Here is a 56,651-nt window from a genome sequence, read left to right as displayed (position 1 = left end):
CTGCGGGCGGGGAGCGACATCGCCTTCCTCGGCGCGCTCGTCAACTACGTGCTGGAAGGCGACCGCGCCTTCCACGACTACCTCGTCGCCTACACCAACGCGGCGGCGATCGTGCGCGAGGATTTCGCCGACACCGAGGACCTCGACGGGCTCTTCTCGGGATACGACCCCGACGACATGCACTACGACACGTCGAGCTGGCAGTACGAGGGGGCCGTGGCGGCACCCGCAGCGGGCAAGCGGCACAGAGCTGAGGACGTTGACGGGGAGGAGGGCGAGCAGCCGCAGGAGACCAGGGGGCATGCGCACAAGGCGAGCGCGCACGCCGAAAGCGTGGGTTCCGGCGGGCCGCCGATAGCGGGCAAGCCGGAGCTCGACGAGAGCCTGCAGCACCCGCGTTGCGTGTACCAGATCCTCAAACGCCACTTCGCGCGCTACACGCCCGAGCTCGTCGAGCACACGTGCGGCATCTCCCGCGAGCAGTTCCGCGCCGTGGCCGAGGCGCTGGTGGCCAACTCGGGGCGCGAGCGCACGAGCGCGTTCGTCTACTCGGTCGGATGGACCCAGCACACCGTGGGCGCGCAGTACATCCGCACCGCCTCGATCCTGCAGGCCCTGCTGGGCAACGTCGGAAGGCCGGGCGGTGGGATCCTCGCGCTGCGCGGACACGCGAGCATCCAGGGTTCCACCGACATCCCGACGTTGTTCAACCTCCTTCCGGGCTACATTCCGATGCCCCACGCGGAGTTCCAGCAAGACCTGTCCGCCTTCGTCGAAGCCGACTCCGGCAGCACCGGCTTCTGGGGCAACATGCAGGACTACGTGGTGAGCCTGCTCAAAGCGTGGTGGGGTGAGCACGCGACGGCTGAGAACGACTTCTGCTTCGACTACCTGCCGCGGCTGACGGGGGACCACAGCAGTTACCAGACCGTGGTCGACCAGATCGAGGGCAAGGTCAGGGGGTACTTCCTCGTCGGCGAGAACCCGGCCGTGGGGTCGGCCAACGCCAAGATGCAGCGACTGGGGCTGGCCAACCTCGACTGGCTCGTGGTGCGGGACCTGAACATGATTGAGTCGGCCACGTTCTGGAGGAACGGGCCCGAGATCGAAACCGGTGAGTTGCGCACCGAGGAGATCGGCACCGAGGTCTTCTTCCTGCCGGCCGCCTCGCACACGGAGAAGGACGGCAGCTTCACCAACACGCAGCGGCTGCTGCAGTGGCACCACCAGGCCGTGCAACCGCAGGGGGATTGCCGCAGCGATCTGTGGTTCTACTACCACCTCGGACGTCGCATCCGGGAAAAGCTCGAACAGCGCCAGCACGAACGCACCGCCGAGCAGCGCGAGCGGGACCTCCCGCTGCTGCAGCTGCGGTGGAACTACCCCGCGCGGGGGGACATCGCCGAGCCCGACGCCGAAGCGGTGCTGCGGGAGATCAGCGGCTGGGACGCCAACAACGACGCGTTGTCGTCGTACACACAGCTCGAGGACGACGGCTCCACGGCCTGCGGGTGTTGGATCTACTGCGGGTCCTACGCCGACGAGGTGAACCAGACGGCGCGGCGCAAGCCCGGGCGGGAGCAGTCGTGGGTGGCACCGGAATGGGCCTGGGCGTGGCCGTTGAACCGGCGCATCCTGTACAACCGCGCCTCGGCCGACCCGCAGGGACGACCGTGGAGCGAGCGCAAGGCCTACGTCTGGTGGGACGAGGAGCAGGGTAGTTGGATCGGGCACGACAACCCGGATTTCGAGCGGAACAAGTCCCCGGACTACACCCCGCCGTCCGGGGCCCGGTCCGAGGACGCCATCGCCGGCACGGACCCGTTCATCATGCAGACCGACGGGCGCGCCTGGCTCTACGTGCCGAGCGGTCTTGCCGACGGGCCGATGCCCACGCACTACGAAGCGTTCGAGTCGCCCTTCGACAACCCGCTCTACGGGCAGCAGGCGAATCCGACCCGGGAGGAGATCCAGCACCGCAGCAACCCGTACCAACCCCACACCAACGCCTCGATCGAGGTCTTTCCGTACGTGTTCACCACCTACCGCCTCACCGAGCACCACACCGCGGGCGGGATGAGCCGCACCCTCCCCTACCTGTCGGAGCTGCAACCCGAGTTCTTCTGCGAGATCTCGCCGCGACTGGCCGCCGAGCGCGAGCTGGAGCACCTCGGTTGGGCGACGATCGTGACCGCCCGCACCGCGGTGGAGGCGCGCGTGGTGGTCACCGACCGGATGCGGACGTTGACCGTGCACGGACGTCCAGTGGAACAGGTCGGCCTGCCTTACCACTGGGGTGCGAACGGGCTCAGCACCGGAGACGGAGCCAACGAGCTGCTGTCCGCGGTGCTGGACCCCAACGTGCACATCCAGGAGAGCAAGGCCGCGACCTGCGACATCCGCCCCGGGCGACGGCCGCGCGGGCCCGAGTTGCCCGCGTTCGTGGCCGACTACCGCCGTCGGGCGGGGATCGAACCGGAAACCGGAACCGAAGGGACCGCACCGTGACGGACGGGACGTACACGACCTACGAGCGTTCGGCCGGGCCGCTCGAGGACCCGGCCGAAGCAGGATACGAAGCCCCTCAGCCCCGGATGGGCTTCTTCACCGACACCAGCGTCTGCATCGGGTGCAAAGCCTGCGAGGTTGCCTGCAAGGAGTGGAACCTGGTTCCGGGCGACGTGCTCGACATGACCGGGATGTCCTACGACAACACCACCGAACTCGGAGCGAACAGTTGGCGGCACGTGGCCTTCATCGAGCAGAGCGTGCCGATCCACGAGGACGCCGACCTGCTCGGTTCGCTCTCCGCGGCGCGCAGCGCCGGTGCGGAAGAGGGCTCGCCCACACCGGTGAGCAGCACTGCGGAGGAGGTCGCGGGCACGCGCGGCGCCGACCTGGGCATGCCCGGCGTCGGCCCACCCGTCACGCCGGGTGCGCAAGGAGCTCTGCAAGATGACCGCGAAGTGCGCTGGCTGATGTCCTCGGACGTGTGCAAGCACTGCACGCACGCCGCCTGCTTGGACGTCTGCCCGACGGGGTCGCTGTTCCGCACCGAGTACGGCACCGTCGTCGTGCAGGAGGACATCTGCAACGGCTGCGGCTACTGCGTGCCGGCCTGCCCGTACGGCGTCATCGACCAGCGTCCGGACGACGGCCGGGTGTTCAAGTGCACGCTGTGCTACGACCGGTTGTCCGACGGGCTCGAACCTGCCTGCGCCAAGGCGTGCCCGACCAACTCCATCCAGTACGGACCGCTGGACGAACTGCGGGAGCGTGCCGCCGAACGGGTGCAGACGTTGCAGGAACGCGGCGTCACCGAGGCGCGTTTGTACGGCCACGAGCCGACCGATGGTGTCGGTGGTGACGGGGCGTTCTTCCTGCTGCTCGACGAGCCTGAGGTGTACGGGCTGCCACCGGACCCGGTGGTCACGACGCGGGACCTGCCGTCGATGTGGGCGGCGGCCGGAGCTGCCGCAGCGGTCGCGACGGTGGGCGTGGCGCTCGCGTTCGCAGGGGGTCGCCGGTGAACGAGCGGAGCCCCGGCGGCGAACCTCGCCGCAGGCCCTCCCGGCAGGGGGAGCAGGCCACTGTTCCGGATGCGCAGTTCACGTCCTACTACGGACGTCCGGTGATCAAACCGCCGGTGTGGAAGGTGCCGGACGTGCCCGCCTACCTGTACCTGGGTGGCACGGCGGGCGCGTCCTCGCTGGTGGGCGAACTCGCCGCCTGGACGGGACGTTCCCGGCTGCGGCGGGTCGGGCGGATAGCCGCGAGCGCGGGGTCGCTGGCCAGCGTCGGAGCGCTGATCCACGATCTCGGCCGCCCCGAACGGTTCCTCAACATGCTCCGCGTGTTCAAACCGACCTCCCCGTTGAGCGTTGGTTCCTGGATTCTGGCTCCGTTCTCGGGGCTCACCGCGGCGACAGCGGCCAGCGAGGTCACGGGGCTGCTGCCACTGCTGGGCCGGGTCAGCGGAGCAGCCGGTTGCGTGCTGGCACCCGCGATGCTCACGTACACGGCGGTCCTGCTCGCCGACACCGCCGTGCCCGCCTGGCACGAAGGCCATCGCGAATTGCCGTTCGTCTTCGCCGGCAGCGCACTGACCAGCGGGGCGGCGGTGGCCCTGGTGGCCGTCCCGGTCGGCGAGGCCGGCCCGGCCCGCAAGCTGGCCGCTGGTGGAGCAGGACTGGAGATCGCCGCGGAAACGCTGATGGAAAAGCGCATCGGGCTGGCCGGTCAGGCCTATCAGCACGGCCGGGCGGGAAAGCTGATGCGCATCGCGCGGACCTGCACCGCGGTCGGCGGCATCGCCGCGGCCTTCGCCGGGCGCAGCCGCTCGCTGTCGGCGCTGGCCGGCCTGAGCCTCACCGCCGGTGCCGTGTGCACCCGGTTCGGAGCGTTCGAGGCGGGTATGGCCTCGGCGCGCGATCCGCAGTACACCGTCGCCCCGCAACGCGAGCGGCTGGCGAAACGAGCCTCGGGCAGCAAGGCTCAGTAGCACGAAGCGTTGCTGCGCAGCACACTCCGGATGCACAACGCCCGGCCAGCACCCGTGATGCGCCGGGACGCCTCCGCCGGACGAGCTTCTGGAACGATCCACCGGCAGGAGCGTCCCGCCGCGGATCGCGGTTTCGCCTTCCGCACTGCGCAGGCGTGTGCGGCCGAGCGAAGGAGGGGCTGCCTCCTTCGCTCGACCGCACACCAGGCACCACCATCGTGGACGTTTAGGTGAACGCGCGTTGTGGACATCCTCTTCATGGAGGAAGTGCGATGAGCTCGGCGTTACGGGTGCGCACACCGCGAGCGCGCCAGGCACCAGCTTTCGTCGCACGCCTTGCCGAAAACGGCCCGAGGTACCGCCCGATCAGGGCGGTTTGGCGCTCTCGCGGAGTTTGCGGGCGTTCCCGCAGAAGCTGCGGGCACGCCCTTGCCGGCCGAGGCCACCGATCAGGCCTCCCCGGTGCCGAACAGGAATGCACTTCGAAGCGCAGAAGTTGCGGGGGATCGACGATGACGAACATGCAGTCGCCGGCCAAGGACAAGAACTACAACTTGCTGACGGTGCTCCAGCTGTCGCTGCAGAACGTGTGGATGCTCGAGTCCTACATCGAGGACGCCCAGCGCGAGGGGGACACCGAGCTGGCCGAGTGGTTTAAGGCGATCCAGGAGAACAACCGCAGGGCCGGCGAGCAGGGCAAGAGGATGCTGCACCAGCGGCTCGGCCAGGAGAACGGGTGACGAGCGAAGGTGCCCATCGACCCGCCCCCTTTGCACGACCACTCGCAGCCCGGAGGACAGCAGTGGGTGTGACACGTTCGGTGCTGCGCGGTGCCGCCGCCGGTGCGGCGGGGACCACCGCGCTGAACCTGGCGACGTACGCGGACATGGCAGTGCGCGGACGTCCCGCCAGCACGACGCCGGAGGAGACGGTGCGCCGCCTCGAGCGGTTCAGCGGGTGCTCGTTGGACCGGGCCGACTCGGAAGTCGGCGGGAACAGGCGTTCCGGCCTCGGCGCGCTGCTCGGCATCGCTTCAGGGGTGGCGGCTGGCGGTCTGACCGGCCTGGTGCGGCACTGCTACGGGACCGGTCCCGTCTCCACGGCCGTGGTCGCCGGTGTTGCCGCGAACGCGGGCACGGTCGTGCCCATGGCAGCGATGGGAGTGAGCGACCCACGCGAGTGGTCACTGGACTCGTGGGCCAGCGACCTGGTCCCGCACGCGGCCTACGCCTGCACGACGGCGGCGGTGCTCGGCCAGTGGCAGCGCCGGTCGTGCCCGGCACGCTGAAGCGAGGTCACTTCTCGGAACTGCTCAGCCCCGGGCCTGGAGCTGCCTGCCGCGTTTACGTTCCTTTTCGGTTACGGCGTTGCAGCCGCGATCAACCGAAGTCTTTGTACGTCCGGCGGCCAGCTACTGGCGGCATTCGGCCGTGCCGACGCTCAACCCGGGTGGGTTTCACCGCCCACCGGTGCGAAGACCTCTCCGGTGTAGAAGCTGGAGAGCTGGTCCGAGGCGAAGAACACGTACGAGGGCGCGATCTCGTCCGGGTGGGCCATGCGCCCCATGGGGGACTGCGTTCCGAAACCTTCCACCTTCTCCTCCGGGAACGTGGACGGGATCAGCGGAGTCCACACCGGACCGGGTGCCACGCAGTTCACCCGAACACCGCTTTGCGCCAGCGACTGCGCCAACGACTTCGTGAACGCGTGGACCGCGGCCTTGCTCGCAGCGTAGTCCATCATGGACTTGTTCCCGCGCAATCCGTTCACCGAACCGGTGTTGATGATCGACGCCGGCGTGTGCAGGTGCGCCAGAGCGGCCCGGGTGATCCAGAAGGTGCCGTAAACGTTGATCTTGAACGTGCGGTCGAACGCCGCGGTGCTCACGTCTTGCAGATCGGTCGCAGTCGCCTGCGTCCCGGCGTGGTTGACCAGGACGTCCAGTCCCCCGAGCTCGCCGCTGACCTGCTCGACGACCTGCTCGCAGAACTCCTCCGACGCCAGGTCGCCGCGCAGTCGCAGGCACGTGCGACCCTCCTGCTCGACGAGCCGGGCCGTGTGCTCGGCGTCCTCCTTCTCCGAGGTGCCGAAGTAGACCACGGCCACGTCGGCGCCCTCCTTGGCGAAGGCGACGGCAACGGCACGGCCGATCCCGGAGTCGCCGCCGGTGATCAGTGCGCGGTTGCCCGCCAGCAGTCCCCGACCTTCGTAAGAGCGCATCTCGTCCTGCGGGTTCGGCTCCATCTCCCCGGAACTGCCCGGTGGTGGCTGTTGCTGCGCCGGGGGGTAGTTCTGGTCAGGCATGCTCCCTCCAACCACCAACTCGTCACCGTCTGCCCGGAACTACCCCGGAAAGATGTGCCGATACACCTACCACCACACCGGCGGGCCACGCGTTTACCGACAGGTCTGATCGAAAAGCCACCGGTGTGGAACGGACCGTCGGCACGAAAGAAGATGCCGTTGCCCACCAGCCGGGGCGGCACGGACCGGCGGGGAACACGCGCGGGATGATCGATCGCCTGCGCCGAGAACGTCATCGGCGGCCAGGAGGTCGGTACCGACGGGAGGGTGACGCGCAATCGCGAAGCAGCCGAGGCTCCACAGGTCCTCGGACCGAGGACGTACATGTGGTTCCCGAGTCGAAGACGCGGCGGGCGGTGGCCGCCGCCGGGTACTGGCCATCACCATGCTGACGATGGCGGCCGGCACCGTCGCGATCGGCCTCACCCCGAGTTACGCGCAGATCGGCATCTGGGCGCCGGTGCTGCTGGTGGTGCTCAGCCTCGTGCAGGGGTTTCACCGGTGGCGAGTACGGCGGGGCGAGCACGTTCGTGGCGGAGTACTCGCCGGACCAACGTCGCGGGTTCATGGCGAGCTGGTTGGAGTTCGGCACGCTGCTCGGCTACTCGCTCGGCGCGGGACTCGTGAGCGTGCTCACGGTGACGTTGGCCGATCCGGACTTGCACAGCTGGGGGTGGCGGACCCCATCTCCGATCGGCGGGCCATTGGGGCTCATCGGCCTGTACCTCAGGTATCGACTGGAGGCAACACCGGCCTACCAGGAAAGCAGTGAGATCGGCGAGGGTCAGCAGCAGGAAAGCGACGAGGAACAGCAGAAACGCCCGGCTCAGAATGCCGGGAATTCCTCACGACGTGCTGGCACGTGCTGCTGATCTGCATCGGGCTCGTGCTCGCGTTCAACGTCACGAACTACATGCTGACGACCTACATGCCCACCTACCTCACGGCCGAGGTCGGCTACACCCACGCGCAGGCACTGCTGATGGTGCTCGCGTCCATGGTCGTGGTGATGGAACTGATTGTCCTGCTGGGGTGGTTCTCCGACCGGATCGTCCGCCTGCCCGTGCTCACCGCGGGGTGCGGGTTTGATCGTGCTCGTGTAACCGGCGTTCATGATCACCACCCTGGGTCACCGGTGGGGCGTGCTCCTCGGTCTCCTGATGATCGGTCTGGTGCTGATCTGCTTCAGCAGCACCGTGCCGTCGACGCTTCCAGCTCTGTTCCCCACCCTGGTGCGCTACGGAGACGTGTCCGTGGGCTTCAATATCTCCGTTGCGCTGTTCGGCGGTACGAGACCGCTCATCTCCGAAGCGCTGGTCAGCGCTACCGACAACTCGATGACACCGACGGTGCTGCTGATGGTCGCCGGCGTGGTCGGCCTGGTGTACGCGACCCGCGAGCCGGCGCGCAGGCCGCTGCCGCCTTTCTCCCCCACCGCGAGCTCGGAGGAGGAAGCCACGAGACCGCTCGCGAGCAGCGGGAACAGCAGGGCGAAGATGAGACTCCCCGGGGGGCAGGTGAGCCGCCGATCGCGCCACAGGGCAGGTGAGCCGGCGATAGTGGTGATCGCGCGTGCGCTGACGTCTCCCGGCACGTGCGGCCGGAACCGGTTCCGGGTGTGCAGCGCGGGGCGACGGGGGTGCCCGTCACCCCGTACCGGAGGAGTTCGAACGCCCGGAGAACCAGTCCCGCAGGCGGTCCACCATCCCGATCGCGGGGTCGGAAACAAGATTAAGCGGGGAGCTGTCCGGCGCCGACGGGTGCGGGTGGGTGGGGGCAGAGCCCTTGGCGACCTCCACCTTCTTGCCGAGGTCCTGCAATTCTTCGAAGGAGCATGCCTGCCGCAGGCGGGGCAGGAAGCTCGTTTCGTCCTCGTCGACGTGGCGCCGGATGCTGGCGGCCAGCTGGCGGAACAGCTCGTGGAACTGCGCGTCTTCGGGCCCCAACCCGGCGAGGCGCTTCATGCGCTCCTCCTCCTCGGAACGCCCCTCGATCCTGCGGTCGGCGACCTCCCACGGCCGCCGCCGTGCCAGCCGAGACCTCCTCCTTCAAGCGCGATCACCACGTTCACGCACCAGGCTGACACACAAGATCAAATGTGTTATGAGTTTTTATAACTGGGCAGGTACGACGGGGCTGAAGAGGGATGAAGATCCTGGAGGCAGGGAGTCTGGTGGTGCGACGATCTTGCGTTCGAACATCCTCGAGCGCCCCACCACTGGGCTTCAGCGCGCGAGGACAGGCTCTTCCTCGACCAGCGGGATGGTGACGCACACCAGGTGCCTTCTTCTGTGTTCGCACGGGGCACGGCAGGTGGCGAGGGCTATGACCGATCAAACAGACGCGCTTGTACGGGTCGTCCGTAGATGATCGGCAGTCTGCTGCTACCGGTTGATCCACGACACACGCGGGATTGGTTCGGCGGTATGCCATGATCGCGTCGTAGCGGTGCCGGCGGCTGTACACGGTTTGCGCGTTGCCGGTGACTACCCGAGCACGGATCGTCAGGCAGTGACGGCAACTCAGTTGACTCAGTCGGCGATCGTTGGCAAAATCCGATTGTCCACCGATGTGCTCTGGAGGAACACCTACTTCGTGATGGTCGTGATTACCTACGCGGCTCAGTCGGGTGCTTCGACCCGAGAGCGCGTCTCCGGTTAACTTGACCTCGCGCGACGCTCACTTTCGGCGTCGAAGCCCCAGCTGGGTCCGTATAGGGCGCTATCTCGTGCCCTTCACCCACCCGGTGCCGCGCCTCGCGGTCCGGCTTCGATGATCCGAGGGAATTCGGTGACCAATCACGACTGTTCTTCGACGGTTTCTGGTTCGCGAAGTGTTGTTCGCTCGTGGCTGGGGCTTGTCGTCCTCTGTCTGCCCACAGCGGTGCTCGCGCTGGACATGAGCGTGCTGTACCTCGCGTTGCCGCATATCGCGACCTCTTTGGGTGCGGACGCCACGCGTGAGCTGTGGATTCTTGACATCTACCCGCTGATGATCGCGGGCTTCCTGGTGACGATGGGAGGACTGGGCGACCGGATCGGGCAGCGCCGCCTCCTGCTGCTCGGAGCCGGCGCTTTCGCGGCGGTCTCCGGAATCGCCGCGTTCTCGGCGAATGCTGAGATGCTGATCGTCTCCCGAGCGGCTCTGGGCGTCGCGGGAGCGACGCTGATGCCCACGACCCTCGGGTTGATCAACGTGATGTTCCCGGCCCCGGAGCGCCGGCACACCGCGATCGCGGTGTGGACCAGCGCGTTCATGACTGGCTTCGCCATGGGGCCGGTTCTGGGCGGCTTGCTGCTCACGTTCTTCTGGTGGGGCTCGGTGTTCCTGCTCGCCGTCCCCGTGATGCTCGTGCTGCTGACCACGGGCATGGTGCTGCTTCCGGAGCACCGGCGAGCCGACTCCGGCCGGTTCGACCTGCCGAGTGCTGGGTTGTTCTTCGCCGCGATCTTGCCTCTGGTCTACAGCACCAAGGCCCTCGCTCACGACGGCGCGAGCTCGACGACGCTGACGGCCCTCGGGATCGGGGTCATTGCGGCAGTGGCGTTCATCGCCCGTCAGAACCGGTTGACGGACCCGCTGTTCGATCTGCAGCTGTTGGCCGACCGTTCGGTGGCCACAGCGTTGTTGCTCTTGCTGTTGGGCCGGCGATCGTCGGCGGGCTGACACTGTTCGTTCCGCAGTACCTGCAAGCCACGCAGGGGCTCGATGCACTGCAGGCCGGCGCTCTCGTGGCTCCAGCTGCACTCGGACTGATCGTCGGCGCGTTGCTCGCTCCGATGGCCGCCCACCGCTGGGCAGTGGGCACCGTCATCGCCGCTGGCCTGCTTGCGGCCTGCGCAGGACTGCTCGTGGTCGCCTACGGGGTAACGGTCGGACCCACGTGGGTCATCGCGGGGCTGGTCATGCTCTACCTGGGGAGTGGCCCCTTCGACGCCCTGGGCACAGACCTCGTCGTCGGATCAGCGCCGCCGGACAAAGCCGGCTCTGCAGGAGCGGCCACCGAGACCGCGAGCGAACTCGGAACCGGACTGGGAATCGCCGTCCTCGGCACGATCGGCACGGTGGTCTACCAGAACCGAATCGCTGCCGAGCTGCCCGCCGACCTGCCGGACAGTACCGCCGCCGCGGCGCGGGAATCGCTCTCCGGCGCAGCAGCCAGTGCAGCGAACCTCGACAACCTCCACGGCGACGCGGTGGCAGAGGCCGCGAACACAGCCTTCACCTCAGGGATTCAGGCCGTGTCCCTCGTAGCAGCGATTCTCGCGGCGATCCTCGCACTGGCCACGCTCCTCCTGTTCCGCCGCACGATGTAGACGCCTACACGCGCTTGGGCGGCCGCGTCACACGGCCGCCCAGGACACCCTCGTAGGGGCTGATGAAGATCCGGAAGCAAAACTGTTGGACACACGAGACCGCGATCAGCTAGACGCCACCACTGCAGCAAGCGACCGGCTTGGCATGCCAACGCGTGAGCTTCCTGACGTTCCAACAGCACCTCGAAGCCCACCCCTCGCCCGCGCAAACACCACCACGTCCACCGCGCACCAGCCCCGGAAGAGCAGCCGGCAAAGCACTCCCCTGATCTTCACCGACGCCACCGGCGCTGCATCTCCAACGGCACCTTGGCAACCACCACCAACGGCCTCTCCAGCGACGACGCACCCCCGCGGAAGTCGTTGCGCACGTGTGCATCCCGTACGAGCCGCACCCGTGAACACGTACAGGATGCACACGCGGCCACAGGCACGTTGTACTCACAACACGTGGTGCTGTCGCCACTGTCAGTAAAGGCTGCCCGGCTTCGCCGATGGCCTCGATGCGTTCGTCGGGCAGCTACTCGCAGGTCGCCGCCTCGTCCGAGGCGTAGTGCACCTGCACGATGAGCTGCACGAGAGCAAACTACGGTCGAGCAGCTCCTGCGGTGCGCGGTGCAGGTTCACCGCCAGGTGCGGCAGGGCCTCCAGCAGCTCGGCCTCCGCCGGGTTCGGCGCTTCCTCGCTCCGCTCGGCTCCCTCCAGCTGGTCGAGCTCGGCCACGAGCGCGTTGTGTTCGGCCTCCAGCCGGTTGTACCCCGTCTTTCACAGTCCCCGGCGGCCACAGAGCGATCTTGGCCGCACCGCGAACGAGTCGAACTGACGTCGCTCGCAGAGCGACGGCGCGCAGCTTCTTGCAGTGCCTGAGAACTTCCGGATAGGGCCGTCTTCGGCGGAGTTCGACAGCGTCCACCTCCACCACCGGGCTGGCCGCAGCCTCCTCGCTGCGCCGCTCCCCGTCCACCGCCACCGTGCTCCCCGGCAGTCAGCCACGCGAACGCGGTACGGACGGCATCGAGCGAGTTCACGGGCCACTCCGCGGGCTCGGGAACCAAGCGGCGTGCCGTCTCGCTCCTCTCACACCGGCGTCGAATGACCCCGCCGAGAGGGCCGGACGCAGAACAACGCGGCGCACGGCTCCGCCCAAGAAGTGCTGCCAACGAGCGCGAGGCCACGGAACACGAAGAGCAACCAACTCCTGCGTCTACGATCACGCGTATTGCGCCCGCGCTTCGATGCGCTGCGGTGTTAGTCGCCCCTTGTTCCGTTGGGCCCCAGCAGGCTATTCCGGTCGGAACACGGCAACGGATCTCGACGCATTTCCGAGACGATCGCGACCAGCCCTACACGCGCTTACCAGCCCGCTCCGTGCGCCCGCACGCTCTCGAACGCACCGGGGCGCTGAAGACCCCACCAGGGCTCCCGACGGGAAACCGCACGTCCCTAACCGCCACGACCTTTGTGTCATGAATCACGCGCTCCTTCTCGAGTGGCGTGTCCAATCGGGCCGTTCTTCGCGGACTTCAGGGACGCCCCAGCACGTCCCGCGTGAAGCAGCTTCGGTGCTTGCGCCCTCCTGCCGATCCACGCTCCGCCTATTGGCCCTCGCCCCAGGAGTCACATGCCCTCGTTGTACGAATCCATTCCAGGCGTTCACCTCTACCGCGGTGACGCGTTCCAGACCGCAGCGGCGCTACCCACCGCTTCGGTCGGCTGCATCGTCACCTCGCCTCCGCACTGGGCACATCGCGATTACGGCACTGCCACCTGGACGGGTGGGGACAGCACCTGCCAGCACACGCGTGGGGACACGCCGCACCAACGCCGCACGGCCCGGAGCTGCCGCCTGTGCTGTGCGCGATTTCGCGATGCTCAGTGCGGGCTCGAACCAACGCTGGAGCACTACGTGCACCACCTGCGGCAAGTCGCCGAAGAGTTCGCACGTGTCCTCCGCCCCGACGGAACGTTGTGGCTCAACCTGCGTGACAACTACGCCTATCACCGCCTGTCCTCCGATTCCGAGCGAGCTTTTCCCGGAACCCGCCACAAAAGCCTGTGCGGAATCCCCTGGCGGGTGGTGTTCGCGTTGCAGGAGCATGGCTGGATCGTCCGCAATGCCATCGTGTGGCACAAACCAAACGCGGTGCCCGACCCGAGCCGAGAACGGTTCTCCAACCGGTACGAAATGCTCTTCCTGCTCACGCGCAGTCCGGACGCTGTCGTCATTCCCGAGGACATCCAGGACCGCGCGCCGAACTTCGGGGACGTGTGGACGATGTCCACCACGCCTTCGCAACGACGGCACCCTGCCCCGTTTCCTGTTGAATTGGCTGCGCGCTGCATTGCAGCGGGAAGCGTTCGAGGAGGCACGGTGCTCGACCCCTTCTCCGGATCGGGCACCACCGGAGTCGCCGCACGTGAGCTCGGCCGCCGGTACGTCGGAATCGACTTGCGCACCGACTACCACGATCTCGCGCTCGCACGACTCCGGAAGTACAGCGGTACGACGAGCACGGGGGCATCGGTCCCCTCCTGAATCCACTCCCCCGAGCTGCTGGAAACCCGGCGTTACGGTATCCGCCGCGCTTCGACCTCCGCAGAGGGCTGATGCGAGACGGTTCCTCAGACCCAGCTCATGACAACCGCCCGGAAGAGCGCAGCTCACCGCCCACGCGGTGCAGCCGCTCACGTGTGCGGAGCCGAACGAGTGCTGCCTGCGCAGACGGAGGTCGCGTGCGACGTGCTGAACCTGAACAACGTCGAGACCGAGCGGAGTCGTGGTGCGTGGAGCGTGCGGAAGTCGAACGCATGGATCCGCAGCGCTACGACAACGCCGTCCTGGCGTTGGCACAGTTGCTCGAGAGCTGGCACCACAGCATCGAGAAGCGCTCACAACCATGAGGCCGACACGGCAGACCGTGTCCAGCAGACGCCGAACGCGTCGGCCTCGGGCGTGCATCCGGACATGATCACCAGCGCAACCACCGGGAGGCCCCAGTTCATGGCTCGTTCGCGGAAACATCCAGGCAAGCGCGCCGCGGCATCGCTCGACGCGGTGGAACACGCGCGCGTGGGGATCTACGTGCGGCGCTCCACCGACGACGAGCGGCAGCCGTACTCGACCGAGGCCCAAGAGGAGCGCCTCCGCGCCTACGTCGACTCCCAGCCCGGCTGGCAACTGACGCACCGCTTCAGCGACGACGCTTCCGGCGCGAGCGCCAACCGCCCCGGCTTGAACGAAGCCCGACACGCCGCGCACAACGGCACCATCGACGTGCTGCTCGTCTACCGCGTCGACCGCTTCTCCCGCAACCTCGGCGACATCGTCACCCTGCTGGAAGAACTCGAAGAAACCGGTGTCGTCTTCCGCTCGGCCACCGAACCCTTCGACACCTCCACCCCCATGGGCCGCATGCTCGTGCAAATGCTCGGCATGTTCGCTCAATTCGAACGCGACACCATCGTCGACCGCACCACCAACGGACTCGAACGCAAAGTCGCCAACGGCCAGTGGAAAGGCGGCCGCCGCCCCTACGGCTACACCGTCGACCCCGACACCCACCACCTCGTCCCCGAACCGCACGAGGCCGCCGTCGTCCGCCTGATCTTCCGCCTCTACACCGACCAACACCTCGGCAGCACCGCCATCGCCGCAACCCTCAACGAACGCGGCCATCGCACCACCAACACACGCCGCTGGTCCGGCCGCAGCGTGCTGGCCGTGCTCACCAACCACCTCTACCTCGGCGAACTCACCTTCCGCGACACCCACGCGCCCCAGGCCCACACCCCGCTGATCACCCGCGAACTCTTCGACCGCGCCCACCAGCTGCGCACCCACCGCCGCGACCACCGCACCCCAACCACCTGCACTCCGTCCACCAGCGACTTCCTGCTCAGCGGACTGCTGCACTGCCCCCACTGCCACGCAGCCATGGTCGGCACCCGCGCCACCGGCAAAACCACAACCTACCGCTACTACACCTGCTCAACCCGCGCCCGCTACTCCACCGAGGCCTGCAACGCCGACCGGCTCGCCGCCGACGCCCTCGAACGCGCCGTGCTCCAGCCCCTGACCCGCGTCTACCGCCACCAGCGCCACCGGCTGCACGACGCCGTCACCACCGCCCAACAGCAGGCCCGCGCCCAGCAACACCACCTGCGCGCCGAACACGACACCGTCACCACCGAACGCGCCCGCACCGACCAAGCCCTGCAACGACACCTCACCGCCTTCGAACACGGCGAACTCGACACCACCGTGCTCAGCAGGCGCGTCGACGAACTGACACGCACCCACCGCCAGCTGGCCAGCCGCGAGCAGGAACTCACCACCCAGCTGACCGAACCCACCCACCCCGACGAGGCCACCCTCGAAGCCATCACCGAACAGCTCAACACCGTCCTCGCCACCGGCCCCCAGGCCGAGGCCAAAGCCGTGCTCGCAAAACTCATCGCCACCGTCCGCGTCACCGGGCCCCAGCACGTCGTGCCCGTGTTCCGCATCCCGGCCGACGACGCCGCACCCGCGGCATCCACGCAGGACACGGCATCGCCGGCCGGGGTTCGCACAGTGCCACATCAGCGGAGGCGGACGGGAATCGAACCCGCCTGACCGAGCTTCTCGGCCACGTCGGTTTTGAAGACCGCGGGGCCCACCAGGACCCAGACGCCTCCGCGGGGCAGCGTAGTAGACATCGGCCTGGCAGCAACGTCGCAGACCTCGGCGCGTCGAGCGCTCCACACGGCAACGCGGTTGGGAGGGCCCAGTTCTGCTCCGCACCTTCCCCGCGGTCACCGCCAACCGCGTCCGCGGTGAGCACCGAACGGGTGCTCGCTGGGAGCGCTGCACGGCGCGGCCCCACGCGGACGCCGTCAGCGCAACGACGCCTCGAGCACGGAGTACGGCCCGGCGCCGCGCGCCGGTGCGACGCGGTCGAAGTTGAATCCTGCGGCGTGGAACAACTCCTCGAACTCCGCACGGGTGCGCTCGCGACCGGTGATCATGCCGAGCATCGTGAGGTCGGAGTACTTGCTGAAGTGCGGTTGGTCGTCGTCGGGCATGACGGTTTCGACGACGACCAGGCGGGCGCCGGCATCGGCGGACGCGGCGATGCGCCGCAGCAGTGCGGTGGCGGCCTCGTCGTCCCAGTCGTGCAGGACCGTCGACAGCAGGTACACCGCGCCGCGCGGCACGGACGCGAAGAAGTCACCGCTGACGACGTCGACGCGCCGCTCCAGGTCCGAGTCGTGGACCCGCTGCTCCGCCGCAGGCACCACCGCGGGCAGATCGAACACGACGCCGGACCGGTCGGGGTGTTCGCGCAGGAGGCGTGCGAGCACGGAACCGTCGGCCCCGCCGACGTCGACCACCGGGTCACCGGGTGGCAGCGGGTAGCCGTCGAGCGTGGATTCCTTGACCACGTCGGTCAGGTCCGCCATCGCTGCGCTGAACGCCTCGGAGCGCTCGGGCACTTCGACGAGCCAGTCCATGAACGGGCGGCCGTAGTGCACCGTGGCCGCGGGGGTCCCGGTGCGGACGGTCTCGGCGAGGTGCGCGAACGCCGGGTAGTGCGTTTCCACCAGCATCAGCGTCATGTCGCGGATCGACTGCGGCGCGTCCGCCGCCAGGCACCGCCCCAGTTCCGTGGTGGCGAACGTACCCGGAGTCGGCTGGTGGAACACGCCGAATCCGGTGAGCGTGCGCAGCAGCCGGAAGACCGCATCCGGACAGGTGCCGGTGCGTTCGGCGAGATCCGCGGTCGTTCGCGGGCCGGAGGCGAGTTCCGTGGCCAGGTCGAGCTTCGCCACCGCGTACAGCGCCTGGGACACCTCGAATCCCTGCACCATGCGCAGCAGCCGCAGCGGTGGCGCGTTCTCCGCGGATGCGGTGTCCTCCGCGGGTGCGGCACCCTGCGGGGATGTGGCGGCCTGCGGGGAGTCCGGGTCCGCTGTCATGCTTCCGCACCTTTCCCGCCTCGACGCGACGAGTGCCGACCGTACCGCCGAGCCGCGCGCATGAGTGCCCTCCGACCGCGAATTCCACCGCAGGGACGAATCGGATTCCCGGGGCGCGTCGACCGAGCCCTTCGCCGCGCGGTCACCGCGCTCGAGCACAGCACCCACCTCCGTGCAGGAACCACGTGCCATGATCCGTTGGAGCGACCCCGGCCCACCGCAGCGCGGCCACCGCCAACGGGTCCAGAGCGCTCGCGTCCCCGTCAGCGCGGAGCAGTTCCTCCATCGCGCGGAACGCGAGGTCGACCGCGATCTCCTCGTCCTCGGGGCGGCGGAAGTGCTTGGCGCCGCGCAGCAGTCTCCGCTCGACCTTCTCGGCGCGTTCCAGCACCTGCTGCCGCTCGTGTTCGCGGCGCGCACGGCGCAGCCGGCGCGCGCTTTCCTGGCCGCCTCCGCGGCGAGGAGTTCGGCGAACCACTCCGGTGCCGTGTCCGGCCGCGCCTTCCAGCCACGCGCTCGCGCGGCGGTGAGCTGTTCGCCAACTCCCGCTGCGCGCATCGCGTTGGCGACATCGCGCACCCGCAGCTGCACGGCGCTCGCCACGGCGACGGGGCACAGGGCGCGGTCCGCGCGCTGCCGCGCGGTCCGGTCTCCGGACACGTCACATCCTCCAGCACACCAGTCGTTTTCACGCCCGCCCCCGGCCAATCGCCCCGCAGTCCGGCGCACGCCGGCGACTCCGCGGTCCCACCGAAGGCCGGGAGCCGCGTGGCGATCCGGTCCTCGGCGGACACCTCGAGAACCCGCAACCGCCGCGCGGTGGGCACCGCACCTCCGGCCAACGGCACAACCCGAGCGTGCCCGATGTCGAACTCGTTTTCGACCGAGCAGTGCGAGGTCCACACGACCGTGCGAAGTGCCTGTCGCACCCGCCGCCCGACACGACGAGGCGTGTCGGCCTCCGACCGGACCTGCCCCCGCCGCCTATAGTGCGGTGCATGGCGGACGAACGCCGACGGATCCCCGGAACGGGCTGGCTGCTGCACTCCCCGGAACTGGCCGCGCCGATCGCCCGGCTCGGGCGGCCGCTGGTCAAGAGCGTGGTGCAGCGCGTGCAGCAGCGCGCCCGCGACGGCGAGATCGACCCCGACGAGGTGCTCGACGCGGTGCACGCCGCCCTGCCGCGCGCGGCCACGCAGCTGCGCCACGTCGTCAACGCCACCGGCGTCGTGCTGCACACCAACCTCGGCCGCGCCCCGCTGTCGGAGGCGGCGGTGCAGGCGATGGGCGAAGTCGCCGCGACCTGCGATGTCGAGCTCGACGTGCACACGGGTCATCGCGGCGGTCGCGCGGTCGCGGTGCGCGCGGCGCTGCGCGGGGCGGTGCCGGAGGCCGAGGACGCGCACGTGGTGAACAACGGCGCGGCGGCGCTCGCACTGGCTGCGACCGCGCTGGCCGGCTCCGGCGAGATCGTGCTGGCGCGCGGTGAAATGGTGGAGATCGGCGACGGTTTCCGCATCCCCGAACTGCTCGAGTCCACCGGTGCCCGGTTGCGCGAGGTCGGCACGACCAACCGGGTGCGCCTGGAGGACTACCGGGCCGCGGTGGGACCGCGGACGGGGTTCGTGCTCAAGGTGCACCCGTCGAACTTCGTCATCCGCGGGTTCACGGCCTCGGTGCCCCCGGCCGCGCTGCGCGAGCTGGAGGTGCCGGTGGTCGCCGACATCGGTTCGGGCCTGCTGCACCCGGATCCGGTGCTCGGCGACGAACCCGACGCGCGCGGCCTCCTGCGCCAGGGCGCGGACCTCGTCATCGCCAGCGGCGACAAGCTCCTCGGCGGCCCGCAGGCGGGGTTGCTGCTCGGCGAGGCCCGGCTGATCAGCCGCCTGCGCGCGCACCCGCTGGCACGGGCGCTGCGCGTGGACAAGACGACGCTGGCCGCGTTGGAGGCCACGATCTCCGGCCCGGAGCCCCCGGTCTCGGCGATGCTGCACCAGGACCCGCAGAGTCTGCACCGGCGCGCGCACCGGTTGGCCGAGACGCTGTCGGCCGCGGGGGTTCCGGCCACCGCGGAGTCCGCGGAGGCCACCGTCGGCGGGGGCGGTGCTCCCGGTGTGGCGCTGCCGAGCGCGTCGGTGGCGCTGCCGGAACGCTACGGCAAGGCGCTGCGCGGAGCAGATCCCCCGGTGCTGGGGCACGTGGAGCGGGGGCGCTGCGTGCTGGACCTGTTCGCGGTACCCGAGGACGAGGACGAGCTGCTGTGCCGGGCCGTGCTCGCGTGCGATTGAGGTGAGGGACATGCACGTCGTGGCCACCGCCGGGCACGTGGACCACGGCAAGTCCACGCTGGTGCGCCGGTTGACCGGGACCGACCCGGACCGCTGGGCCGAGGAGCACCGGCGCGGGCTCACGCTGGACCTGGGGTTCGCCTGGACGGGCCTCGACGACGGCTGCGCGGTCGCGTTCGTCGACGTCCCCGGGCACGAGCGGTTCGTCGGCAACATGCTCGCCGGGGTGGGGCCGGTGACGGCGGTGCTGTTCGTGCTCGCCGCCGACCAGGGGTGGCAGGCGCAGTCCAGCGAGCACCGGGACGCGCTGCACGCGCTGGGCGTGCGGCACGGGCTCGTGGCGATCACCCGCTGCGACCTGGCCGATCCGGCGCCCGCGGCCCAGCAGGCGCGCGAGCAGCTCGCCGGCACCGGGATGACCGACCTGCCGGTGTGCCCCGTCAGCGGCGCCACCGGCGAGGGCTTCGCCGAGCTGCGCGCGGAGCTGGACGCGCTGGCGCACCGGCTCCCCCGCCCGGACGCGGAGGCGGCCGCGCGGATCTGGGTGGACCGCTCGTTCACCGTGCGCGGTGCGGGCACCGTGGTGACCGGCACGCTGCCGGCGGGGCGCGTGCGGCGGGGTGACCGCCTGCTGCTGCACCCGGGGCAGCGCCCCGTCACCGTCCGCGGTTTGCAGGCGCTCGGCGAGGACCGCGCGGAGGTGGTGGCGGCGGCGCGGGTGGCGGTGAACCTGCGCGGTGCCGAGCACCACGAGATCCGCCGCGGGCACGCGCTGGTCACCCCCGGGCGGTGGTGGTCGACCGGCACCGTCGACGTGCGCGTCGCGGGCGCGCCGGTGGCGGAGCTGCCGCGGGAGCTGGTGGTGCACGCGGGCACGGCCTCGCTCGCGGCGCGGGTGCGTCCGCTGGGCGCGGACACGGCCCGGTTGCAGCTGCGCGAACCGCTGCCGCTGGTGATCGGCGACCGCGTGGTGCTGCGCGACCCCGGTCAGCACCGGATCGCGGGCAGCGCGTGCGTGTTGGACGTGTCCCCTCCGGCGCTGCGGCGGCGCGGGGCCGCGCGGCAGCGGGCGCGCGCGCTGGAAACCGCGAACGGCTCACCGGACGCGTGGGCGGAGCTGCGCCGCCGCCGCATCGTGCGCGCGGCGGATCTGCGCGCCATGGGTGTGGCGCTGCCGCCCGAGCTGCGCGAGGACACCGCGGGCCCGTGGCTGGTGGATCCCCGGTACCGCGCGGAGGCGGCCGAACGCCTGGCCGAGCACGTGGCCGAGCACGAGCGGCGCCGCCCGCTCGACGGCGGTCTCGCGTCGGAGGCGGCGCGCCGGGCGCTGGACCTGCCGGACCGCGACCTGGTCGTCGAGCTGGCCCGCGAAGCGGGGGTCGTGTTCGCGCGCGGGCGGTTGCGCACGCGCGACGAGGTGCCGCAGGCGGCGCGGGAGGTGGCCGCGCGGGTGTGCGACGTGCTGTCCGAACGGCCGTTCCGCTCCCCCACCAGCGATGAGCTCGCCGAGCTCGGCGCCGGTGAGGCCGAGCTGGCCGCGGCCGAGCGGGGCGGGCTGCTGGTGCGGCTCGCGCCGGGCGTGGTGCTGGGGCCGCGGTCCGCGGAGCAGGCCGCTGCCCTGCTGGCCGATCTGGAGCAGCCGTTCACGCCGAGCCAAGCGCGGCGGGCGCTGGACACCTCGCGGCGAGTGGTGGTTCCGCTGCTGGAGCACCTGGACCGGTGCGGGTTGACGCGGGCGCTGCCCGACGGCACCCACCAGGTGCGCTCCGCGTAACCGACCCTGTCCCCTTTCGGGTACTGCGATCTCGCCGGTGCTGCGCGCATCGTGGGGGTGGGAGCTGGTCGCGGCGAGGGGAGGAAGCCATGCCGCCGCGCAGGATCTGGACCTGTTCGATCAACTTCGGGCTGGTCACGATCCCGGTCGACCTGTACAGCGCGACCGAGGATCGCAGCAACCAGTTTCACCAGTACGTGCGCGACACCGCTGACCGGGTGCGGCTCAAGCGCGTGAACGAGCGCACCGGCGAGGAGGTGGACTACGGCGACGTCGTGAAGGGCCGTGAGATCGGCGACGTGGTGGTAACCGTCGAGCAGTCCGAGCTGGACGAGATCGCACCGGGCCGGTCCCGCGCGATCGACATCGATCGTTTCGTGCCCGTATCGGAGATCGACCCGGTGTACTTCCAGCGGACCTACTGGCTGGCGCCGACCGGAGGCGCGTACGCGCGCCCGTACGCGCTGCTGCGGCGCGCGCTGCAGGCGTCGGGCCAGGCCGGCATCGCCACGGTGGTGCTGCGCGGCAAGCAGTACCTGACCGCCCTGCGCGCGGAGGACTCGGTGCTGGCGCTGGACACGTTGCACTTCTCCGCGGAGGTGCGCGATCCCGGCGGCCTCGTCGGCGATGCGGCGGAGGCGGTTCCCAGCGGCAACGAGATGCGCATGGCCGGCATGATCATCGACTCGATGAAGGGCGCCTGGGAACCGGAGCACTACACCGACACCTACGCCGAGCGCGTCGAGCAGCTGCTGGTGGAGAAGGCCCGGGGCGTCGCGCCGGCGCCGGCCGCGAGCCCGCCGGAGCCCACGGAGGTCACCGACCTGAGCGAGGTGCTGCGGCGCAGCGTCGACGAGGCGCTGCGGCGCAGCACCGAGGAGTCCCGCGAGGGCTCGGGACCGGTGCCGGGACCGCGGGACGGGCCGCGCGGCCGCTCGGGGACCAGTTCCTCCGGTGGGCGTTCGCGCGGAGCGCCCGGTGGGGCGCACCGCCCGGACCTGGCGGGCATGCGCAAGTCCGATCTCGCCGAGCGCGCCCGGCAGCTGGGCATCCGGGGACGGTCGAAGATGAGCCGCGGAGACCTGGAGCAGGCCGTTGCCGCCGCGGACGCGGGCGGCCGATCGCGGCGGGTGCCGTGACCATGGCCGGCACCGAGGTCTCCCACCACGTCACCGTCGACGTCGACGGGGTGCGCCTGACCCTGTCGAACCCGGACGAGCCGCTGTACCCGGCGGCCGGCTTCCGCAAGCGGGACGTGCTGTCGTACTACCACCGCGCGGCGGAGGCCGTGCTGCCGCACGTGCGCGACCGCGCGGCGACGCTGGTCCGCGCGCCGGACGGGGTGGGCGGTGCGTCGTTCTTCGAGCGGAACACCGGCAGCCGCGCGCCGGAGTGGGTGGACGCGGTGCCGGTCACCAGCGACGCGGACGGGTCCGGTTCGGCGACGAACCACCACGTGCGCATCAACGACCTGCCCACGTTGATCTGGACGGCGGACCTGGCCGCGCTGGAGCTGCACGTGCCGCAGTGGACCGTGGAACGCGACGGCCGGCGGCACCTGCCGGACCTGCTCGTGTTCGACCTGGACCCGGGCGATCCGGCCACGGTGGTGGACTGCTGCCGGATCGCCGAGCGGTTGCACCGCGTGCTGCACGCGGACGGGTTGCGGGCGTTCCCGAAGACGAGCGGGTCCGCGGGGATGCAGCTGTACTGCCCGATCTCGGTGGCGGAGGCGGCGCGGCCCGCCGACTACGCCCGGGAGCTGGCGCAGCGCTTGGCGCGCGAGCACCCCGAGCACGTGGTGGCCACCGCGGCCCGCGAGCTGCGGCGCGGGAAGGTGTTCATCGACTGGAGCCGGAACAACGCGGCCACGGCGACGGTGGCCGCGTATTCGCTGCGGGCGCGGTCCCGCCCCACGGTCTCCACGCCGGTCACGTGGGCCGAGGTCCACCGGTGCAGCGAGCCGCACCAGCTGGTGTTCACGGCGGAGCAGGTGCTGCGGCGGCTCGACTCGGGGCTGGACCCGTTCGAGGGCCTGCACGAGGCGCCGACCGCTCTGTGAGGCCGCCGGCGGCGGCCCCCGCGCGAGGAGTCCTCTGTGGATCGGCGGCGGGCGTGACCGGGTTCACCGCAGGTCGCACCGCGCGTCGCGGCACCGGCCGCGTGTGCTGTGATGACGCTCATGGGCAGCCGACCCGGGGGCTCACCGACAGCGTTGCGCGAGCTGCGCGCCGCCGGTATCGACCGGCCGTCGCTGCGCGCGGCGTACCTGCGGTGCCGGGAGATCAACGCAGCGCACGGACGCACCTACTTCCTGGCCACGCGGCTGCTGCCCGCGGCGCGGCGCCCCATGGTGCACGCGCTGTACGGGTTCGCGCGGTGGGTCGACGACCTCGTCGACGATCCGGAGGCCTCCCCCGCCGCGCGCCGGGAGGCGCTGCTGCGCGTCGAGCGCGAGCTGGACGAGTCCTGGACGGCCGGTGGGGGTGCCGATCCGCTCGTGACCGCGGTGGTCGACGCGGCCGCGCGCTACGAGCTGGACGTGGCGCTGTTCCGCTCTTTCCTGCACTCGATGCGCATGGACCTGACGGTGCGGGACTACCCCACGCGGGCGAGCCTGGACGCCTACATGCACGGCTCGGCCGGGGTGATCGGGTTGCAGGTCATGCCGATCCTCGGCACGTCCGTCCCGCGCGCGGAGGCAGCGCCGTACGCCGAGCAGCTGGGCCACGCGTTCCAGCTGACGAACTTCCTGCGCGACATCGCCGAGGACCTCGACCGGGGGCGGCTGTACCTGCCGGCGGACGAGCTCGCCGCGTTCGGGGTGGACCGGGAGCGGCTGCTGCGGTGCCGGCGGCGCGGGCGCGCCGACGGCCCGGTGCGGCGCGCCCTGGCCGACCAGGTGGCCCGCGCGCACGCCTGCTACCGCGCGGCCGAACCGGGGATCCGCTTGCTGGCGCCGCACGCGCGGCCGTGCGTGGCCACCGCGTTCACGCTCTACGGCGACATCCTCGACGGAATCGTCCGCTCCGGATACCAGGTGTTCGCCCAGCGCGTCACCGTTTCCCGCGCCCGCCGGCTGGGGGTGGCGCTGCCCGCTGCCGGCGCCGCCGGGCTGTTCCGCCTCGGCGCGGCGTGAGGCCGTCGCACCGCCCGGCGGCCGCCCGGATGTGTAGTGGCCGCTGAGCGGGGTATTCGCCGAGATGGCAGGAGTTGTGCGACGTGGCGAGACGTGGGGAAGCCGAGGATGACGGGAAGCGCTTCGGACTGGCACGAGCTGCACGCCCGCGCGGAGGCGCTCGCGCAGGCGAGCCACCGGTTGGAGAACCGCACCGCCGGGGAGCTCTCGGCCGCGGAACTGGCGCAGGTGCGCGAGGCGCTGCACAGCATCACCGGTGCTGGCCGGAGCCTGTCGCGGCAACTCGACCGCCTCTCGCAGCGGTGCCGCCCGGTCGGCCGGACCGAGCCCTCGGACAGCCAGGTGGCCCTGGACCAGGCCGCCGCCGCTGCCGAGGACCTCGGTGCGTGCTCCAACGCCGCCGCGCAGGCGCTGCAGGACGAGCAGGAGCAACCGCACACCGGTCAACGGCCCGAGGCGGGTGAAGTCCCGCGGCAGAGCGATCCGCCGCGGCCGTGACCCCGTGCGCCGGGTGCGGGTCGCGGAACGACCGGGGAGCGGACACGCCCGCCCGGCGCGGGTGACAACGCGGTGCCGCACTCCGCACACTGGTGGGTGCTGCCCGTGCCCGGCAGCGCACGAGGGCGACCGCCGTGCAGGCCACCCCGCGACGTGAGGGAGCGACCGTGTCCTCTTCCGCACCGCCCACCGTCCTGCTGACCGGCGCGACCAGCGGCCTGGGGCGCGCTCTGGCCGAGGAACTCGTCCGCAGCGGTGCCCGGCTGGTGCTGCACGGGCGGGATCGCGAACGCGCGGCCGCGGTGCGCGACGAGCTGGCGCGGTCGGCGGGCGCGGACGCCGTGGACGCGGTGGTGGCCGATCTGGCGCGGTTGCACGAGGTGGAGCTGCTCGCCGGATCCGTGCGCGACCGGTGCGCGCGGTTGGACGTGCTCATCCACAACGCCGGGGTCGGCCCCGCGGACGGCGGGCGGTCCGAGAGCGCCGACGGCATCGAGCTGCGCTTCGCCGTCAACCACCTCGCCGGGTACCACCTCACCCGGCTGCTGCAGCCGCTGCTCGTCTCCTCCGCCCCGGCGCGGGTCATCAACGTGGCCTCGGCCGGCCAGCGCCCGATCGACTTCGACGACCCGTTGCTGACCACCGGCTACACGGGGTCGCGCGCCTACGCCCAGAGCAAGCTGGCGCAGATCATGAGCACCTTCGACCTGGCCGACGAGCTGCGGCCGCACGGGGTGCTGGTCAACGCGGTGCACCCGGCGACCTACATGAACACGCCCATGGTGCGCGCGGCCGAGATCAGCCCGGTCAGCGACGTGTCCGAAGGGGTGCACGCGGTGCGGCGCCTGGCCTTCGCCCCGGAGCTGGCCGGGACCACGGGGGAGTACTTCCACGGTGTGCGGCAGGCCCGCGCGCTCGACCAAGCCTACGACGCGGGCGCCCGCGCACGGCTGCGGGAGGTGTCCGACGACCTCATCCGGCGGGCTCAGCAGGGGAGCACCGCCGCACGGAGCACGCGGAGCGAGGAGGTCTGATGGCAGCTGCTGGTGGTCCGGGCACGATCGTGGTCGGGGTGGACGGCTCCCCCTCGGCGAAGGCGGCGCTGCGCTGGGCGGCTCGCCAGGCCGAGGCGACCGGGGCGCGGCTGCGCGCCGTGGGGGCGTGGGAGTTCCCCGCCTTCTACTCCTGGGAAGGCGGCCCGATGCCGCCGGACGACTTCGAGGAAGCGGCGCGCACGGGCATGAACGAATCGGTCGACGAGGTCGAGCACGAGGGCACGAGCGCGACGATCGACCGGGAGATCCACCACGGCCACGCGGCGCAGGTGCTGCTGGACGCCTCCCAGGCCACCGGGGTGGAGCTGCTCGTCGTCGGCAGCCGGGGGCACGGCAGCTTCTACGGCGCGCTGCTGGGGTCGGTCAGCCAGCGCTGCGCCCAGCACGCGAAGGTGCCGGTGGTCATCGTGCGCGGGCAGGGCACGACCGGCGGCGGGGATCAGTCGGCCCGGTAGCCGAGCTGCTCGGAGAGTCCGGCGGCCCCGCTGCGGGCGAGCTCGACGAAGGTGGCCGCGGCCTCGTCGTTCCACCGCAGGATCGGCACGGAGATGCTCAGCGCGGCGACGACGGTGCCCCGGTGGTCGCGGACCGGGGCGGCCACGCAGGCCACGGCGTCGTTGGACTCGCAGTACTCGCGGGCCACGCCCGCCTCGGCGACGGCGGCGAGTTCCCGGTGCAGGGACTCGCGGTCGGCGATGCTGTTGGCGGTCATGGTGGTCAGCGGCTCCTCGCCGCAGAGCGCGTCGACCTCCGCTGCGGGCAGCGCGGCGAGGAGGGTCTTGCCGAGAGCGGTGCAGTGCGCCGGCAGCCGCCTCCCGACCGCGGAGACCATGCGGACGGGGTGGCTGCTGTCGACCTTGGCGATGTAGAGCACCTCGGCGCCGTCGCGCACTCCGACGTGCACCGTTTCGTGGCACTGCGCCGCGGTGTCCTCGGCGGCGCGCTGACCGACGCGGGCCAGGTCGAGCCGTTCGAGGTAGGCCGAACCGAGCTGGAAGCCGCGCACGCCGAGGCCGAACCGGTTGCTGTCCCGAGCGGTGGGGGCGAGGTAGCCGCGAGCGGTGAGGGTGCCGATGAGCTCGTGCACCGTGGTGCGGGGCAGGCCGAGGCGCTGGGTGATCTCGGGTGCGCTGAGCTCGGCCTCGTCGAGGAAGAGTTCGAGCACGTCGAAGGCGCGTTCCACGGCGGGTACGGACCGGGCCACGGCGTTCCCCCACTCCTTCACAACGTTCGGTATCTCGAACAGTGTAGTGGACGGGAGGGAGTGCTCCGCAGCCGCCCGCTCGGGCGTGTCCGCGGAAGGTCAGCCGTGGTGGTCGGGGCGCGCCTGCCGCAGGCGCAGCAGCCACAGCTCGAGCTCGGAGAGCTGGCCGTCGAGGCTTTCGCTGCCGTACATGTCGGGGCTCACGCGCAGCGTGACGAGCTCCTGCCAACGCCGCTCCATCTCCTCGACCAGGTCGGCGACCGTGGGGGCGGCATCGGCGCTCTCGCGCGGTCGCGGTGTGGCGGCGGACTCCCGGGGCTGCACGATCGATCACCTTCCGTCGCGGTGCGGCTGCGTCCGGTGACGACGGTATGCCGAGCGGCCGCCGCGGCACACGGGAAAAAGTCCCGGACGCGCCGTGACCGCCCACCGCTCGGCCCCACCGTCCGGGCGAGAGCGGGCGGTCACTTCGAGTGATGAGCACCCTCGGCGAGCCGCAGCTGTGGTGGGATCGGACCAGGGACGAACCGAGCGCGAGGAAAGCGATGAGACGCGGACGCCGAGGACATCCGTGCGAGGTGGACACCTCGCGCATGGGGTTGTGGCGCTGCCCGGAGTGCGGACAGCAGTGGGAGGTGCACGGGGTGGCCGATCGGCCGCGGGTGCGCCGGGTCAGCCGCATCGGGTGGTTCCTGGCGCGGATGCTGAGCTGACCCGCCGCGCCCCGGCCGGAGCAGCGTTCCCGCGCCACCCGAACAAAAAGTCCTTATGTCAGGACCAAGTATTGACACGTGCCTCGTGCCCCGGAAACACTGGCCGCACCCGGGCGATGGGAGTCACACCCGGGAGCGTCCCAGGGAGGTAGGCATGAGCGAGCACGACGTGCGCATCGGACTCATCGGAGCCGGCCGGATGGGTGCCGACCACGCGCGGCGCATCCACGAACGCATCAGCGGGGCCCGGCTCGCCGTGGTCGGCGACCCCGATGCCGACCGGGCGCGCGCCGCCGCCGCGGACACCGGGGCGCGCGTGACCACCGACCCCAGCGACGTGATCACCTCCGCCGACGTGGACGCCGTGGTCATCGCCTCGCCGGGGCACGCGCACGAACCGCTGCTGCTCGCCGCGCTCGAGCACCGCATTCCCGTGCTCTGCGAAAAACCGCTCACCCCGGACGCCGAGTCGGCCCAGCGGATCGTCGCCGCCGAGGCCGACACCGGCCGGAGGCTGATCCAGCTCGGCTTCATGCGCCGGTTCGACGCGGAGTACGCCCACCTCAAGCAGGTGCTCCGCGACCGCGAGCTCGGCGAGGCGCTGCTGCTGCACTGCACGCATCGCAACGCGGCCACACCCCCCGAGTTCACCGACGAGATGATGATCTACGACTCGGTGGTGCACGAGGTCGACACCGTCCGCTGGCTGCTCGACTCCGAGATCAGCGCCATGTCCGTCCGCGCTCCGGGGCGCAGCACCCGCGCCGCCCCCGGCCTGACCGACCCGCAGCTGGTCACGATCGAAACCGTCGAGGGCGCGCTGGCCACCGTGGAGATCTTCGTCAACTGCCGCTTCGGCTACCAGGTGCGCTGCGAAGCCGTCTGCGAGGACGGCACCGCCCGCATCGGCGCCGAATCCGGGCTCGTCCGGCACACCCGCGACGGTTGGGGCGGATCGGTGCCGGCCGGTTTCCCCGAGCGGTTCGGGCAGGCCTTCGACCTGGAGGTCCAGCGCTGGGTCGAGGCCGCCCAGCACGGCGAGGTCGTCGAAGGCGCGGCCAGCACCTGGGACGGCTACGCCGCCGCGGCGGCCTGCGCCGCCGGCGTGCGCGCCCAGGCCAGCGGTGAACGCGTGCCCGTCTCCCTCGGTGAGATGCCCAAGCTCTACGCGGCCTGAGACTCCCCACCGCGCCCGCACCCCGGGGCGCTCGCCCCCGCCGTACCAGCACCACTGACGCGAGGTCCGCAATGAAGATCGCACTCGACCCGCACATGTTCCGCTTCACCCCGCTGCTGGAGTTGCCACGGCTCGTGGCCGAGCTCGGCTACGAGTGGATCGAGCTCTCCCCGCGCGACGACGTCCTGCCGTTCTTCGAGCACGCGCGCATCGACGACGCCACGCTGCGCGCCTTCCGCCGGGAGCTCGACGCGGCCGGCGTGGGGATTAGCTCCGTGCTGCCGCTGTACCGGTGGTCCGGCCCGGACGAGGACTCCCGCGAGGCCGCGGTGCGCTACTGGAAGCGCGCCATCGACATCACCAGCAAGCTCGGCGCCGACGTCATGGTCTCCGAGTTCAACGGCCGCCCCGAGGAGCCGGCCCGCAGCGAGGCCTGCTTCTGGCGGTCCATGGAAGAGCTGCTGCCGCTGTTCGAGCGCGAGGGCATCACGCTGCGCCTCGAACCGCACCCGGACGACTTCATCGAGGAGGGGCGCGCCGCGGTCGACCTCATCCGCGGCATCAACTCGCCCAACGTGGAGTTCCTCTACTGCACGCCGCACACGTTCCACATGGGCAACGACGCCCCGGGCATCATCGAGCACGCGGGGCCGCTGCTGACGCACGCGCACATCGCGGACACGTTCGACCACACCGCCTCCTCCGGCAAGCGCTACATCGTCAACCCGCCGTGGTCGACCGCCCGCATCCACCAGCACCTGGACATCGGCCAGGGCGAAGTGGACTGGGAGGAGTTCTTCCGCGCGCTGTCCGGCATCGGCTTCGACGGCACGCTGGTGGCGTGCGTGTTCGCCTGGGAGGAGCGCGCCCGCGAGTCCTCGCTGTACATGCGCGAGACGATCGGCGACTACGTGGCGAAGCACCTCTCGTGAACCGCTGCCCCGGGGTGCACTGTCCGCTGCGGACAGTGCACCCCGGGGCAGCGCATCCGCAGGACCTGTGATCCAGCAGACACCGGCAGGTCGGTACGGTACGTGGTGACAGATGACGGTATCGGTGACCGATTGGTGGTGCAGTTGAACACGCGCTGGCTTACGGAACCCGTCCGCGACGACGTGCGCGACCTCTGGCGGCTGCACGAGGTGCTCCACGAGGGGTCCACCCCCTACCAGCAGGTGCTCGTCGCCCGGACCCTGCTGGGGACCACCCTCTTCTGCGACGACAACCCGCAGAGCGCCGAGATCGGCCAGCTCGCCTTCCACGAGGCGGAGCTCGTGCCGGCGATGCTGCTGGCCGAGCGCCTCGACCGGGTGCTGGTGATCGGCTGCAGCGAGGGGACCGTCTCGCAGATCGCCGCCGAATCCGGTGCGCAGGTCGACCACGTCGACATCGACCCGGAGTGCGTGCGCATCTGCGCGGAACACCTGCCGTACGGGTTCACGCCCGAGGAGGTGCGCGCCGCCGAGGCCGGTGACGGCCCCGTCCGCCTGCACTACCAGGACGGCGCGGACTTCGTGCGCTCCGCTTCCCCCGGAGCGCGCTACGACGTGATCGTGCTCGACCTCCCGGAGGAGCAGGAAGAGCTGGACCTGCCGCACAACGCGCTCTACGAAGCGGACTTCCTGCGCGAGTGCCAGCGGTTGCTGGCGCCGGGAGGCGTGATCAGCACGCACGTCAGCCGCCCCTACCTGAGTCTGCCCACAGCGGACTCCGCTGCGAGCCTGGTGCGACCGTGGCAGCGCTTCGGCGAGGTCTTCGGCACCCGGGTGTACTTCCGCGCCGACGAACAGCCGTGGGGAGCCATCATGCTCGGCCGCGACGACGCGCTCACCGATCCGGTGGCGCGCATGCGGCGGCGGCTGGCCGAGCTGCGCTACCGGCCGCGGACGATGGACGACCCCGCCCTGTTCAGCGCCACGCACGTGCCCATGGTCCTGCGCACCTGACGCGCGGGCTCCGCCGCGGGGCGAGCGCTCGGGTGCACCGGCGCGGCCGCGTGCACCCGAATCCGAGGAATTTCCCGGTATTGCCGGTGTTCCCCCTCGGTCGCGGCAGTTTTGCCGGGCGCCTGCCGTCTTTCCCCGTTTCGTTGACCCCCCGCCCGCCCCCTCCCTAGAGTCGTCGCCTCGCGACGCGGAAATCCGCGCCGCACGGGAATTCTCAGCACCCCTCCCGCGCCTCCGCGGGAGGGGTCGACCGACTCGGGAGAAACATGCGCTCCACCGCGAAGATCGCCGCCATCAGCGCTGCCGTCGCCCCGCTGCTCGTCACGTTCGGCTCCGGCACGGCCAGCGCGCACGGTTACGTCTCCGACCCGCCCAGCCGGCAGGCGCAGTGCGCCGCCGGCGCGGTCGACTGCGGGAGCATCCAGTGGGAGCCGCAGAGCGTCGAGGGACCGAAGGGGCTGCGCAGCTGCAGCGGCGGCAACGAGCGGTTCGCCGAGCTCGACGACGACAGCAAGGACTGGCAGTCCACGCCGGTCGGCGAGACCGCCGAGTTCAACTGGTCGATCACCGCCGCGCACGCCACCAGCACCTGGGAGTACTACGTGGACGGCACCAAGGTCGCCGAGTTCGACGACGGCGGGGCCAAACCCGGCGACCACGTCTCGCACACCGTCGACCTCAGCGACCACCGGGGAGAGCGCACCGTGCTGGCGGTGTGGAACATCGCCGACACGAGCAACGCGTTCTACGCCTGCACCGACGTCGTCGTCGGCGCCGCGTGACCCGAACCGCCCGCCCGGACTGCGCCCGCCCGGCGGCGCGGCCGCTGCGGGCGCAGGCCGCGGCCGCGAACACGGCCGCATCAGCAGGCCTGCCCGCACTTGGCGCAGATCCTGCCCTCATCGCCCTGCAGCGGGATCGGCGCGTGCGCCCCTCCCTGCGGGCACTCCTCGGCGGCGGGCACCGGACCGCGCCCACCGGGCGCCTCCCACCGAGGATGCTCCGCCACCCCCGCGCGGGACGCCCGATCGAGCGTCCGCCGCCCCCGCGGGAGAGCACCACAACGACGCGCGCACGAGGACACCGCTGCCGGCAGCACGACCAAGATCATCCGGCTATCGTGCCGGACGCACCGTGAAATGTGATTCGGATCGCGATCATGCGCACATGCCCGCAACCTTTGCCGCGGGCACCGGCAGCGATCGGGAGAACCGCGAACGAGGCGGCCGAATCCGGTGGCGCCTCCTCACGCGCGGCGGCCGGGGACCGCTACTCGGACGGGTCCGCCCCCTGCTCGGCCACCGGGGGCTCCTGCTCGGCGACCTCCTCGACGATCTCCTCGTCCTCCTCCTCGGCACCGAGCACGGCGGGGGCCGCCGTTTCGTCGACCTCGAACATGTCCCGACTCGCGTACACCATCGCCAGCTGCTCGCTCTCAGGTCCCACGCACAACAACGGATGGGGCAAGCTCGCACGTGCGTTCTGATCCGGTCAAGTTCGCGACACAGCGGACTTTCGCGCCATGTCGGAATCGGCGGTGACCGCCGGAGCGGCGGCACCGCACCTGCCGCACAGGTCCGATGTGGATGGGAGGAGCGCATCTCACCCGACGGCCCCGAAGGACAGGCCGAGCGCGTAGGTGATCCCGGCGGCCCCGAACCCGATCGCCAACTGCCGCAGCGCGCGCGTGACCGGTGAGGCACCGGAGATCACCCCCACGCAGGCACCGGTGCCCAGCAGCGCGATACCGACGAGCACGACCGCGCTGAGCACCGCGGGCCACCCCGCGGCCCCGACGGCGAAGGGCAGCACCGGGACGAACGCCCCGCAGGCGAACGTGCCGAAGCTGGTGACGGCGGCGCGCACGCCGGTGCCGACGACCTCGTGCCCGTCGTCCTGGGCGATGTCGGCGGGCGAGGCCGCGCCGGAACCGCCGGTCAGCACCGCGTCCGCCTTGCGCTGCGCCGCTTCGCCGTCCATGCCGCGGGCGCGGTAGACGAGGGCGAGCTCGTTGGTGTCGACGTCGAGGTGCGGCACGGCGGAACGGGCCTGCGCGTCCGGCGCGGTGGCCGCGAGCAGTTCGCGCTGCGAGCGCACCGACACGAACTCCCCCGCCGCCATGGACAACGCCCCGGCCAGCAGCCCCGACAACCCGGTCAGCAGCACCGTGTCCGCGGCCAGCCCCCCGCCGACGACGCCGAGCACCAGCGCGAGGTTGCTGACCAGGCCGTCGTTGGCGCCGAAGATCGCGGCGCGGAACGCGCCGGAGAGGCGTTCACGCCCGCGCGCCGCGAGCGCCCGCACGACCTCCTCGTGGACGCGCTCGTCCGCGGCGATCTCCGGTGCGGCCTCCTCGGCGGCACCGCGGGAGGCGCGCTTCTCGGCGCGCTGCGCCAGGGCGAGGACGACCACGAAGCCGAACACCCGTGCCAGCTGCGCGAGCACGCGCATGCGCAGCGCGGCGCGCGGCTCCGGTGCGGCCTTCGCCCCGAGCAGCTCGCGCCAGTGGGCGGCGTGGCGCTCCTCCGCCTCGGCCAGCCCGAGCAGCACGTCGCGTTCGCTGCCGCTGCTGCGGGCGGCGAGCTGCCGGTAGACGGCGGCTTCGGCGCGCTCATAGCCGAGTCGGCGCCGCCAGCGGCGCAGTGTCCGCGGGCCGGCGGCGTGCGGGGAAGGCTCGGGCACGGGCCCAGAGTGGCAGCGCCCGGGCGGGCGGACCAGCGCGGGCGCGGCGCGTCGACCAGCGGCAACCGACGGAGTCGAACCGTGCGCGGCGTGTGACGGCGGCGCCCAATATCCGGCTGTGACCCTTCGGCCCAGCGGCGGTTGCCGCGGGGTGCAACGCGCGGCGCCGGGGGCGTATTCCACCTCCGGCACCACGCCGTTCCCCGGCCGCGCCAGCCGGACGCGTCAGCCGGACGCGGCCTGGCCGACCACCCGCTGGCCGTGCACGCCTTCGGCGATCTCCTCGACCACCTTCGCGTCGAAGGCGGCGAGGTCGTCCGGCGTGCGGCTGGTGACCAGCCCGCGGTCGGTGACCACTTCGCGGTCCACCCAGGTGGCCCCGGCATTGCGCAGGTCGGTGGCCAGGCTGGGGTACGAGGTCACCTCGCGGCCGCGCACGACATCGGCCTCGACGAGCATCCACGGCGCGTGGCAGATCGCCGCGACCGGCTTGCCCTGTTCGAACAGGGTGCGCAGGAACGACACGGCGGAGTGATCGCGCCGCAGCGCGTCCGGGTTGGCCACGCCGCCCGGGAGCACGAGCCCGTCGTAGCGGTCGGGATCGGCCTCGGAGACCACGGTGTCCACGGCGAACAGGTCGGCCTTGTCCAGGTGGTGGAAGGCCTGCGCGGTGCCGGAGCGGGTGGACAGCAGCTCCGTGGCGGCACCGGCTTCCCGCACCGCGTTCCACGGCGTGGTCAGCTCCACCTGTTCGATTCCTTCGGTGGCGACGAGGAACGCCACGCGCTTTCCTTCCAGCGTCGTTGCCACTGCTCCTCCTTGCGCGCTCGGATCGCGCGGGCGCACCTGCCGCGCCCGCGGAGGTCCGTGCTGGAGGTTCCCGCTGCTGCGGCAGCGGCAAACGTGCCCGCGGTGCGGGAGCGGACGCGGATCACTCCGGGAACGCCGGGGGGCGCTTGTCCACGAACGCCTGCATGGACTCGCGTCCCTCGGGGGTCTGCGAGGAGGCGGCCATGGCCTCCAGCGCGATCGCGTAGGCGTCCTCCTCCGGCCGGTCGAGCTGGGCGTAGAGCACCTGCTTGCCGAGCGCGGTGCTGCGCCGGCTCCCGCGGGTGGCGCGGGCGAGCAGCTCGTCGACCGCGTCGTCGAGCGCGTCATCGGCGACGACGCGGTTGACCAGCCCCCAGTCGGCGGCGGTGGCGGCGTCGATCGCGTCGCCGGTCAGGGCCATCTCCATCAGCCGCTTGCGGCCGATGTTGCGCGCCACCGGCACGGCCGGGGTGTGGCAGAACCAGCCGCCCTTGCCGCCCGGCAGCGCGAACCCGGCCGACTCGCCGGCCACGGCCAGGTCGCAGGAGGCGACGAGCTGGCACCCGGCGGCCACCGCCAGCCCGTGCACGCGGGCCACCACCACCTGCGGGACGGACTGGACGGTGCGCATCAGCTCGGTGCACGAGCGCAACATCTCGCGGGTCTCCTGGTGGTCCCGCTCGGCCAGGTCGGCGAAGTCGTGCCCGGAGCTGAACACCGGCCCCGCACCGGCCAGCACGATGCCCGCGGCCTTGGTCTCGCCCGCCTGCTGGAACGCTGCGCGCAGTTCGGCGAGGTGCTCGCCGGTCAGCGAGTTGCGGCGCTGCGGCCGGTCCATGGTGATGCGGACCGCGGGGTCGGTGTGCTCGACCCGGATGTGCTGCCACGACGTGCTGCTCATGTTCGTCGCCTCCGGTGGATGCGTGTGGTGGACCGCACGTGCCACGGCAAGCCTCGCACATCGCCCGCGGCCGTTGAAGGAACGCGACGGCGGGCGGAACGTCCGGCGTGCCGCGTTCGACGCGTTCGGGCGCGCCGTGCCCGCCGGTCGCCACCGCACCTCCGGGGCGGCCGGGTAGGCTCGCACGCGCATCTCGGTCTGATCGCCGCTGACTCGGAGGGTTGATCCGGTGGACCGCAAGGGTGTTGTGGTGATCGTCGTCCTCGCCGTGCTCGTCGTCGGCTTCCTTGTGGTGCGCGACCCGGTCAACGCCGCCGGGGTGGTGCGCAACGGGTGGGAAGCCCTGCTGAGCCTGGTCCGCACCATCGGCTCCGCGCTGGTGACCTTCTTCCAGCACCTCGCTCAGGAGTGAGGCCCGCCGGGCGGGGAGGTCGACGTGCGGCGCCGCACGCGCGTGCGGCGCGCCGCTGCCGGTTCCGGCAGCGGCGCGCCGCGTGATCACCTGCAGGGGTGTCCCGGACCGCCCGCTACTGGAGCTGCGCGGCCGCCTTCCCCGCCGGCTGCAGCGCGAAGTCGTAGCCGGCGGTGCGCCCGGGGCGAACGGCGACCCGGTCGGCCAGCGGGCGCATGCCCTGGGCGGCGACCACGACGGTGACGTGCTGGTCCGGCAGGTCGTGCACCTCGTAGGTGCCGTCGGCGTCGCTGGTGACGCGGGCGAGCTGCGCCCCGCTGCTGTCGGTGACGGTGACGACGGCGCCGGGCACCGCCGTCGCCGCGGTGTCGCGGACCGTGCCGGCCAGCGTGCGGTGGTGCGCGGGCCGCGGGGGCACCACCGACGGGTCGGCGACCGCCTCCGAGGGCTCCTCCTCGTGCTCGTAGGTCCCGCCGGTGTCCACGGCCTCGGGGTCCTCGGCCTTCTTGCGGTGCTGCCACCACTGGGTGCCGGACACGAGCGCGACGCCGATCGCGCACCACGCGACGAGTCCCCAGACCGCGGGGGCGGCACCGGAGCCGCCGAAGTAGAAGATGCCCCGCATCGCGTCCACCGCCTGGCCCAGCGGCAGGAGGTTGTGCAGGAACTGGAAGAACTCCGGCACGAGCTCCTTCGGGATCGCGCCGCTGGAGGACGGGATGCTCAGCAGCACGAACAGGCCGATGGCCACCGCGGGGATGAATTGCTTGACCAGGGGGACGAGTCCGAAGGCGGTCCACCCGATGGCCTGCGTGAGCATGAACGCGATCGGGATGAACGTCAGCGGCTGGTTCGGGATGACGTTGGTGCTGACCGCGAAGACGTAGGCGGCCACCGCGGCGAAGATCCCGACGCCGACGATGGACAGGAGCTTCTGCCGGGTGCCGACCTCGGCCCGCAGCAGCATCATCACGGTGATGTACGGCGGGATGTTCAGCGCCATCAGGCAGTAGAACAGGCCCGTGCCCATCACGTCGCCCGCTGCCGTCGGCGCGAGGTCGGTGAGCTGCAGCTGCTGCCCGGTCGCTGCGGCCACGGGGCTGAAGATCTTCTGGGTGAACTGCATCAGCGCCTGGCCGTTGGCCTTGCCGTAGAACAGCTGCCCGTCGGCCGGGTCGTAGGCCGCGACCACGTCCCGGTCCTGCACCGCTTGCCGGGCGTCCTGCTCGGAGGGCACCGCGCTGACGTCCACCCCGTCGGGCATCTTCTGGTCCAGCTGCACCTCCAGCTGGGCCGCCGCCTGGTCACCGACGACCGCCACCGGCATGTGGTGCGGCGACGGGGCGTGGAACGGCAGCAGGTAGAACACCAGGAACCCGAGGATGAAGAACAGCGGGAACCACAGTGCCGAGGTCAGCGCTCGCGCCGTGCGCACCCACTGGCGCGACTCTTCCGCAGCCAACAAGCCTCCTGATCTGTGGAACGGATCTGCGTGCAACGACCGGTCGCCCCGAGCTGCGCTGCTCGCGGGCTGCGCGTGAGCTCCGGCGATGCGGGACGGGGCGGACATGCGCCAGGGCGGCAGCAGTGCCGCGCTGCCGGTGACCGCGTCCCCACCGATGGTGGGCGCACGTCGCCGGACCCCCCGTGCTCCTTGCTTAGTCAGACTAACTGATTTCTGCAGTCGATGCAAAAATGCAGGAACGCACGGATGCCGGGTCCGCACCCGCGGGAGGCGGGCTCTACCATCCGGCGCAACGGCCCCGCACGTCGCACGCAGCACCGCCGGAGCAGTCGGAGGGATGGCCATGTCACACCCCGCAGGCGCGTCACCCGGGGGGCTGCGCGAGCGCAAGAAGCGCGCCACCCGGGAAGCCCTCCGGCAGGCCGCGATCGGCCTGTTCCGCGATCACGGCCCGGAGTCGGTCACCGTCGACGACATCTGCGCGCGAGCCGACGTCTCCCCGCGGACCTTCTTCAACTACTTCGCGGCCAAGGAGGAGGTCCTCGTCCCGTGGGACGACGACATCCTCGCCTGCGTCGCCGACCGCATCCCCGCCGCCCCGGCCGAGCAGGAACCGCTGACCGTGCTGCACACCGTGCTGGCCGAGGCCGTGGACAGCGCGATGGCCGGGCCGACCTGGCGCGACCAGACACGCGTGCTGCGCGAGCACCCGGAGCTGCTCCCCCGCGTGATCACCTCCTCCCGCGCGCTCGAAGCGACCGTCATCGACGGCCTGGCGCACCGGCTCGGGCGCGACCGGACGGACCCCTACGTGAACCTCACCGGCGGGGTGGCCATGACGGCTCTGCGCACCGCGGTGCAGTGCCAGGGCCAGAGCGACTCCGAGCGCGGCGCGCGCGACTACCTCGACGAGCTCTTCGAGCACCTCCACCGGGGACTGCGCCCGCCGTCCTGACCCCGCCCGCGGACGCGCCGGCAACCGCGCGTCCGGGAGCGAGCGCCCCGACCGCCGCGCGGTCGTGAACGTCCACACGGGACGCGACACCCGGGGCCGGTGCGCCGCACCGGCGGTGCGCTGCTGTACCTTGCGTGCCACGGCACCACGACCCGACACCGAACCGAAGGAGCGCCCCGCGGCATGTCCCGCCCCGTCGGCACCCGCGACACCCGCAGGCTCATCCCGATGGACCTCGGCACCCGGCGCCGCCACGCGCCGCGCCGCCGCCGCGGGTACACGCGCGAGTTCACCATCGCCGGCCACCTCGGGAGGCTGACCACGAACGCCTACCCGGACGGCGCTCTCGGCGAGGTGTGGGCCGGCATCGAACCGGCACCCGACAGCACGTGGGACCACCAGTCCGTCAACGGCTTCCTCAGCGGCCTGTGCAGCGCGGTCACCCTCGGCCTGCAGCACGGGGTCTCGCTCGAGCACTACGTCCGCCAGTACGTCGGCATGTCCTTCGCCCCGGCCGGGCCGGTGTCCGATCCGGACATCCCCCGCGCGCGCAGCGTGCCCGACTACGTGTTCCGCCGCATCGCACTGGACCACCTCGACTTCCCCACCCGCTCCCGCCTCGGCATCCGCAGCAGCGGCGAAGCCGGCGGCGAGACCTCCGCCTGAGCCCGCCGGGACCGCACCGCCCTGGGCCGTCCCCGTGACGTCGGCGCCGCGTCCCGCTAACGTGCCCGGGAGATCGTCCCGGGAGGAAGGAGCACGGCGTGACGGCATCGGTGGGGGTCGTCGGGCTCGGCCCGATGGGAACGGCGCTGGCGCAACGGCTGGCGGAGTGCGGCATCGCCACCGCGGCCACCTCCCGCAGCGCGTCGACCCGCGAGGCCGCGGCCGAGCGCGGCGTGCACGTCGTGCCGGACGTTCCCGCACTGGTCGAGTCCGTCTCCGAACGTCCGGTCATCGTCACCTCGCTGCCGTCGGGGCCGGAGGTGCGCGCGGCCTGCCTCGACGCGAACGGCCTGCAGGACTCCGGCCTGCACGAGTTCGTGCTGGTCGACACGAGCACCTGCGCACCGCGGGACTCGGCGGACCTCGCCGCGGAGTTGCGCAGGCGCGGGTGCGCCGCGGTCGACGCCCCGGTCTCCGGCGGCCCCGCGGCGGCCCGGGACGGCAACCTGTCGGTCATGGCCGGAGGTGCGCAGGACGACCTCGACGCTGCCGATGCGGTGCTGCGGGCGGTCGCGGGCCGGCTGGTCGTCTGCGGCGGCCCGGGCGCGGGGCAGGTGGCCAAGGCGTGCAACCAGATGGTCGTGGCCGCGAACCTCGCCACCGTGGCCGAAGCGCTGGTCACCGCCTCGGCGTTGGGCGCCGATCCCGCCTGCGTGCGGGAAGCGCTGCAGGGCGGCTACGCGGCCAGCCGCGTGCTCGACCTGCACGGCGAACGCATGCTGCAGCGCGACTTCTCGCTCGGTGGCGCGGCGCGCACGCACCTCAAGGACATCGACATCATCCGGGAGCTGACCGAGGGGGTCGCCGACAACCGGGTCTTCGAGCAAGCCGCCGAGATGATGGCCGAACTCGTCGAGGACGGCGGTGCCGACCTCGACCACAGCGCCGTGGTGCGCATCGCGGAGAAGCGTTCCGGGCACCGGCTGCAGTGAGGGCCTGCGCCGGGGCCGTCTCACGGCGCGTGCCTCACTGCTCGGAGAAGTCGCAGCTGGAACGCGCCGAGCACCGTGCCGACGATCTGGAAGCCGAGGCGCCCGTGGAGTTCCACCGCACCGCGGTTCGTCTCGACCGCGGCGACGGCGGTGCGGGCCGGACGAGCTCGCGCCGTCACGAGTGGTGCACCGCTCACCGCACCGGACTCGCACCGGGCCCGGACAGCGCCCGGCCCAGCATGGCCGCGGCATCGCTGCGTCCGGGTAACCGGTGCAGCGCCTCGGGCAGCGACGTGCCGTGGACCGACTCCACGGCCGAGGCGACGAGGTGGCACACGCGCAGCCGGTCGAGCGCGCTCAACCCGATCCGTCCGAGGTGGACATCGGTCAGGTGCAGCAGCACCCGGTACGTGGCGAACCACGTGCTGCGCACCGCGCTCCGGAAGCCGCAGCCGCGCACTCCTCGCCGCAGCAGCAGGCCGGAGGCGCCGTGACCGCGCCCGGCGCGTTGACCGCCGAAGCGCTGCGGAGGTCGCAGCAGGCCGCTGTGGACGCAGCTGTCGATGTGGGGGCGGTAGGTGCTGCAGTGCGCGAGCCACCGCCGCACCAGGGGGAAATCGCTCAGGTCGCCGTGGTCGAGCGCGACGACGAGCCGGTGCAGGCGCGCGCGGTACCACTCCGCGTCGGCGGCGCCGATCTCGCGCCACGACGCCGACAGCGCAGCTCCGCCGGCGAAGGTGCGCACGGTTTCCGCTTCGGCCCGCAACGCGGTGAATCCCCACTCGACACCCAGCCCGCACGCGACGTGCGCGGTCGCGGCGAGCAGGTCGAAGGCGTGCGCGCAGCGGCCCTCGTGGGCGGGGTGCTGCTCGAGGGCGGTGAAGGCGAGGTCGTTGGTGTCCACGCAGGAGGCGACGGTCAGCTCGGCCAGTTCCCCGCCCAGCACCGCGGAACCGTCGTCGTGACCCGCCTCGCGGATGGTGTTGTCCGGCATCCACGGCCACAGCGGCGCGGTCTCACCCTCCCACCAGGCGAGCTCGGTGTGCCACGCGCGCGAGGACGCCGGGTCGAGCGCGCTGCGCGAGGGGAAGCGGTCCAGGTACCCGGCGAGGCATTCCGCGACGCGCCGACGGACGCGACCGCGGTGCAGCTCCGGCCTCGCGCGCACGTTGACCCGCAGGTGCGGACCGCGGCGCCAGTGCCGCTGCCAGTACACCGCGGCGATGTCGCTGTCCGTGCGCAACTGCCGCAGCAGGGGACGGACCGCGCGCAGCGCCAGCTCGTCGAGCGAGGCGTGGTAGTGCACGTGCGTGCTGCGCCACTCGGCACCGTTCATGCCGCCTCTCCCGTGCGCTCGCCGCGGCGCGCGCGCCGCGGCGGGGCACCTGCGCGTCCCCGCCGGCCGGGGGCGCTGTCACGCCGGTTCGTCGGTGCCGCGCGGCGGCGCCTCACCGACCTCGTCGTCGATCTCGAAGGCGTCGTGGGGAACTTCCTCCAAGCCCTCCGGCGGGTCCTCATCGGCCATGCGCTTTCCTTCCGCAGTGGATGCGCGTTTCGCGATCACCGAAAACCTTGCTGTGCAGCGCTGCTTTGTGTAGCACGCCCGTGAAAACGCGGACAACGAGCACTACCCGATCAGTTGATCACGACCACCGTTCGCGGGAACGGCGCCCTCCCGCGCGGCGGGAGGCGTGCACCGGGCAGTAGTGCCGGGGCTCGTCGCGCTCGGACTCCGGCGGGAGGTTCCGCTCCGGCGTGTGCAGCACGGGCTCCTCCGGCCGCACGCGTCCGCTCACCCGATCGATCCCGTCCCGCGCTCGGGGGTGCTTGCGCCACCGCCGCGGCACGAGCCGGAACGCGTGCTCCACCGCGCGGCCGAAGCGGCGGTGCCGGCGCGCGTCGCGCTCGGTCCACGTGCAGCCGAGCAGTTCGCGCACGGGCTCGTCGTACAGCCCCGCGGTCAACCAGACGAACCAGCGCTGCAACCCCCGCCGCAGCGGCGCCCACAGCGGCGCGGGCAACCACCGCAGGAACGGCGGCGGGGGCAGCGCGCTCAGGTCGAGCACGCGCCGGGCCGCCGGCGTGTCGACGAGCACCTCCCGGCACATGCGGTCCCAGTAGCGCTGGAACTCCTCCCACGTGCCGGGGACGGGCCGCATGCTCACGCCGTACCGGCGGTACCACTCGCGGTGCTCGGCGAACAGGCGGCGCTTGTCCTCCTCGGTGAGCCCGCCGCAGAAGTGCTCGGCCGTGCGGAGCACGCCGCAGAAGAACGTCGCGTGCGCCCAGTAGAAGACGTCGGGTTCCAGCGCGTGGTAGGGCCTGCCGTGCACGTCGAGGCCGCGGATGTCGCGGTGGTACCGGCGCACCTCCCGCGCCGTGCGTTCCGCGCGCACTCCGTCGAACACGACGCCGCCGATCGGGTACAGCGAGCGGAACAGCCGCTCCCACCGCTCGCCGAAGAAGTCGGAGTACTGCTCGACGGCGGCGCCGAGCTTCGGGTGCATGTTCTGCATCGACCCCGCCCACAGGGCCTGCAGCAGGCCGCGCCAGTCCCCGAAGTAGCGCCAGGTGAGCGATCCCGGTCCGAGCGGTGCTCCCTCCCCCTCCGCGGAGCGGCCGTCGCACCCGGACGCTCCGGGAGTCCCCGCGCTGCGCGTCATCGCGCCTCCCCTCCTCCGAGGCGTCGCACCGCTCCGCGAGCAGGAGCCTGCTGCGAGCAGGTCCTGCCAGGGTAGCGCCGCCGCGGCGGTGGGCCGAGCGGCCGAACGGGCCTGCCACCCCTCCGGCCGTCGGAACGCGGCGCGGTCAGCCGTGCAACGCGCGGTCCGCCGGGCCGAACCGGTCGGCGGCCAGCCGAGCCTGGTGCCAGTGCGGGTACAGCAGTGCCGGCGCGCTGACCGCGTCGAGCCGGGCCATCTCCTCGTCCCCGAGCCGCACCTCGGCGGCTCCGAGGTTCTCCCGGAGCTGCTCGTCCTTGCGCGCACCGATCACCAGCGAAGTCACCGCCGGTTTGCGCAGCAGGTACGCGAGCGCGACCTGCGCGGGCGTGATACCGCGGTCCGCCGCGATCTCCAGCACGACGTCGATCGTGTCGTAGAGCTTCTCCTCGTCGCGAACGGGCGGTTCGTCCCAACCCGCCAGGTGCCGCCCTTCGGAGGTCCGCGCGTCGCGGCGGTACTTGCCGGAGAGCAGGCCGCCGGCCAGCGGGCTCCAGACGAGGATGCCCAGGCCCTGGTCGACCGAGGCGGGCACGAGCTCGTACTCGGCGTCCCGGCTCTCCAGCGAGTAGTAGACCTGGTTGGCCACGAACCGCTGGTAACCGCGCCGGTCGGCGACGCCGAGCGCCTTCACCAGCTGCCAGCCGGTGTAGTTGGACACGCCGAGGTAGCGGACCTTGCCCGAGCGCACGAGGGTGTCGAGCGCGTCGAGCGTTTCCTCCAGCGGCGTCTGCCCGTCCCACTCGTGCACGTGGTACAGGTCGATGTGGTCGGTGCCGAGCCGGCGCAGGCTCGCCTCCGCCTGGTCGAGCACGTGCTTGCGGGACAGGCCGGCGTCGTTGGGCCCCTCCCCCATCGCCATGCGCACCTTGGTCGACAGCAGCACCTGGTCGCGCTTGTCCTTGACCGCCTCGCCGACGATCTCCTCGGCGGCGCCGGCCGAGTACATGTTCGCCGTGTCGATGAGGTTGACCCCGGCCTCGAGGCACATGTCGACCTGCCGCCGGGCCCCCTCCAGGCCGGTCTCGCCGACGCGGCCGAAGTCCCCCTCACCGCCGAAGGTCATCGTGCCCAGCGTCAGCGCCGACACGCGCAGACCGGACCGCCCGAGCTGCCGGTACTCCACACCGCGCTCCTTTCCGAAGAGTTCGGGCCGCCCCTCCACACCTACCGCACGAGCGGCGCTGCGACCAGGCGCCGCGAGCGGGTCCGACTGCGCGGGCTTTCGCTGCGGGCACCCCGGTCGCGAACCCGGCAGCAGCATCATCGAAAATGATTATCACAACCAATGCGGGGCGCGGGCGCGCGGCAGCACCGGTCGGCCGAGTCCGCCGGGCCGGGAGGCTGCTCCCTACCATCGTCCCGTTCGCCGTCGCACTCGGAGGGAAGCAGCGTTGGCCACCGACCGCGTCCCCGTCGTCGTGCTCGCCGGGTTCCTGGGAGCGGGCAAGACGACCCTGCTCAACCACGTGCTCCACCACTCGGGCAGCACCCGGGTGGGCGTCGTCGTCAACGACTTCGGCGCGATCAACGTCGACGCGCTGGCCGTGTCCGGGCAGGTCGACGCCGCGGTCTCGATCGGCAACGGCTGCCTGTGCTGCGCCGTCGACACCAGCGAGCTCGACCGCATGCTGCGGCGCCTCAGCAGGCCGAGCGCGGGCATCGACGTCGTCGTCGTGGAGGCCAGCGGCATCGCCGACCCGCGGGAGATCGTCCGCATGCTGCTGTCCAGCGAGGACCGCCGCACCACCTACGGCGGCCTCGTCGAAGTCGTCGACGCCGTCGAATTCGACGCGACCCTGCAGCAGCACCCGGAAGTGGCCGCGCACGTCGACTTCGCCGACCTCGTCCTGCTCAACAAGGTCGACCGCGTCGACGCGGACGCGCTGAGCGCGCTGCACGGCACGATCGAGCGCCTCAGCCCGGGAACGCCCGTGGTCGGCACCGACCACGGGCGCATCGACCCCGGACTGCTCTTCGACACCCGCCACCGCGAACCGACCGGCCAGCTCTCGTTCGACCTGCTCGACACCGGCCCGTGCGCCGAGCACGAGCACCCGCACACCGACTACCGCAGCATCGAGTTCAGCACGCCCGAACCGCTCGACCCGCGCAGGCTGATGCGCTTCCTCGACGAGCGGCCCGACGGGCTGTTCCGCATCAAAGGATCCGTCCACTTCGGAATTCCCGGGTACCGCCGGAAGTACGTGCTGCACACCGTCGGCCGCTACGTGCGCCTGCACCCCGAGCGGTGGCGCAGGTCCGAGCCGCGCGCGACGAACCTGGTCGCCATCGGAGCGGGCCTCGACGACGAGGACGTGACCGAGCGGCTGCGGCGGTGCGTGGCCCGCCCGGACGACCCGAGCGACGAGGAGGGGATGTTCCCCGTCCTGCGCTACGTCGAAGCGGCCTGACCCGGGATCACCGCCACCCGCGCTCCGCGGTGCCGAGCATGGCCGCCGAGCACGCCCCGGTGAGCACCGCACCGCCGGCGAGCCCGGTCACCGCCCACCGGCCCCACCGGGGCAGCCCCGGTCCGCCCGCGGCGGTCGCGGCGACGTCGGCGACATCGGCCACCGCCGAGGCCGCCAGCCACACCGCGGCCTCGGACGTGCCGTCGCGGCGCAGCGCGTGCAGCGTCCCGATGCCGAGCGCGAGGTCGCGGCCGCCGAGAGCCCGGCCGAGCACCTGCACCGGCGCGGTGGCCGCGCTGCTCCTGCCGACCCAGACGGCCGCGGGCAGCTCCGGCCGCACCAGGGCGGTGCAGCCGAGCGCGACGCGACCCGCGCTCAGCGCTGCCGCCGCCCACCGGGCGGTCCGCTGCGCGTCCACTCGTCCGGCAACACCCATTCCGCACCTCACTGCACCGGCCGCCGGGCGGCCTCCGCCGTTCGCGTCCCGGCACGAGTGTCCCCGGTCGCACCGGTGACCTCCACCCTCCGCACCGGTGATCCGCGACCGGCCGGCTCCGTGCTCTGCACCGCGCGGCGGCCCGATCCCCGCGCAACGACCCGGACCGGCCCTTGCACACCGGATTGTATACTGGTCTGGATCCTGAACGGGAGCCCCGACCGAGGAGGACGATGTCGCCGTCGGGCAAGACGCGCGCGGCCTACCTGCGCCTGCGCGCGCTGATCGAGTCGATGCAGCTGCCGCCCGGCACGCAGCTGAGCGAGACGAACCTCGCGGAGCGCCTCGAGACCTCCCGCACACCCGTGCGCGAGGCGATCCGGCAGCTCTCGCACGAGGGGTTGATCAGCTTCACCCCCGGTTCGGGCGCGCGGGTCGCACCGATCTCCCTGCACGGGGTCCGGGCGCTGTTCGAGTTCCGCATGGTCCTCGAACCCGCCGCCGTGCGGATGGTCACCGAGGACGGCCGGGAACGGCCCGAGCTGCTCACCGACTTCGCCGACATCGCGGCGGAGCTCGAGCGCATCGCCGTCCGGGCCGACACCGCCCCGCACGCGGAGCTGGCCCCGCACTTCTACCCCCTCGCGGAACGGTTCGACGAGGCCGTCACCACCGCCTGCCACAACGAACCGCTCGCCCGGACGATCGCCCACCAGCGCGGCCAGACCGCGCGGCTGCGCGAACTCGCCCACTCCGCGCCCGAGCGGCTGCCCGGGTCCGCGCACGAGCACCAGCGCATCTGCCGCGCGGTGCTGGACGGGAACGCCGAGGAGGCCGCGAGCGCGCTCACCGAGCACCTCTCCCGCACGCAACGGGCGATCGTCGAACAGCTCACCCGCGGGATCAGCGCGGGCACGTTCGACGTCGAGATCGGACCGACCTCGTGACCACCGCGAAACGGCGGGGCGTCTCCGCGCAGCTGGCGATGCTGCTGCTGGGCGTCATCTGCACCCAGACCGCCCTCAACCTGGCCCGTCCGCTGATCTCGTACCGCGCGATCTCCCTGGGCGGCGGCGAGGTCGCCGTCGGCCTGATCACCTCCGCCTACGCGCTGCTGTCACTCGTGGTCGCCCTGCCGCTCGGCCGCTACACCGACCGCACCGGTCGCACCGTGCCGGTGCTGCTGGCCGGCACCGTCCTGCTCGCCGCAGCACCGCTGTGGTTGGCGAGCTCGGAGTCGCTGGCCGGCGTGATGCTCGGCTCGGCCGCGCTCGGCTTCGGCCACATCGTGTTCATGATGGGCGGGCAGCGCTTCGTCACGACGGTGTCCGCCGACGACGCGCTGGACCGCAACTTCGGCCTGTACACCGCCGCCGTGTCGGTCGGGCAGATGCTCGGACCGCTCGCCTCCGGCCTGCTGCTCGGGCAGGCCTCCGGCGCGGCGCTGATCGGGGCGACGACCACGGCGTTCCTCGTCGCGGCGATCGCGGCCGCCACCGGACTGCTGCCGGCGCTGCTGCTGCGCCGGGGCTCCTCCGCCGCAGCGCCGGCCCGCGAGCCCGGGGGCCAGCGGGGGGCGTTGAGCCTGCTGCGCCGTCCGGGCATGGCCACCGCGCTGTTCAGCAGCCTCGCGCTGCTCGGTGCGGTCGACCTGCTCACCGCCTACCTGCCGCTGATCGCCGAGAACCGCGGGATCGCCCCCGCCGTGGCGGGCGTGCTGCTGGCCGTGCGCTCAGCGGCGTCGATCCTCTCGCGGCTGGGGCTGGGGTATCTGGCCGCGCGGTGGCAGCGGCGACCGCTGATCATCACCAGCTGCCTCGGTGCGGGAGCGTGCCTCGTGCTGGTCGCCGTTCCGGGGGCGGGCGTGTTCGCGATGACCGCCGCGCTCGCCGTCGGGGGGTTCTTCCTCGGCATCGGACAGCCGCTGACCATGACCGCGGTGGTCCGCACCGCGGGCGAGACCGACCGGGGTGCGGGGCTCGCCCTGCGGCTGTGGTCGAACCGCGCCGGCCAGGTGACGCTGCCCGCCTGCGCCGGTGCGGTCGCCGGCCCGCTGGGTGCGCCCAGCTCCCTGCTGTTCGCAGCTGTGGTGCTGCTCGCCGCGGGCGGGTTCGCCCGCTTCGGCCCCCGCGAGTGACCGCGGCCGCCGGTGCGCCTTCCCGCGCGGCGAGCAGCTGGACCGGGCGGGATCCCCCGCCGCCGGGCGCGGGCGGATGGCAGACTGAGGCGATGGCTGCGGTGCGCGTGTTGCTCCTCGGCGGGACCGGGGAGGCGAAACAGCTGGCCCACCTGCTCGACGAGCACGACTCGTTCCACGTCGTCTCGTCGATGGCCGGCCGCGTCCGGGATCCGCAGCTGCCCGCCGGCGAGGTGCGCATCGGCGGTTTCCACGGGGTGGAGGGCCTGGCCGGGTGGTTGCGGGACAACGCGATCGACGCCGTGGTCGATGCGACCCACCCCTTCGCCGCGAAGATGTCGGCCTCGGCCGCGCAGGCCACCCGCGAGACCGGGGTGGCGGCGGTGGTGCTGCGGCGTCCGGGGTGGAGGCAGCGTCGCGGTGACGTGTGGCACCGGACGCCGACGCTGGACGGTGCCGCACAGCTGTTGCGCGGCCTCGGACGACGCGTCCTGCTCACCACGGGCAGGCGGAGCATCGGCGCGTTCGCCGGGCTGGACGCGCACCACTTCGTGCTGCGCTGCGTCGACCCGCCGGAACCGCCGGTGCCCGCGCACCTGGAGGTCGTGCTGGACCGCGGTCCGTACACGGTGGAGCAGGAGCGTTCGCTGCTGCGGTCGCACCGCGTCGACGTGCTCGTGACCAAGGACAGCGGCGGGTCGATGACCTCCGCCAAGCTCACAGCGTGCCGCGAGCTCGGGGTGCCGGTGGTGCTCGTGCAGCGCCCACCGGTCCCCTCCGGGCTCGCGTCCGCGGAGACGCCGGAAGCGGCGCTGGAGTGGCTGCGCGCCCGGTTCGGGTGAGCGGGCGCCGGAACAGCCGCCCGGAACAGCCGCGAAGCCCGCCGACGGGCGCGCAGCGAGACCTCGCCGAGGTCCTGCCCCTCAACGGGTACGTCCCGCAGAAACAGCACCTGTCAGTGCTTCGGCGGGTCGCCAGTGTCGCTGCTCGGCGTCGAGCACCCCGGAGCGGGAGCCGCGCAGGAGGTTCCGCTGCGGAAATCCGCACGCGAAAGGGCCGGGCAAAGCCCCGCTCCTCAGTGGTGGACGACGTCGGTGTTCTCGGTCGCACCCCACCCGTGCCAGCGCTGCACGTCGATCCACGCGCTGATCCGGTGCCGGTCGCGCACGTGGTACGGGGCGCCGGTGTAGTGCTGCGCCAGCCGGTCGATGTCGACCAGCTCCGGGTCGTCGGTGATCTCGGCGACCGTCCCCTGCAGGCTGACGTGCGTGTACCAGTCGTCCGCGGCGAGGACGGTCAGCGTCACGCGCGGGTTCCGGCGCATGTACTCCAGCCGTTTGCGGCCTTCGTCCATGTTGACCAGGATCCGTCCGTTGTCCCAGACGTACCACGTCGCCACCGACACGGGCTGCCCGTCCGGACGCACCGTGCTGATCACCGACGGGTTGGGACGGGACAGCAGGTGGTCGACCTTCTCCGGGACCGGTGGCTTCGCCACGGAGCACCTCCTCGACGCACGGGCTCGGCTTGCCGCACCCATGCTAGGTGAGGCCGAGCTCCGGGGCCGCGCACCGCCCCGCCGGTGTGTCGGCGCCCCGCAGGCGGACGCGACCGGCGCTCAGCTCTCCGCGGCGATGTCGGAGGGATGCGTCGTCAGGGGGGTCACCTCCACGTCCATGTACGGGAACAGCGGCAGGTTGGACAGGATCTCGTGCAGCCGCGCGTTGCTGTCCACGTCGAAGATGCTCAGGTTGGAGTACCGCCCCGCGCACCGCCAGATGTTGCGCCACTCCCCTCCCCGCTGCACCTCCTGCGAGTAGGCCTTCTCCCGCGCGAGGATGTCCTGGCGCACCTCCGGATCCATGTCCGGCGGCAGGTTGACGTCCATTCTCACCGCGAACAGCACGATGTCCTCCTCTCCACTTCCGAGCTCGGCCGCGTGCCGCGGGAGCTCACGCCGGGTCGAGCACGAAGTCGTAGGTGACCGCGTTGCCCGATCCGTCCTCCCGCGGCCGCGGGTCCAGGATCAGGTCCGGTTTGACGGCCTGGGCGATGTCGTCGTCGACGTGCTCGCCGCCCTCGAAGTACAGCTGCGAGGTGATCGTCCGGTGCCCGTCGGCGGTGACGCGCACGTGCAGGTGCGCGGGCCGCCACGCGTGCCACCCGGCGGCGTTGATCAGCGCGCCGCACGCCCCGTCGTGCGGGATCTGGTAGGGAGCCGGCTGCACCGTGCGGACGGTGAAGCGTCCCTGCTCGTCCGGGACGATCGTGCCGCGCAGGTTCCACGTGGGCAGGCCCGGCGCGTACTGAGAGTAGTAGCCGAGGTCGTCGGCGTGCCACATCTCCAGGCGCGCACCGGGGAGCGGAGCGCCGTCCACGCTGCGGATCTGCCCCTGGAAGACCAGCGGGACGCCTGCTTCGCCCTCCCGCATGGGCAGGGTCGCCTCGCTGGGCAGTTCGGGCGCGCCCTCGACGTAGTAGGGGCCTTCGATCGAACCGGCGGTGCCGCTGCGGTCCTCGTTGGCCACTTCCTCGACGACGTGCTCGATCCACACGTCGAGGAACAGCGGCCACTCGCCCTCCTCGCCGACGCGGATCAGCCACGCCTTGAGGGCGTCGTACTCCTCGTAGGTGACCTTGTGGCGGCGGATCACGTCGTGCAGGGCGCTGAGCGCGTCGGAGACGATGGCGTTGACGCGTTCGGGGCTGCTGTCGGCGAGGGTCTGCTTCTGCTGGAAGCGCTCGGTCGCCGCCGCACCGGAGGCGGCCGCGGTGGCGTCCTGCTCGTTGAGCTGCTGCGTCATGGTCGTTCCCTCACTTCACTGTGTTGGTGGTCCCCTGCTGGTTCGGTGGTGCCCGGCTGCCGGTGCTGCGCCGGCGACGTCAGTCCTGCCGGTAGCGCGCCAGCTTCTCCGGGTCGATGTCGATGCCGATGCCGGGTCCGCGCCGGACCCGGACGGTTCCGTCGGTGATGCTGACCGGTTCGGTCAGCAGGTCGTCGCTCATGTCGAGGAAGTTCGACAGCTCCCCCGCGCGGCTGGCCGTCGATTCGTGGGCGGCGCCGAACGCGGCGGTGCACATCGTGCCGATCTGACCGTCGACCTGGTTGCCCATGAGGACCTCCACGCCGAGCCCGTCGCACTCGTGCAGGACGCGCTGCGAGTCGCTGAAGCCGGTGCGCGCCGTCTTGATGCTGATCGCGTTGGCGCTGCCGGAGAGCAGTTCGCGGGTGACCTCCCCGGTGTGCGTGGCGCTCTCGTCGGCGACGAACGGGAGCGGGCAGCGCTGGACCAGCCACCGCCGGCCCAGCACGTCGTCGGCCGGGCACAGCTCCTCGGCGAGCGTGAGGTCCAGGTCCTGCATGGCCTGCAGGGCGCGTGCGGACTCGGACGCGGTCCAGCCGCGGTTGCCGTCGACGTAGAGCTCCACGCCGTCGCCGAGCCGTTCCCGCAGCACGCGGCACGCCTCGACGTCCACCGTGTACGGGCGACGGCCGACCTTGACCTTGAAGGTGGTGATTCCGTAGGTGTCGCGGACCCGTTCGGCTTCGGCGACCATCTTCTCCGCGTCGTCGAAACCGACCATGTGCGACACCCGAACGCTGTCGGCGTAGCCGCCGAGCAGGTCGGTCACCGGCACGCCGGCGACTTTGCCGATGACGTCCCACATCGCCATGTCGATGGCGGCCTTGGCGGTCGGATTCCCCACCGTGCGGTGCATTCTCGAGCGCGCCACCTCCCGCTCCCAGGGGGACAGGCCGAGCAGTTCGGGCGCGAAGAGGCGCCGCACGGCGGCGATGACCGATTCCTGGGTCTCACCGTAGGTGAACGGCCGCGGCGGTGCTTCGGCGACACCGGTGATCCCCTCGTCGGTGTGCACCCGCACCAGCACGTGCTCGGCCCGGTGCACGGCTCCGCTGGCGAAGCGCAGCGGTTTCACGTAGGGGATGGCGAACGGGATCGCCTCGATCTCGGTGATTTTCACTCGGTCTCCTCGCTGTCCGACAGGAACGCACCGCGCGCGTGCAGGATCTCCACCAGCTTCCGCACCGTCGGGTGCTGCGCCTCGCGGCGCCACGCCAGTGCCACCTCCAGCTGCTCCGCCCCGCGCAGCGGCCGGAACACCACCCCCTCCAGCGGCATCGCGCGCACCGAATCGGGGGCCAGCGCCACCCCCAGGCCGGCGGCGACCAGCGCCAGCAACGTGGACGTCTCGGTCACGTCGTGCTCCCGCCGCGGCGTGAACCCGGCGGCCAGGCAGGCGCGCACGACCGCGTCGTTGACCACCGACCGGGATTCGGCCGAGTACAGCACGAACGCCTCCTCGCGCAGCTCGGCCACGTCGATCTCCGCGGTGCCGGCCAGGGCGTGCCCGGTCGGCAGCACCGCCATGAGCGGTTCGCGGGCGAGCACGCGGTAGGCGACGTCGTCGCGCCGCACCGGCGGGCGCAGCAGACCGGCGTCCAGGCGCTGCTCGGCGATCGCGTCCTCCTGGGCGGGGGTGAGCATCTCGGAGTGGACGTCGAGCTCCACCCCCGGCAGTTCGCGGTCGACGACCCGGGCCAGCTCGGGCAGCTGCCGGTACGACGCCAGTCCCGTGACCCCCAGGCGCAACCGCCCGCTCAGCCCTGCGGCGATGCGCCGAGCGCGGTCGACGCCGCTCTCCACGGCCTCGAGGACGCGCAGCGCATCGGTGTAGAAGGCCTCGCCGGCGGGGGTCAGTTCCACGCGCCGGGTGGTGCGGGTGAACAGGCCGACCTCCATGTCGTTCTCGAGCTGGCGGATCGCCTGGGACAGCGGCGGCTGGGCCATGTGCAGGCGCTCCGCCGCCCTGCCGAAGTGCCGCGTCTCGGCAACGGCGACGAAGTAGCGCAGGTGCCTCAGTTCCACCGATTCCTCCACGCGGACGAGCGAAACTCCCGGGCGGGCGGCCTGCCCGCTGTCCGTCCCCGGCGCCCGCACCACCCCTCCGACGTCCGGAGCGCGAACCCCTGCGCTGCGAATACCGGGGACCGCACGAGCACGGACCGCGGTTGGCAGTCGAGTTTAGGTTCAGCAATTGAACGCGAACAAATACTGAAACCGAAACCGTCGAAACGCAACGCCTCTCAATCAGGACCTAGGTCAGTGCTAGGCAAATGCCTGGGGTGTTCCGCGTAACTCCGGTGCCACCGTGTTGCAACTTCCGGCGCTGATATGTGGCGCCCGCAACTCGCTCCCACCATCGACAGGAGGAACAGTGACAACGACGTTGGACCACCTCCGCGACACGCTGGACCGCGCGCTCGTCGACGACCCCGCCAACGGTCGTCGCCAGGTCAAGCGGGGGATCTTCGCCGACCCGGACCTGTTCGAGCTCGAGATGAAGTACATCTTCGAGGGCAACTGGATCTACCTGGCGCACGAGAGCCAGATCCCCGAAGTCGGGGACTACTACACGACCCACATCGGTCGTCAGCCCGTGGTGATCACGCGTGACAAGAACGGTGAGCTGCACTGCCTGATCAACGCCTGCAGCCACCGCGGTGCGATGTTGTGCCGCCGCAAGACCGACAACCGCCGCACCCTGACCTGCCCGTTCCACGGGTGGACCTTCAGCAACGACGGCCGGCTGCTCAAGGTCAAGGACCCCCGCGAGGCGGGATACCCCGAGCAGTTCAACACCGACGGCTCGCACGACCTGACCAAGGTCGCCCGCTTCGGGAACTACCGCGGTTTCCTGTTCGGCAGCCTCAACGCGGACGTGCTGCCGCTGGAGCAGCACCTCGGCGAGACCACCAAGATCATCGACATGGTCGTCGACCAGTCCCCCGAGGGGTTGGAGGTGCTGCGCGGGGCCTCGACCTACACCTACGACGGCAACTGGAAGCTGCAGGCCGAGAACGGCGCGGACGGCTACCACGTCTCCGCCACCCACTGGAACTACGCGGCCACCACGGCCCGCCGCCAGGAGGGCGAGTCGAAGAACGACACCGCGAACATGGACGCCGGCACCTGGTCGAAGCAGAAGGGCGGGTTCTACTCGTTCGAGAACGGCCACCTGCTGCTGTGGACGGAGTGGTCCGACCCGTCGAACCGTCCGCTCAACGAGCGCCGCGCGGAGCTCACCGAGGAGTTCGGCGAGCAGTGGGCGAACTGGATGATCGGGTACGCGAGGAACCTGTGCCTGTACCCGAACGTGTACCTGATGGACCAGTTCAGCTCGCAGATCCGGCACATCCGACCGGTCTCGGTGGACCGGACCGAGGTGACGATCTTCTGCATCGCCCCGAAGGGCGAGAGCGCCGAGGCGCGGGCCAACCGGATCCGCCAGTACGAGGACTTCTTCAACGCCACCGGCATGGCCACCCCGGACGACCTCGAGGAGTTCCGGTCCTGCCAGCGGACCTACACGGCCACCGAGACGCTCTGGAACGACCTCAACCGCGGTGCCGCGCACGAGATCGACGGCCCGGACGAGGACGCGCAGGAGCTCGGCCTGCAACCGCTCGCCAGCGGCGTGCGAACCGAGGACGAGGGGCTCTACCCCATCCAGCACGGCTACTGGCTGCAGCGCATGCGCGAAGCCGTGGACCAGGAGGAGAAGCAGGCCACCGACGCGTGACGCCGGACCCCCGCTGAACTTCCCGCCGCACGCCCGCATCCGGGGCGTTCCGGCGCGGTTTCCGACTCGGACGAAAGGCACGACCCATGACCGCGATGACCGACACGGTTGCCGTCGAGGACGTCCGCCAATTCCTGTACCGGGAGGCGCGCTACCTCGACGACTGGGAGTTCGAGAAGTGGCTCGAGTGCTACCACGAGGACGTCGTGTTCTGGATGCCCTCGTGGGACGTCGACCACAAGCTCACCGAGGACCCGCACAACGAGATCTCGCTGATCTACTACCCGAACAAGGGCGGTCTCGAGGACCGCGTGTTCCGCATCCGCACCGACCGCTCGGGGGCCACGAGCCTCCCGGAACCGCGCACGGGCCACAACATCACCAACGTGGAGGTCCTCGAGCAGCGCGGCAACCTGGTGGACCTCCGGTTCAACTGGTTCACGCTGTACTTCCGCTACGACGCGGTGGACACCTACTTCGGCATGTCGTTCTACACGGTCGACTTCGCCGACCCCGAACAACCGTTGATCACGTACAAGAAGGTCGTCCTGAAGAACGACTACATCCACCACGTGATCGACATCTACCACATCTGATCCGAGGTGACGTGGCGATGACCCACAAAGTTGCGCTGAATTTCGAGGACGGCGTCACGCGCTTCATCAGCTGCGGTGCGCAGGAGACCGTGGCCGAAGCGGCGTTCCAGAACCGCATCAACATCCCGCTGGACTGCCGGGACGGCGCGTGCGGGACCTGCAAGTCGTTCTGCGAGTCCGGCGACTACGACGGGGGCGACTACATCGAGGACGCCCTCACCGACGAGGAGGCCGAGCGGGGCTACGCGCTGCCGTGCCAGATGATGCCGCGCAGCGATCTCGTCCTGCAGATCCCGAGCACCTCCGCCGCCGCGAAGACGGCGGCGGACAAGCACGGGGCCGCGCTCAGCGACATCCGGCGGCACTCGGACTCGACCATCGGCTTCACGCTGGAGCTCGACGACCGGGACCGGTTGAGCTTCCTCCCCGGCCAGTACGCCAACCTCGACGTGCCCGGCACCGAGGCGCGCCGGTCGTACTCCTTCTCCAGCGGGCCGGACGACAAGACCGTCGAGTTCCTGGTGCGCATCACCGAGGGCGGGTTGATGTCGACCTACCTGCGCGACCAGGCCGACATCGGCGACCGCCTGGACCTCACCGGCCCGATGGGGACGTTCTTCCTGCGGGAGACGGTGCGCCCCGTGCTCATGCTGGCCGGCGGCACCGGACTCGCACCCCTGCTGTCGATGCTGGCGACGTTCACCGAGGACCCGCCGCAGCACCCGATCCACCTGATCTACGGCGTGACCTACGACGAGGACCTCGTCGGGCTGGACGCGCTGCGGGAGCACGCCGAGGCGCTGCCCGGTTTCACGTTCGACTACTGCGTCGCCGACGGGAGCAGCACCGCGCCCAACAAGGGCTACGTGACGGGCCTGTTCACCGAGGAGAACCTCAACGGCGGTGACGTCGACGTGTACCTGTGCGGCCCGCCGCCGATGGTCGAGGCCGTGCGGTCGCACATGTCCGAGCAGGGCATCGAACCGGCGAACTTCTACACCGAGAAGTTCAACGTGGCCGCCGAGCAGGAGGGAGAACGGTCATGAGCACCCCGACCAACGCGGGCCGCTTCGCCGGCCAGGTCGCCGTGGTGACGGGAGCGGCCCAGGGCATCGGGCGCGCCGTCGCCGAGCGGTTGTTCGCCGAGTCCGCCGAGGTCGTCCTCGTGGACCGCAGCGAGCTGGTCCACGAGGTGGCCGAGGGGCTCATCTCCGACGGCCGCAAGGCGCACGCGCTCACCGCGGACCTCGAGCAGTACTCGGGGGCCGCGCACGCGATGGACCGCTCCCGGGAGCTGCACGGCGGGATCGACATCGTCGTCAACACCGTCGGCGGCACGATCTGGGCCAAGCCGTACGAGCACTACGAACCGGAGCAGGTCGAAGCGGAGATCCGCCGGTCGCTGTTCCCGACGCTGTGGTCGTGCCGCGCCGCGCTGCCGCACCTCGTCGAGCAGCAGCGGGGCACGATCGTGAACGTCTCCTCGGTGGCCACCCGCGGGATCAACCGGGTGCCGTACTCGGCCGCCAAGGGCGGTGTCAACGCCATCACCCGGTCACTGGCGATGGAGGCGGCGCAGCACGGCATCCGCGTGGTCGCCACCGCCCCCGGCGGCACCTCGGCACCACCGCGCCGGGTCCCGCGCGGTCCCGGCCCCGCCGACGAGCAGGAGGAGGCCTGGAACGCCGAGGTGGTCCAGCAGACCGTGGACTCCTCGCTGATGCACCGGTACGGCAGCACCGAGGAGCAGGCCGCTGCCATCGCGTTCCTCGCCTCCGCGGAGGCCTCCTACGTCACCGGCAGCGTCCTGCCGGTCGGGGGCGGCGACCTCGGCTGAGCGGCCGCGCGGATTGGTGGCCGCGTGCTTGGCCGCACCGGTCCGTCAGGCAAGCGGCGAAGCCGCTTTCTGCCACCGGCTCCGCTGTGCCAGCCGATCCGCGGAGTCTCATCCTGGCGCGTCCTGAACTACCGGTTCAGGGGAGGACGTCG

57 protein-coding genes and 1 tRNA gene (1 of these 58 cut by a window edge) are annotated in these 56,651 nt (G+C 71.5%); 36 read left to right on the top strand and 22 right to left on the bottom strand.

What is annotated here, in order from left to right; genetic code table 11:
• The 5 genes from fdh to ACVGV0_RS09325 all read left to right on the top strand — a co-directional run.
• Positions 1-2,508 carry the 3' portion of a formate dehydrogenase gene (fdh, locus tag ACVGV0_RS09345; RefSeq protein ID WP_459159476.1) on the top strand. 795 nt of this gene lie to the left of the window's left edge, so only the last 2,508 of its 3,303 coding nucleotides appear in the window; the start codon falls outside the window, past its left edge; the stop codon is at positions 2,506-2,508.
• An 86-nt stretch (positions 2,509-2,594) separates the two neighbouring features.
• Positions 2,595-3,530: a 4Fe-4S dicluster domain-containing protein gene (locus ACVGV0_RS09340; protein ID WP_459159965.1), complete on the top strand. Its 936-nt coding sequence runs from the start codon at positions 2,595-2,597 to the stop codon at positions 3,528-3,530.
• On the top strand, positions 3,527-4,501 hold the full coding sequence (nrfD, locus tag ACVGV0_RS09335) for an NrfD/PsrC family molybdoenzyme membrane anchor subunit (protein ID WP_459159475.1): 975 nt from the start codon (positions 3,527-3,529) through the stop codon (positions 4,499-4,501). The genes ACVGV0_RS09340 and nrfD overlap by 4 nt, the downstream gene beginning before the upstream one ends.
• A 512-nt stretch (positions 4,502-5,013) precedes the next feature.
• Positions 5,014-5,241, top strand: a complete 228-nt coding sequence (locus ACVGV0_RS09330) for a hypothetical protein (protein WP_459159474.1) — start codon at positions 5,014-5,016, stop codon at positions 5,239-5,241.
• Positions 5,242-5,309: 68 nt separating this feature from the next.
• Positions 5,310-5,789: a hypothetical protein gene (locus tag ACVGV0_RS09325; protein WP_459159473.1), complete on the top strand. Its 480-nt coding sequence runs from the start codon at positions 5,310-5,312 to the stop codon at positions 5,787-5,789.
• Between the two features lie 152 nt (positions 5,790-5,941).
• On the opposite strand, the gene ACVGV0_RS09320 is transcribed toward ACVGV0_RS09325, so the two are convergent.
• Positions 5,942-6,805, bottom strand: coding sequence for an SDR family oxidoreductase (locus tag ACVGV0_RS09320; RefSeq protein WP_459156419.1), 864 nt, complete (start codon positions 6,803-6,805; stop codon positions 5,942-5,944).
• A gap of 530 nt (positions 6,806-7,335) precedes the next feature.
• On the opposite strand from ACVGV0_RS09320, the gene ACVGV0_RS09315 reads away from it, so the two are divergent.
• Together ACVGV0_RS09315 and ACVGV0_RS09310 are read left to right on the top strand one after the other, a co-directional pair.
• A complete protein-coding gene (locus ACVGV0_RS09315; protein WP_459159472.1) occupies positions 7,336-7,677 on the top strand; it encodes an MFS transporter in 342 nt (113 codons plus the stop codon).
• On the top strand, positions 7,668-8,354 hold the full coding sequence (locus ACVGV0_RS09310; protein WP_459159471.1) for a hypothetical protein: 687 nt from the start codon (positions 7,668-7,670) through the stop codon (positions 8,352-8,354). The genes ACVGV0_RS09315 and ACVGV0_RS09310 overlap by 10 nt, the downstream gene beginning before the upstream one ends.
• Positions 8,355-8,451: 97 nt before the next feature.
• Here the strand turns inward: ACVGV0_RS09310 and ACVGV0_RS09305 are convergent, their stop codons facing one another.
• Complete coding sequence (locus tag ACVGV0_RS09305) at positions 8,452-8,769, bottom strand: hypothetical protein (protein ID WP_459159470.1); 318 nt, start codon at positions 8,767-8,769, stop codon at positions 8,452-8,454.
• An 826-nt stretch (positions 8,770-9,595) separates the two neighbouring features.
• On the opposite strand from ACVGV0_RS09305, the gene ACVGV0_RS09300 reads away from it, so the two are divergent.
• From ACVGV0_RS09300 to ACVGV0_RS09285, 4 genes are all read left to right on the top strand, one after another.
• Positions 9,596-10,471 carry an MFS transporter gene (locus ACVGV0_RS09300; RefSeq protein ID WP_459159469.1) on the top strand — a complete coding sequence of 292 codons (876 nt, stop codon included), beginning with the start codon at positions 9,596-9,598 and terminating at the stop codon, positions 10,469-10,471.
• Complete coding sequence (locus ACVGV0_RS09295; protein ID WP_459159964.1) at positions 10,456-11,121, top strand: MFS transporter; 666 nt, start codon at positions 10,456-10,458, stop codon at positions 11,119-11,121. Before ACVGV0_RS09300 ends, ACVGV0_RS09295 begins: the two co-directional genes overlap by 16 nt.
• A gap of 1,621 nt (positions 11,122-12,742) precedes the next feature.
• Positions 12,743-13,657: a DNA-methyltransferase gene (locus ACVGV0_RS09290; protein WP_459159468.1), complete on the top strand. Its 915-nt coding sequence runs from the start codon at positions 12,743-12,745 to the stop codon at positions 13,655-13,657.
• A gap of 171 nt (positions 13,658-13,828) precedes the next feature.
• On the top strand, positions 13,829-15,736 hold the full coding sequence (locus ACVGV0_RS09285; protein WP_459159467.1) for a recombinase family protein: 1,908 nt from the start codon (positions 13,829-13,831) through the stop codon (positions 15,734-15,736).
• Here the strand turns inward: ACVGV0_RS09285 and ACVGV0_RS09280 are convergent.
• The 3 genes from ACVGV0_RS09280 to ACVGV0_RS09270 form a co-directional block, all read right to left on the bottom strand.
• A tRNA-Sec gene (locus ACVGV0_RS09280) sits at positions 15,706-15,798 on the bottom strand. The genes ACVGV0_RS09285 and ACVGV0_RS09280 overlap by 31 nt on opposite strands.
• Positions 15,799-15,996: 198 nt before the next feature.
• Entirely contained in the window at positions 15,997-17,079 is a 1,083-nt protein-coding gene (locus ACVGV0_RS09275; RefSeq protein WP_459159466.1) for a methyltransferase, read from the bottom strand.
• A 142-nt stretch (positions 17,080-17,221) separates the two neighbouring features.
• A complete protein-coding gene (locus ACVGV0_RS09270; protein ID WP_459159465.1) occupies positions 17,222-17,470 on the bottom strand; it encodes a hypothetical protein in 249 nt (82 codons plus the stop codon).
• 607 nt (positions 17,471-18,077) lie between these two features.
• Between ACVGV0_RS09270 and selA the strand changes: the two genes are divergently transcribed.
• From selA to ACVGV0_RS09230, 8 genes are all read left to right on the top strand, one after another.
• Positions 18,078-19,367, top strand: a complete 1,290-nt coding sequence (gene selA / locus ACVGV0_RS09265) for an L-seryl-tRNA(Sec) selenium transferase (RefSeq protein ID WP_459159464.1) — start codon at positions 18,078-18,080, stop codon at positions 19,365-19,367.
• A gap of 10 nt (positions 19,368-19,377) precedes the next feature.
• Positions 19,378-21,141 (top strand): selenocysteine-specific translation elongation factor, encoded by a 1,764-nt coding sequence (gene selB, locus ACVGV0_RS09260; protein WP_459159463.1) that lies wholly within the window; start codon positions 19,378-19,380, stop codon positions 21,139-21,141.
• A gap of 89 nt (positions 21,142-21,230) precedes the next feature.
• Positions 21,231-22,280, top strand: a complete 1,050-nt coding sequence (gene ku, locus ACVGV0_RS09255; protein WP_459159462.1) for a non-homologous end joining protein Ku — start codon at positions 21,231-21,233, stop codon at positions 22,278-22,280.
• 2 nt (positions 22,281-22,282) lie between these two features.
• Complete coding sequence (ligD, locus tag ACVGV0_RS09250; RefSeq protein ID WP_459159461.1) at positions 22,283-23,203, top strand: non-homologous end-joining DNA ligase; 921 nt, start codon at positions 22,283-22,285, stop codon at positions 23,201-23,203.
• Between the two features lie 120 nt (positions 23,204-23,323).
• A complete protein-coding gene (locus ACVGV0_RS09245; protein ID WP_459159460.1) occupies positions 23,324-24,280 on the top strand; it encodes a phytoene/squalene synthase family protein in 957 nt (318 codons plus the stop codon).
• A gap of 108 nt (positions 24,281-24,388) precedes the next feature.
• Positions 24,389-24,778, top strand: a complete 390-nt coding sequence (locus ACVGV0_RS09240) for a hypothetical protein (protein WP_459159459.1) — start codon at positions 24,389-24,391, stop codon at positions 24,776-24,778.
• A 167-nt stretch (positions 24,779-24,945) separates the two neighbouring features.
• Positions 24,946-25,812 (top strand): SDR family NAD(P)-dependent oxidoreductase, encoded by an 867-nt coding sequence (locus ACVGV0_RS09235; protein WP_459159458.1) that lies wholly within the window; start codon positions 24,946-24,948, stop codon positions 25,810-25,812.
• Entirely contained in the window at positions 25,812-26,288 is a 477-nt protein-coding gene (locus ACVGV0_RS09230) for a universal stress protein (RefSeq protein WP_459159457.1), read from the top strand. The genes ACVGV0_RS09235 and ACVGV0_RS09230 overlap by 1 nt, the downstream gene beginning before the upstream one ends.
• Here the strand turns inward: ACVGV0_RS09230 and ACVGV0_RS09225 are convergent.
• Both ACVGV0_RS09225 and ACVGV0_RS09220 read right to left on the bottom strand, forming a co-directional pair.
• Positions 26,273-27,037 (bottom strand): IclR family transcriptional regulator, encoded by a 765-nt coding sequence (locus ACVGV0_RS09225; RefSeq protein WP_459159456.1) that lies wholly within the window; start codon positions 27,035-27,037, stop codon positions 26,273-26,275. The two genes, ACVGV0_RS09230 and ACVGV0_RS09225, sit on opposite strands and share 16 nt — an antisense overlap.
• A gap of 99 nt (positions 27,038-27,136) precedes the next feature.
• A complete protein-coding gene (locus ACVGV0_RS09220) occupies positions 27,137-27,361 on the bottom strand; it encodes a hypothetical protein (RefSeq protein ID WP_459159455.1) in 225 nt (74 codons plus the stop codon).
• Positions 27,362-27,582: 221 nt separating this feature from the next.
• Here ACVGV0_RS09220 and ACVGV0_RS09215 point away from each other — a divergent pair, with 221 nt between their 5' ends.
• The 5 genes from ACVGV0_RS09215 to ACVGV0_RS09195 all read left to right on the top strand — a co-directional run bounded on the left by ACVGV0_RS09215 (position 27,583) and on the right by ACVGV0_RS09195 (position 31,655).
• Positions 27,583-27,750, top strand: coding sequence for a hypothetical protein (locus ACVGV0_RS09215; RefSeq protein ID WP_459159454.1), 168 nt, complete (start codon positions 27,583-27,585; stop codon positions 27,748-27,750).
• Positions 27,751-27,904: 154 nt separating this feature from the next.
• Positions 27,905-28,927, top strand: a complete 1,023-nt coding sequence (locus ACVGV0_RS09210; RefSeq protein WP_459159453.1) for a Gfo/Idh/MocA family protein — start codon at positions 27,905-27,907, stop codon at positions 28,925-28,927.
• Between the two features lie 71 nt (positions 28,928-28,998).
• On the top strand, positions 28,999-29,859 hold the full coding sequence (locus ACVGV0_RS09205) for a sugar phosphate isomerase/epimerase family protein (RefSeq protein WP_459159452.1): 861 nt from the start codon (positions 28,999-29,001) through the stop codon (positions 29,857-29,859).
• Between the two features lie 105 nt (positions 29,860-29,964).
• Positions 29,965-30,873 (top strand): spermidine synthase, encoded by a 909-nt coding sequence (locus ACVGV0_RS09200; RefSeq protein ID WP_459159451.1) that lies wholly within the window; start codon positions 29,965-29,967, stop codon positions 30,871-30,873.
• A gap of 266 nt (positions 30,874-31,139) precedes the next feature.
• Complete coding sequence (locus tag ACVGV0_RS09195) at positions 31,140-31,655, top strand: lytic polysaccharide monooxygenase auxiliary activity family 9 protein (protein WP_459159450.1); 516 nt, start codon at positions 31,140-31,142, stop codon at positions 31,653-31,655.
• A 487-nt stretch (positions 31,656-32,142) separates the two neighbouring features.
• Here ACVGV0_RS09195 and ACVGV0_RS09190 read toward each other — a convergent pair whose 3' ends face one another.
• The 4 genes from ACVGV0_RS09190 to ACVGV0_RS09175 all read right to left on the bottom strand — a co-directional run bounded on the left by ACVGV0_RS09190 (position 32,143) and on the right by ACVGV0_RS09175 (position 35,266).
• Entirely contained in the window at positions 32,143-32,319 is a 177-nt protein-coding gene (locus tag ACVGV0_RS09190) for a hypothetical protein (protein WP_459159449.1), read from the bottom strand.
• A 156-nt stretch (positions 32,320-32,475) separates the two neighbouring features.
• Entirely contained in the window at positions 32,476-33,555 is a 1,080-nt protein-coding gene (locus ACVGV0_RS09185; RefSeq protein ID WP_459159448.1) for a VIT1/CCC1 transporter family protein, read from the bottom strand.
• A 225-nt stretch (positions 33,556-33,780) separates the two neighbouring features.
• On the bottom strand, positions 33,781-34,365 hold the full coding sequence (locus ACVGV0_RS09180; RefSeq protein WP_459159447.1) for a type 1 glutamine amidotransferase domain-containing protein: 585 nt from the start codon (positions 34,363-34,365) through the stop codon (positions 33,781-33,783).
• Between the two features lie 121 nt (positions 34,366-34,486).
• Entirely contained in the window at positions 34,487-35,266 is a 780-nt protein-coding gene (locus ACVGV0_RS09175) for an enoyl-CoA hydratase-related protein (RefSeq protein ID WP_459159446.1), read from the bottom strand.
• 229 nt (positions 35,267-35,495) lie between these two features.
• On the opposite strand from ACVGV0_RS09175, the gene ACVGV0_RS09170 reads away from it, so the two are divergent.
• Complete coding sequence (locus tag ACVGV0_RS09170) at positions 35,496-35,678, top strand: hypothetical protein (protein ID WP_459159445.1); 183 nt, start codon at positions 35,496-35,498, stop codon at positions 35,676-35,678.
• Positions 35,679-35,793: 115 nt separating this feature from the next.
• Here the strand turns inward: ACVGV0_RS09170 and ACVGV0_RS09165 are convergent, their stop codons facing one another.
• The gene (locus ACVGV0_RS09165; RefSeq protein WP_459159444.1) at positions 35,794-37,140 is read right to left on the bottom strand and encodes a carboxypeptidase regulatory-like domain-containing protein; all 1,347 of its coding nucleotides are present in this window, start codon (positions 37,138-37,140) and stop codon (positions 35,794-35,796) included.
• Positions 37,141-37,486: 346 nt separating this feature from the next.
• Here ACVGV0_RS09165 and ACVGV0_RS09160 point away from each other — a divergent pair, with 346 nt between their 5' ends.
• The 3 genes from ACVGV0_RS09160 to ACVGV0_RS09150 all read left to right on the top strand — a co-directional run bounded on the left by ACVGV0_RS09160 (position 37,487) and on the right by ACVGV0_RS09150 (position 39,756).
• A complete protein-coding gene (locus ACVGV0_RS09160; RefSeq protein WP_459159443.1) occupies positions 37,487-38,098 on the top strand; it encodes a TetR/AcrR family transcriptional regulator in 612 nt (203 codons plus the stop codon).
• A gap of 183 nt (positions 38,099-38,281) precedes the next feature.
• Positions 38,282-38,764, top strand: a complete 483-nt coding sequence (locus ACVGV0_RS09155) for a TSCPD domain-containing protein (protein ID WP_459159442.1) — start codon at positions 38,282-38,284, stop codon at positions 38,762-38,764.
• Positions 38,765-38,862: 98 nt separating this feature from the next.
• Positions 38,863-39,756: an NAD(P)-dependent oxidoreductase gene (locus ACVGV0_RS09150; RefSeq protein ID WP_459159441.1), complete on the top strand. Its 894-nt coding sequence runs from the start codon at positions 38,863-38,865 to the stop codon at positions 39,754-39,756.
• 20 nt (positions 39,757-39,776) lie between these two features.
• Here ACVGV0_RS09150 and ACVGV0_RS09145 read toward each other — a convergent pair whose 3' ends face one another.
• From ACVGV0_RS09145 to ACVGV0_RS09130, 4 genes are all read right to left on the bottom strand, one after another.
• Positions 39,777-39,935 (bottom strand): hypothetical protein, encoded by a 159-nt coding sequence (locus ACVGV0_RS09145; protein ID WP_459159440.1) that lies wholly within the window; start codon positions 39,933-39,935, stop codon positions 39,777-39,779.
• Positions 39,936-39,949: 14 nt separating this feature from the next.
• Positions 39,950-41,092 (bottom strand): lantibiotic dehydratase C-terminal domain-containing protein, encoded by a 1,143-nt coding sequence (locus ACVGV0_RS09140; protein ID WP_459159439.1) that lies wholly within the window; start codon positions 41,090-41,092, stop codon positions 39,950-39,952.
• 307 nt (positions 41,093-41,399) lie between these two features.
• Positions 41,400-42,419 carry an oxygenase MpaB family protein gene (locus ACVGV0_RS09135; RefSeq protein WP_459159438.1) on the bottom strand — a complete coding sequence of 340 codons (1,020 nt, stop codon included), beginning with the start codon at positions 42,417-42,419 and terminating at the stop codon, positions 41,400-41,402.
• 145 nt (positions 42,420-42,564) lie between these two features.
• Entirely contained in the window at positions 42,565-43,602 is a 1,038-nt protein-coding gene (locus tag ACVGV0_RS09130; protein ID WP_459159437.1) for an aldo/keto reductase, read from the bottom strand.
• A gap of 268 nt (positions 43,603-43,870) precedes the next feature.
• On the opposite strand from ACVGV0_RS09130, the gene ACVGV0_RS09125 reads away from it, so the two are divergent.
• A complete protein-coding gene (locus ACVGV0_RS09125; protein ID WP_459159436.1) occupies positions 43,871-44,890 on the top strand; it encodes a CobW family GTP-binding protein in 1,020 nt (339 codons plus the stop codon).
• A 7-nt stretch (positions 44,891-44,897) separates the two neighbouring features.
• Here the strand turns inward: ACVGV0_RS09125 and ACVGV0_RS09120 are convergent, their stop codons facing one another.
• Positions 44,898-45,326, bottom strand: a complete 429-nt coding sequence (locus ACVGV0_RS09120; RefSeq protein ID WP_459159435.1) for a hypothetical protein — start codon at positions 45,324-45,326, stop codon at positions 44,898-44,900.
• A 233-nt stretch (positions 45,327-45,559) separates the two neighbouring features.
• Between ACVGV0_RS09120 and ACVGV0_RS09115 the strand changes: the two genes are divergently transcribed.
• The 3 genes from ACVGV0_RS09115 (at position 45,560) to ACVGV0_RS09105 (ending at position 48,305) form a co-directional block, all read left to right on the top strand.
• Entirely contained in the window at positions 45,560-46,273 is a 714-nt protein-coding gene (locus ACVGV0_RS09115) for a GntR family transcriptional regulator (RefSeq protein WP_459159434.1), read from the top strand.
• Positions 46,270-47,463: an MFS transporter gene (locus ACVGV0_RS09110; protein WP_459159433.1), complete on the top strand. Its 1,194-nt coding sequence runs from the start codon at positions 46,270-46,272 to the stop codon at positions 47,461-47,463. Before ACVGV0_RS09115 ends, ACVGV0_RS09110 begins: the two co-directional genes overlap by 4 nt.
• A 92-nt stretch (positions 47,464-47,555) precedes the next feature.
• The gene (locus tag ACVGV0_RS09105; protein WP_459159432.1) at positions 47,556-48,305 is read left to right on the top strand and encodes a cobalt-precorrin-6A reductase; all 750 of its coding nucleotides are present in this window, start codon (positions 47,556-47,558) and stop codon (positions 48,303-48,305) included.
• A gap of 233 nt (positions 48,306-48,538) precedes the next feature.
• Here ACVGV0_RS09105 and ACVGV0_RS09100 read toward each other — a convergent pair whose 3' ends face one another.
• From ACVGV0_RS09100 to ACVGV0_RS09080, 5 genes are all read right to left on the bottom strand, one after another.
• On the bottom strand, positions 48,539-48,961 hold the full coding sequence (locus ACVGV0_RS09100; RefSeq protein WP_459159431.1) for a PPOX class F420-dependent oxidoreductase: 423 nt from the start codon (positions 48,959-48,961) through the stop codon (positions 48,539-48,541).
• A gap of 120 nt (positions 48,962-49,081) precedes the next feature.
• Positions 49,082-49,369 carry a muconolactone Delta-isomerase gene (gene catC / locus ACVGV0_RS09095; protein WP_459159430.1) on the bottom strand — a complete coding sequence of 96 codons (288 nt, stop codon included), beginning with the start codon at positions 49,367-49,369 and terminating at the stop codon, positions 49,082-49,084.
• Between the two features lie 46 nt (positions 49,370-49,415).
• Complete coding sequence (gene catA / locus ACVGV0_RS09090; protein ID WP_459159429.1) at positions 49,416-50,267, bottom strand: catechol 1,2-dioxygenase; 852 nt, start codon at positions 50,265-50,267, stop codon at positions 49,416-49,418.
• Between the two features lie 79 nt (positions 50,268-50,346).
• On the bottom strand, positions 50,347-51,447 hold the full coding sequence (locus tag ACVGV0_RS09085) for a mandelate racemase/muconate lactonizing enzyme family protein (RefSeq protein ID WP_459159428.1): 1,101 nt from the start codon (positions 51,445-51,447) through the stop codon (positions 50,347-50,349).
• On the bottom strand, positions 51,444-52,352 hold the full coding sequence (locus tag ACVGV0_RS09080) for a LysR substrate-binding domain-containing protein (protein WP_459159427.1): 909 nt from the start codon (positions 52,350-52,352) through the stop codon (positions 51,444-51,446). Before ACVGV0_RS09080 ends, ACVGV0_RS09085 begins: the two co-directional genes overlap by 4 nt.
• Positions 52,353-52,701: 349 nt before the next feature.
• On the opposite strand from ACVGV0_RS09080, the gene benA reads away from it, so the two are divergent.
• The 4 genes from benA to ACVGV0_RS09060 all read left to right on the top strand — a co-directional run bounded on the left by benA (position 52,702) and on the right by ACVGV0_RS09060 (position 56,499).
• Positions 52,702-54,066, top strand: coding sequence for a benzoate 1,2-dioxygenase large subunit (gene benA / locus ACVGV0_RS09075; protein WP_459159426.1), 1,365 nt, complete (start codon positions 52,702-52,704; stop codon positions 54,064-54,066).
• 86 nt (positions 54,067-54,152) lie between these two features.
• Positions 54,153-54,662 (top strand): benzoate 1,2-dioxygenase small subunit, encoded by a 510-nt coding sequence (gene benB / locus ACVGV0_RS09070; protein WP_459159425.1) that lies wholly within the window; start codon positions 54,153-54,155, stop codon positions 54,660-54,662.
• Positions 54,663-54,679: 17 nt separating this feature from the next.
• Positions 54,680-55,708: a benzoate 1,2-dioxygenase electron transfer component BenC gene (benC, locus tag ACVGV0_RS09065; protein ID WP_459159424.1), complete on the top strand. Its 1,029-nt coding sequence runs from the start codon at positions 54,680-54,682 to the stop codon at positions 55,706-55,708.
• Positions 55,705-56,499, top strand: coding sequence for a 1,6-dihydroxycyclohexa-2,4-diene-1-carboxylate dehydrogenase (locus ACVGV0_RS09060; RefSeq protein ID WP_459159423.1), 795 nt, complete (start codon positions 55,705-55,707; stop codon positions 56,497-56,499). Before benC ends, ACVGV0_RS09060 begins: the two co-directional genes overlap by 4 nt.
• Positions 56,500-56,651 lie beyond the last annotated feature (152 nt).

It is taken from the genome of Salinifilum ghardaiensis, from assembly GCF_054491345.1.
This window is presented reverse-complemented; position numbering and strand designations above follow the sequence as displayed.

Bases quoted from the DNA above. Each gene is read 5' to 3' on its own strand.
- ACVGV0_RS09210 (WP_459159453.1), top strand. From the start codon at position 27,905: ATGAGCGAGCACGACGTGCGCATCGGACTCATCGGAGCCGGCCGGATG.
- ACVGV0_RS09340 (WP_459159965.1), top strand. From the start codon at position 2,595: ATGGGCTTCTTCACCGACACCAGCGTCTGCATCGGGTGCAAAGCCTGC.
- ligD (WP_459159461.1), top strand. From the start codon at position 22,283: ATGGCCGGCACCGAGGTCTCCCACCACGTCACCGTCGACGTCGACGGG.
- ACVGV0_RS09245 (WP_459159460.1), top strand. From the start codon at position 23,324: ATGGGCAGCCGACCCGGGGGCTCACCGACAGCGTTGCGCGAGCTGCGC.
- ACVGV0_RS09215 (WP_459159454.1), top strand. From the start codon at position 27,583: ATGAGACGCGGACGCCGAGGACATCCGTGCGAGGTGGACACCTCGCGC.
- ACVGV0_RS09230 (WP_459159457.1), top strand. From the start codon at position 25,812: ATGGCAGCTGCTGGTGGTCCGGGCACGATCGTGGTCGGGGTGGACGGC.
- ACVGV0_RS09290 (WP_459159468.1), top strand. From the start codon at position 12,743: ATGCCCTCGTTGTACGAATCCATTCCAGGCGTTCACCTCTACCGCGGT.
- benC (WP_459159424.1), top strand. From the start codon at position 54,680: ATGACCCACAAAGTTGCGCTGAATTTCGAGGACGGCGTCACGCGCTTC.
- ACVGV0_RS09240 (WP_459159459.1), top strand. From the start codon at position 24,389: ATGACGGGAAGCGCTTCGGACTGGCACGAGCTGCACGCCCGCGCGGAG.
- ACVGV0_RS09120 (WP_459159435.1), bottom strand. From the start codon at position 45,326: ATGGGTGTTGCCGGACGAGTGGACGCGCAGCGGACCGCCCGGTGGGCG.
- benB (WP_459159425.1), top strand. From the start codon at position 54,153: ATGACCGCGATGACCGACACGGTTGCCGTCGAGGACGTCCGCCAATTC.
- catA (WP_459159429.1), bottom strand. From the start codon at position 50,267: ATGACGCAGCAGCTCAACGAGCAGGACGCCACCGCGGCCGCCTCCGGT.
- ACVGV0_RS09155 (WP_459159442.1), top strand. From the start codon at position 38,282: ATGTCCCGCCCCGTCGGCACCCGCGACACCCGCAGGCTCATCCCGATG.
- ACVGV0_RS09205 (WP_459159452.1), top strand. From the start codon at position 28,999: ATGAAGATCGCACTCGACCCGCACATGTTCCGCTTCACCCCGCTGCTG.
- ACVGV0_RS09135 (WP_459159438.1), bottom strand. From the start codon at position 42,419: ATGACGCGCAGCGCGGGGACTCCCGGAGCGTCCGGGTGCGACGGCCGC.
- ACVGV0_RS09060 (WP_459159423.1), top strand. From the start codon at position 55,705: ATGAGCACCCCGACCAACGCGGGCCGCTTCGCCGGCCAGGTCGCCGTG.
- ku (WP_459159462.1), top strand. From the start codon at position 21,231: ATGCCGCCGCGCAGGATCTGGACCTGTTCGATCAACTTCGGGCTGGTC.
- ACVGV0_RS09330 (WP_459159474.1), top strand. From the start codon at position 5,014: ATGACGAACATGCAGTCGCCGGCCAAGGACAAGAACTACAACTTGCTG.
- ACVGV0_RS09320 (WP_459156419.1), bottom strand. From the start codon at position 6,805: ATGCCTGACCAGAACTACCCCCCGGCGCAGCAACAGCCACCACCGGGC.
- ACVGV0_RS09115 (WP_459159434.1), top strand. From the start codon at position 45,560: ATGTCGCCGTCGGGCAAGACGCGCGCGGCCTACCTGCGCCTGCGCGCG.
- ACVGV0_RS09305 (WP_459159470.1), bottom strand. From the start codon at position 8,769: ATGAAGCGCCTCGCCGGGTTGGGGCCCGAAGACGCGCAGTTCCACGAG.
- ACVGV0_RS09105 (WP_459159432.1), top strand. From the start codon at position 47,556: ATGGCTGCGGTGCGCGTGTTGCTCCTCGGCGGGACCGGGGAGGCGAAA.
- ACVGV0_RS09160 (WP_459159443.1), top strand. From the start codon at position 37,487: ATGTCACACCCCGCAGGCGCGTCACCCGGGGGGCTGCGCGAGCGCAAG.
- ACVGV0_RS09275 (WP_459159466.1), bottom strand. From the start codon at position 17,079: ATGACAGCGGACCCGGACTCCCCGCAGGCCGCCACATCCCCGCAGGGT.
- selA (WP_459159464.1), top strand. From the start codon at position 18,078: ATGGCGGACGAACGCCGACGGATCCCCGGAACGGGCTGGCTGCTGCAC.
- ACVGV0_RS09195 (WP_459159450.1), top strand. From the start codon at position 31,140: ATGCGCTCCACCGCGAAGATCGCCGCCATCAGCGCTGCCGTCGCCCCG.
- ACVGV0_RS09140 (WP_459159439.1), bottom strand. From the start codon at position 41,092: ATGAACGGTGCCGAGTGGCGCAGCACGCACGTGCACTACCACGCCTCG.
- ACVGV0_RS09175 (WP_459159446.1), bottom strand. From the start codon at position 35,266: ATGAGCAGCACGTCGTGGCAGCACATCCGGGTCGAGCACACCGACCCC.
- selB (WP_459159463.1), top strand. From the start codon at position 19,378: ATGCACGTCGTGGCCACCGCCGGGCACGTGGACCACGGCAAGTCCACG.